This is a genomic window from Bizionia sp., from assembly GCF_048259285.1.
In the GTDB taxonomy this organism is placed as follows: Bacteria; Bacteroidota; Bacteroidia; order Flavobacteriales; family Flavobacteriaceae; genus Algorimicrobium; species Algorimicrobium hallyeonense.
Map to the genome: position 1 here is coordinate 115,344 of NZ_JBLXHU010000003.1, position 57,671 is coordinate 173,014.

The 57,671-nt window shown below is 34.2% G+C and carries 58 protein-coding genes and 1 pseudogene (2 of these 59 cut by a window edge); 46 read left to right on the plus strand and 13 right to left on the minus strand.

Annotation, left to right across the window (positions count from 1 at the left end):
- The 10 genes from ACN0QX_RS02405 to ACN0QX_RS02450 form a co-directional block, all read left to right on the plus strand.
- On the plus strand, positions 1-1,582 hold the 3' portion of the coding sequence (locus ACN0QX_RS02405) for a tetratricopeptide repeat protein (RefSeq protein WP_417195342.1). The gene continues 188 nt to the left of window position 1, outside the view; the window shows 1,582 of its 1,770 coding nt (coding positions 189-1,770); its start codon lies beyond the left edge, outside the window; its stop codon occupies positions 1,580-1,582.
- A gap of 104 nt (positions 1,583-1,686) precedes the next feature.
- Positions 1,687-2,013, plus strand: a complete 327-nt coding sequence (locus tag ACN0QX_RS02410) for a DUF4286 family protein (RefSeq protein WP_248397360.1) — start codon at positions 1,687-1,689, stop codon at positions 2,011-2,013.
- A gap of 36 nt (positions 2,014-2,049) precedes the next feature.
- A complete protein-coding gene (rsmA, locus tag ACN0QX_RS02415; protein WP_248397358.1) occupies positions 2,050-2,829 on the plus strand; it encodes a 16S rRNA (adenine(1518)-N(6)/adenine(1519)-N(6))-dimethyltransferase RsmA in 780 nt (259 codons plus the stop codon).
- Between the two features lie 38 nt (positions 2,830-2,867).
- Positions 2,868-4,241, plus strand: a complete 1,374-nt coding sequence (mgtE, locus tag ACN0QX_RS02420) for a magnesium transporter (RefSeq protein ID WP_248397356.1) — start codon at positions 2,868-2,870, stop codon at positions 4,239-4,241.
- Positions 4,242-4,472: 231 nt separating this feature from the next.
- Entirely contained in the window at positions 4,473-5,408 is a 936-nt protein-coding gene (locus ACN0QX_RS02425; protein ID WP_417195344.1) for a 2-hydroxyacid dehydrogenase, read from the plus strand.
- Between the two features lie 9 nt (positions 5,409-5,417).
- On the plus strand, positions 5,418-5,828 hold the full coding sequence (locus ACN0QX_RS02430; protein WP_417195346.1) for a response regulator transcription factor: 411 nt from the start codon (positions 5,418-5,420) through the stop codon (positions 5,826-5,828).
- 104 nt (positions 5,829-5,932) lie between these two features.
- Positions 5,933-6,304, plus strand: coding sequence for a VOC family protein (locus ACN0QX_RS02435; protein ID WP_417195348.1), 372 nt, complete (start codon positions 5,933-5,935; stop codon positions 6,302-6,304).
- A gap of 17 nt (positions 6,305-6,321) precedes the next feature.
- Positions 6,322-6,834, plus strand: a complete 513-nt coding sequence (locus tag ACN0QX_RS02440) for a DUF4199 domain-containing protein (protein ID WP_376858606.1) — start codon at positions 6,322-6,324, stop codon at positions 6,832-6,834.
- A gap of 1 nt (position 6,835) precedes the next feature.
- A complete protein-coding gene (locus ACN0QX_RS02445) occupies positions 6,836-7,294 on the plus strand; it encodes a DUF1801 domain-containing protein (protein WP_417195350.1) in 459 nt (152 codons plus the stop codon).
- 2 nt (positions 7,295-7,296) lie between these two features.
- The gene (locus ACN0QX_RS02450) at positions 7,297-7,680 is read left to right on the plus strand and encodes a VOC family protein (protein WP_248397348.1); all 384 of its coding nucleotides are present in this window, start codon (positions 7,297-7,299) and stop codon (positions 7,678-7,680) included.
- 36 nt (positions 7,681-7,716) lie between these two features.
- On the opposite strand, the gene ACN0QX_RS02455 is transcribed toward ACN0QX_RS02450, so the two are convergent.
- From ACN0QX_RS02455 to ACN0QX_RS02465, 3 genes are read right to left on the minus strand one after another with little or no spacing between them, the layout of a single operon-like run.
- Complete coding sequence (locus ACN0QX_RS02455; RefSeq protein ID WP_376858600.1) at positions 7,717-9,546, minus strand: GNAT family N-acyltransferase; 1,830 nt, start codon at positions 9,544-9,546, stop codon at positions 7,717-7,719.
- Positions 9,547-9,568: 22 nt separating this feature from the next.
- Positions 9,569-10,819 (minus strand): aspartate kinase, encoded by a 1,251-nt coding sequence (locus ACN0QX_RS02460; protein WP_248397344.1) that lies wholly within the window; start codon positions 10,817-10,819, stop codon positions 9,569-9,571.
- A 1-nt stretch (position 10,820) separates the two neighbouring features.
- Positions 10,821-11,300: a GNAT family N-acetyltransferase gene (locus ACN0QX_RS02465; RefSeq protein WP_248397343.1), complete on the minus strand. Its 480-nt coding sequence runs from the start codon at positions 11,298-11,300 to the stop codon at positions 10,821-10,823.
- A 119-nt stretch (positions 11,301-11,419) separates the two neighbouring features.
- On the opposite strand from ACN0QX_RS02465, the gene fbp reads away from it, so the two are divergent.
- The gene (gene fbp, locus ACN0QX_RS02470; protein WP_248397341.1) at positions 11,420-12,427 is read left to right on the plus strand and encodes a class 1 fructose-bisphosphatase; all 1,008 of its coding nucleotides are present in this window, start codon (positions 11,420-11,422) and stop codon (positions 12,425-12,427) included.
- 113 nt (positions 12,428-12,540) lie between these two features.
- Here fbp and ACN0QX_RS02475 read toward each other — a convergent pair whose 3' ends face one another.
- Complete coding sequence (locus tag ACN0QX_RS02475) at positions 12,541-12,972, minus strand: TerB family tellurite resistance protein (RefSeq protein ID WP_248397339.1); 432 nt, start codon at positions 12,970-12,972, stop codon at positions 12,541-12,543.
- 214 nt (positions 12,973-13,186) lie between these two features.
- Between ACN0QX_RS02475 and mfd the strand changes: the two genes are divergently transcribed.
- Entirely contained in the window at positions 13,187-16,528 is a 3,342-nt protein-coding gene (mfd, locus tag ACN0QX_RS02480; RefSeq protein ID WP_417195353.1) for a transcription-repair coupling factor, read from the plus strand.
- A gap of 29 nt (positions 16,529-16,557) precedes the next feature.
- Positions 16,558-17,865 (plus strand): TlpA family protein disulfide reductase, encoded by a 1,308-nt coding sequence (locus ACN0QX_RS02485; RefSeq protein WP_417195355.1) that lies wholly within the window; start codon positions 16,558-16,560, stop codon positions 17,863-17,865.
- Between the two features lie 32 nt (positions 17,866-17,897).
- Here the strand turns inward: ACN0QX_RS02485 and ACN0QX_RS02490 are convergent, their stop codons facing one another.
- From ACN0QX_RS02490 to ACN0QX_RS02500, 3 genes are read right to left on the minus strand one after another with little or no spacing between them, the layout of a single operon-like run.
- Complete coding sequence (locus tag ACN0QX_RS02490) at positions 17,898-18,437, minus strand: hypothetical protein (RefSeq protein WP_417195357.1); 540 nt, start codon at positions 18,435-18,437, stop codon at positions 17,898-17,900.
- A 20-nt stretch (positions 18,438-18,457) separates the two neighbouring features.
- The gene (locus ACN0QX_RS02495; RefSeq protein ID WP_417195358.1) at positions 18,458-18,817 is read right to left on the minus strand and encodes a YraN family protein; all 360 of its coding nucleotides are present in this window, start codon (positions 18,815-18,817) and stop codon (positions 18,458-18,460) included.
- A 59-nt stretch (positions 18,818-18,876) separates the two neighbouring features.
- Positions 18,877-19,740: a winged helix-turn-helix domain-containing protein gene (locus ACN0QX_RS02500; RefSeq protein WP_417195360.1), complete on the minus strand. Its 864-nt coding sequence runs from the start codon at positions 19,738-19,740 to the stop codon at positions 18,877-18,879.
- A 123-nt stretch (positions 19,741-19,863) separates the two neighbouring features.
- Between ACN0QX_RS02500 and ACN0QX_RS02505 the strand changes: the two genes are divergently transcribed.
- From ACN0QX_RS02505 to ACN0QX_RS02515, 3 genes are all read left to right on the plus strand, one after another.
- Positions 19,864-20,454: a hypothetical protein gene (locus ACN0QX_RS02505; protein WP_417195362.1), complete on the plus strand. Its 591-nt coding sequence runs from the start codon at positions 19,864-19,866 to the stop codon at positions 20,452-20,454.
- A gap of 80 nt (positions 20,455-20,534) precedes the next feature.
- Positions 20,535-20,837, plus strand: coding sequence for a hypothetical protein (locus ACN0QX_RS02510; RefSeq protein WP_376858583.1), 303 nt, complete (start codon positions 20,535-20,537; stop codon positions 20,835-20,837).
- A complete protein-coding gene (locus ACN0QX_RS02515) occupies positions 20,834-21,187 on the plus strand; it encodes a hypothetical protein (RefSeq protein WP_376858581.1) in 354 nt (117 codons plus the stop codon). Before ACN0QX_RS02510 ends, ACN0QX_RS02515 begins: the two co-directional genes overlap by 4 nt.
- Here the strand turns inward: ACN0QX_RS02515 and ACN0QX_RS02520 are convergent.
- Positions 21,179-22,195 carry a S66 peptidase family protein gene (locus ACN0QX_RS02520; protein ID WP_248397323.1) on the minus strand — a complete coding sequence of 339 codons (1,017 nt, stop codon included), beginning with the start codon at positions 22,193-22,195 and terminating at the stop codon, positions 21,179-21,181. The two genes, ACN0QX_RS02515 and ACN0QX_RS02520, sit on opposite strands and share 9 nt — an antisense overlap.
- 206 nt (positions 22,196-22,401) lie before the next feature.
- Here ACN0QX_RS02520 and metG point away from each other — a divergent pair, with 206 nt between their 5' ends.
- The 7 genes from metG (at position 22,402) to ACN0QX_RS02555 (ending at position 30,960) form a co-directional block, all read left to right on the plus strand.
- A complete protein-coding gene (gene metG / locus ACN0QX_RS02525) occupies positions 22,402-24,486 on the plus strand; it encodes a methionine--tRNA ligase (RefSeq protein ID WP_417195364.1) in 2,085 nt (694 codons plus the stop codon).
- 9 nt (positions 24,487-24,495) lie between these two features.
- Positions 24,496-25,920, plus strand: coding sequence for a hypothetical protein (locus ACN0QX_RS02530; protein WP_417195366.1), 1,425 nt, complete (start codon positions 24,496-24,498; stop codon positions 25,918-25,920).
- Between the two features lie 166 nt (positions 25,921-26,086).
- Complete coding sequence (locus tag ACN0QX_RS02535) at positions 26,087-26,557, plus strand: lipocalin family protein (protein ID WP_417195368.1); 471 nt, start codon at positions 26,087-26,089, stop codon at positions 26,555-26,557.
- A 4-nt stretch (positions 26,558-26,561) separates the two neighbouring features.
- Positions 26,562-27,266 carry an OmpA family protein gene (locus tag ACN0QX_RS02540; RefSeq protein WP_248397315.1) on the plus strand — a complete coding sequence of 235 codons (705 nt, stop codon included), beginning with the start codon at positions 26,562-26,564 and terminating at the stop codon, positions 27,264-27,266.
- An 11-nt stretch (positions 27,267-27,277) separates the two neighbouring features.
- Positions 27,278-28,084, plus strand: a complete 807-nt coding sequence (locus tag ACN0QX_RS02545) for a copper resistance protein NlpE N-terminal domain-containing protein (protein ID WP_417195370.1) — start codon at positions 27,278-27,280, stop codon at positions 28,082-28,084.
- 126 nt (positions 28,085-28,210) lie between these two features.
- Complete coding sequence (locus ACN0QX_RS02550; protein ID WP_417195372.1) at positions 28,211-28,846, plus strand: class I SAM-dependent methyltransferase; 636 nt, start codon at positions 28,211-28,213, stop codon at positions 28,844-28,846.
- Entirely contained in the window at positions 28,837-30,960 is a 2,124-nt protein-coding gene (locus tag ACN0QX_RS02555) for a Tex family protein (RefSeq protein WP_417195374.1), read from the plus strand. The genes ACN0QX_RS02550 and ACN0QX_RS02555 overlap by 10 nt, the downstream gene beginning before the upstream one ends.
- On the opposite strand, the gene ACN0QX_RS02560 is transcribed toward ACN0QX_RS02555, so the two are convergent.
- Complete coding sequence (locus ACN0QX_RS02560; RefSeq protein WP_417195375.1) at positions 30,961-31,632, minus strand: TIGR02594 family protein; 672 nt, start codon at positions 31,630-31,632, stop codon at positions 30,961-30,963.
- 172 nt (positions 31,633-31,804) lie between these two features.
- Here ACN0QX_RS02560 and ACN0QX_RS02565 point away from each other — a divergent pair, with 172 nt between their 5' ends.
- The 5 genes from ACN0QX_RS02565 to ACN0QX_RS02585 all read left to right on the plus strand — a co-directional run bounded on the left by ACN0QX_RS02565 (position 31,805) and on the right by ACN0QX_RS02585 (position 34,973).
- Positions 31,805-32,707, plus strand: coding sequence for a histone deacetylase (locus tag ACN0QX_RS02565; RefSeq protein WP_417195376.1), 903 nt, complete (start codon positions 31,805-31,807; stop codon positions 32,705-32,707).
- Between the two features lie 134 nt (positions 32,708-32,841).
- On the plus strand, positions 32,842-33,738 hold the full coding sequence (locus ACN0QX_RS02570) for a DMT family transporter (RefSeq protein ID WP_248397302.1): 897 nt from the start codon (positions 32,842-32,844) through the stop codon (positions 33,736-33,738).
- A gap of 54 nt (positions 33,739-33,792) precedes the next feature.
- Complete coding sequence (locus ACN0QX_RS02575) at positions 33,793-34,119, plus strand: DMT family transporter (protein WP_248397300.1); 327 nt, start codon at positions 33,793-33,795, stop codon at positions 34,117-34,119.
- A gap of 85 nt (positions 34,120-34,204) precedes the next feature.
- A complete protein-coding gene (locus tag ACN0QX_RS02580; protein WP_417195378.1) occupies positions 34,205-34,723 on the plus strand; it encodes a ferritin in 519 nt (172 codons plus the stop codon).
- 73 nt (positions 34,724-34,796) lie between these two features.
- Positions 34,797-34,973, plus strand: a complete 177-nt coding sequence (locus ACN0QX_RS02585) for a hypothetical protein (RefSeq protein ID WP_170244070.1) — start codon at positions 34,797-34,799, stop codon at positions 34,971-34,973.
- A 48-nt stretch (positions 34,974-35,021) separates the two neighbouring features.
- Here ACN0QX_RS02585 and ACN0QX_RS02590 read toward each other — a convergent pair whose 3' ends face one another.
- On the minus strand, positions 35,022-35,354 hold the full coding sequence (locus ACN0QX_RS02590; RefSeq protein ID WP_376858559.1) for a single-stranded DNA-binding protein: 333 nt from the start codon (positions 35,352-35,354) through the stop codon (positions 35,022-35,024).
- A gap of 199 nt (positions 35,355-35,553) precedes the next feature.
- Between ACN0QX_RS02590 and ACN0QX_RS02595 the strand changes: the two genes are divergently transcribed.
- The 3 genes from ACN0QX_RS02595 (at position 35,554) to ACN0QX_RS02605 (ending at position 39,339) form a co-directional block, all read left to right on the plus strand.
- Entirely contained in the window at positions 35,554-36,639 is a 1,086-nt protein-coding gene (locus ACN0QX_RS02595; RefSeq protein ID WP_417195381.1) for a hypothetical protein, read from the plus strand.
- On the plus strand, positions 36,636-38,366 hold the full coding sequence (locus tag ACN0QX_RS02600; protein ID WP_417195382.1) for a hypothetical protein: 1,731 nt from the start codon (positions 36,636-36,638) through the stop codon (positions 38,364-38,366). The genes ACN0QX_RS02595 and ACN0QX_RS02600 overlap by 4 nt, the downstream gene beginning before the upstream one ends.
- A gap of 178 nt (positions 38,367-38,544) precedes the next feature.
- The gene (locus ACN0QX_RS02605) at positions 38,545-39,339 is read left to right on the plus strand and encodes an HNH endonuclease (RefSeq protein WP_417195384.1); all 795 of its coding nucleotides are present in this window, start codon (positions 38,545-38,547) and stop codon (positions 39,337-39,339) included.
- A 70-nt stretch (positions 39,340-39,409) separates the two neighbouring features.
- Here the strand turns inward: ACN0QX_RS02605 and ACN0QX_RS02610 are convergent.
- A pseudogene (locus ACN0QX_RS02610) lies at positions 39,410-39,556 on the minus strand (IS110 family transposase); the annotation flags it as partial.
- Between the two features lie 35 nt (positions 39,557-39,591).
- Here ACN0QX_RS02610 and ACN0QX_RS02615 point away from each other — a divergent pair.
- The 10 genes from ACN0QX_RS02615 (at position 39,592) to ACN0QX_RS02660 (ending at position 48,329) form a co-directional block, all read left to right on the plus strand.
- Complete coding sequence (locus ACN0QX_RS02615; protein ID WP_417195386.1) at positions 39,592-40,590, plus strand: lipoate--protein ligase; 999 nt, start codon at positions 39,592-39,594, stop codon at positions 40,588-40,590.
- Positions 40,591-40,629: 39 nt separating this feature from the next.
- The gene (locus ACN0QX_RS02620; protein ID WP_417195388.1) at positions 40,630-41,274 is read left to right on the plus strand and encodes a spermidine synthase; all 645 of its coding nucleotides are present in this window, start codon (positions 40,630-40,632) and stop codon (positions 41,272-41,274) included.
- Between the two features lie 112 nt (positions 41,275-41,386).
- Positions 41,387-41,737: a hypothetical protein gene (locus ACN0QX_RS02625; RefSeq protein WP_066247556.1), complete on the plus strand. Its 351-nt coding sequence runs from the start codon at positions 41,387-41,389 to the stop codon at positions 41,735-41,737.
- A 152-nt stretch (positions 41,738-41,889) separates the two neighbouring features.
- On the plus strand, positions 41,890-42,345 hold the full coding sequence (locus ACN0QX_RS02630) for a c-type cytochrome (protein WP_417195390.1): 456 nt from the start codon (positions 41,890-41,892) through the stop codon (positions 42,343-42,345).
- Between the two features lie 88 nt (positions 42,346-42,433).
- Positions 42,434-43,777 (plus strand): cbb3-type cytochrome c oxidase subunit I, encoded by a 1,344-nt coding sequence (locus tag ACN0QX_RS02635; RefSeq protein WP_417195391.1) that lies wholly within the window; start codon positions 42,434-42,436, stop codon positions 43,775-43,777.
- 168 nt (positions 43,778-43,945) lie between these two features.
- Positions 43,946-44,746, plus strand: a complete 801-nt coding sequence (locus ACN0QX_RS02640) for a CbbQ/NirQ/NorQ/GpvN family protein (RefSeq protein ID WP_417195393.1) — start codon at positions 43,946-43,948, stop codon at positions 44,744-44,746.
- Between the two features lie 10 nt (positions 44,747-44,756).
- Positions 44,757-46,526 (plus strand): nitric oxide reductase activation protein NorD, encoded by a 1,770-nt coding sequence (locus tag ACN0QX_RS02645; protein ID WP_417195395.1) that lies wholly within the window; start codon positions 44,757-44,759, stop codon positions 46,524-46,526.
- A gap of 22 nt (positions 46,527-46,548) precedes the next feature.
- On the plus strand, positions 46,549-47,502 hold the full coding sequence (locus ACN0QX_RS02650; protein ID WP_417195425.1) for a DUF438 domain-containing protein: 954 nt from the start codon (positions 46,549-46,551) through the stop codon (positions 47,500-47,502).
- A gap of 10 nt (positions 47,503-47,512) precedes the next feature.
- Entirely contained in the window at positions 47,513-48,091 is a 579-nt protein-coding gene (locus tag ACN0QX_RS02655) for a cytochrome c oxidase subunit 3 (protein ID WP_417195396.1), read from the plus strand.
- A gap of 1 nt (position 48,092) precedes the next feature.
- Positions 48,093-48,329, plus strand: a complete 237-nt coding sequence (locus ACN0QX_RS02660) for a cytochrome C oxidase subunit IV family protein (protein ID WP_417195398.1) — start codon at positions 48,093-48,095, stop codon at positions 48,327-48,329.
- Here ACN0QX_RS02660 and ACN0QX_RS02665 read toward each other — a convergent pair.
- Positions 48,326-48,787, minus strand: a complete 462-nt coding sequence (locus ACN0QX_RS02665) for an RrF2 family transcriptional regulator (protein ID WP_248397268.1) — start codon at positions 48,785-48,787, stop codon at positions 48,326-48,328. The genes ACN0QX_RS02660 and ACN0QX_RS02665 overlap by 4 nt on opposite strands.
- A gap of 141 nt (positions 48,788-48,928) precedes the next feature.
- Here ACN0QX_RS02665 and nadA point away from each other — a divergent pair, with 141 nt between their 5' ends.
- A complete protein-coding gene (gene nadA, locus ACN0QX_RS02670; protein ID WP_248397265.1) occupies positions 48,929-49,855 on the plus strand; it encodes a quinolinate synthase NadA in 927 nt (308 codons plus the stop codon).
- A gap of 4 nt (positions 49,856-49,859) precedes the next feature.
- On the plus strand, positions 49,860-51,407 hold the full coding sequence (nadB, locus tag ACN0QX_RS02675) for an L-aspartate oxidase (RefSeq protein ID WP_417195401.1): 1,548 nt from the start codon (positions 49,860-49,862) through the stop codon (positions 51,405-51,407).
- Here the strand turns inward: nadB and ACN0QX_RS02680 are convergent, their stop codons facing one another.
- Positions 51,408-51,875: a CBS domain-containing protein gene (locus tag ACN0QX_RS02680; RefSeq protein ID WP_248397261.1), complete on the minus strand. Its 468-nt coding sequence runs from the start codon at positions 51,873-51,875 to the stop codon at positions 51,408-51,410.
- Positions 51,876-51,987: 112 nt separating this feature from the next.
- Between ACN0QX_RS02680 and ACN0QX_RS02685 the strand changes: the two genes are divergently transcribed.
- The 3 genes from ACN0QX_RS02685 to ACN0QX_RS02695 form a co-directional block, all read left to right on the plus strand.
- Positions 51,988-54,288: a M28 family peptidase gene (locus ACN0QX_RS02685; RefSeq protein ID WP_417195404.1), complete on the plus strand. Its 2,301-nt coding sequence runs from the start codon at positions 51,988-51,990 to the stop codon at positions 54,286-54,288.
- Between the two features lie 69 nt (positions 54,289-54,357).
- Positions 54,358-55,062 carry a tetratricopeptide repeat protein gene (locus ACN0QX_RS02690; RefSeq protein ID WP_248397257.1) on the plus strand — a complete coding sequence of 235 codons (705 nt, stop codon included), beginning with the start codon at positions 54,358-54,360 and terminating at the stop codon, positions 55,060-55,062.
- A gap of 459 nt (positions 55,063-55,521) precedes the next feature.
- Positions 55,522-57,671, plus strand: the 5' portion of a protein-coding gene (locus ACN0QX_RS02695; protein ID WP_417195405.1) for a T9SS type A sorting domain-containing protein. It continues 847 nt past the right edge of the window; 2,150 of the gene's 2,997 nt are visible here — the first part of the coding sequence; its start codon is at positions 55,522-55,524; the stop codon falls past the right edge of the window.

Genomic DNA, 57,671 nt, shown 5'->3' on the forward strand with positions numbered 1-57,671 from the left:
AGAACAATTGGATCAGGCTGAAGCTCTTTTAATCCAGCAAATTGAACGGGTAAAATACCCCGCGCTTTATGTAGAATTGGGTTATAACTACCAATTAAAAAACGATTTAGAATCTGCCAATGCCAATTATAAGAAAGCCATTTCCTTTTTAGACGAAAATCCAAATTTCGCGTATTCAATTGGTAAGTTTTTCGAAAATCGCTCCCTTTTAGATCAAGCTATTACTACTTATGAGAAAGCCATGGTCCTAAAACCAGCCATGAATTTTAACATTCAACTATCACGTATATATGGGGAGCAAGGCAATGTAAAAAAAATGTTTAGTAGTTATTTAAATTTTGTGGATGTTAATAGTTCCTATTTAAATACCATTAAACGCGCCATGAGTGATTTTATAACAGATGATTCAGAGAACGAAAACAATCTCATTTTAAAACGCTTATTGCTCAAAAAAATACAACAAGAGCCTAACTTGCTTTGGAATGAATTGTTGAGTTGGCTTTTTATTCAACAAAAAGATTATAATAAAGCGTTTGCTCAAGAAAAAGCCATCTTTAACAGGCAACCAGAAAGTTTAGAGCGCATTGAAGAATTGGCCTTTGTAGCAATGAACGACCATGATTTTGATGTATCTAAAACCATTTTCACCTACTTGGCAGAAACAGCTCAAAATCCAGATGTTAAAATTGGGGCGCATTATAATTTACTGCAAATTGCGTTAAAAACTGAAACCGATTTAGAAACTATTGAAAACACCTATTTAGAGCTTTTTGAAACTTTCGGAAAATTTAACCAAACCATAAATTTACAGGTTGCTTACGCACACTTTTTGGCATTTTACAAGCATGATCCACAAGCCGCAACGGTGTTCTTAAAAGAAAGTTTAAAACTCCCTTTATCCGATTTAGATGAAGGAACGGTAAAATTAGAGTTGGGTGATATTCTAGTATTGCAAGAAAAATTCAACGAAGCTTTAATTTATTTTACCCAAATTCAACGTAATTTAAAAAATAGTACTTTGGCTCAAGAAGCACGCTTTAAAGTTGCCCAAACCAGTTACTATAAAGGCGATTTTAAATGGGCAGAATCTCAACTTAAAATTTTAAAATCATCAACATCTCAACTTATTGCTAATGATGCATTGGATTTAATGTTACTAATTACAGATAATAAATTTGAAGATTCCACGCAAGCCGCTTTAAAACTTTACGCCAAAGCCGATTTAATGGCCTTTCAAAACAAACCCAATGAAGCCATTGCGCTTTTAAATACCATTTTAAAAAATTACAAAGGACAATCCATAGAGGATCAAGCACTTTACAAGCAGGGCAAACTGTATGAGTCTAAAAATCAATTTGAAAAAGCAGTCGTTAATTATCAAATCATCATTGCTAATTTTAAAGATGATATTTTAGCCGATGATGCTTACTTTGCTTTAGCCGAATTGTATGAAAATCAACTTCAAGACCCACAAAAAGCCAAAGAAAACTACGAGCAAATTATTTTTAATTATCAAGACAGTATTTACTTTGTGGATGCACGCAAACGATACCGTGTTTTACGAGGAGACGATTTAAATTAGAAAATAGTACCTTAATTCAGGAAAAAAGGCCAAAACCTTTTGATGATGAGCGCGAACTCCTGTAATTTGCACAACTAGGTATTTAAACAGCAAATTTTACACGCATGATTATTTATAATGTGACTATTAACATAGAAAAAAATCGCCATCAAGAATGGTTAAATTGGATGAAAACAGACCACATTCCAAAAGTATTAGCTACAGGAAAATTTAAAGACGCCAAACTAACACGTGTTTTAGTTGAAGAGGAAATGGGTGGTGTTACTTATTCTGTTCAGTTTTGCGCGCACTCTAGGCAAACACTAGATAGCTATTACAATAACGATGATGACGGATTGCGATTAGAAGGACTCAAAAAATTTGGAGATAAAATGCTTTTATTTTGCACCGAATTAGAAGTTATAGAAGAATTTACCATGAGTGCCAAATAGAGAGCAATTCATTTAAAAAAAAACAAAAAACCAAACATGTCTGTAAAAGCAAAAAAACATTTAGGCCAGCATTTCTTAACGGATGAAACCATTGCAGAAAAAATTGCCGATTCCTTGTCTTTTAAAGGCTACAAGCACGTCCTTGAAATTGGTCCTGGTATGGGCGTTTTAACCAAGTATCTTCTTAAAAAAGATATCACAACCCATGTTATAGAAATAGATACCGAATCTGTTGCGTACCTTAAAAACAACTATCTCAATCTAGCCGATCGGGTTATAGAGAAAGATTTTTTAAAATACGATTTAAAAGAAGTTTTCCATGATGAGCCCTTCGCTATAATTGGAAATTTCCCATATAACATTTCTACACAAATCGTTTTTAAAACTTTAGAAATGCGGAACCAGATTCCGGAGTTTTCAGGGATGTTTCAAAAAGAAGTTGCTCAACGTATTTGCTCCAAGGAAGGCAGCAAAGTGTATGGTATTTTATCGGTTTTAACGCAAGCATTTTACGATGCAGACTATTTATTTACCGTTCCGCCAACGGTTTTTAATCCACCACCAAAAGTGGAATCTGGTGTGCTTATACTAAAACGAAAAGAAAATTTTTCGCTTCCATGCGATGAGAAATTATTTTTTAAAGTTGTAAAACAAGCCTTTCAACAACGGAGAAAAACATTGCGAAATAGCTTAAAAACCTTCAATCTGTCTGATAATTTAAAAGCAAATGTTATCTTTGACAAGCGACCAGAACAGTTATCTGTAACCGCTTTTCTGGAACTTACACAACTGATAGAAACTGATGAAAATGACTAAATCTTTGTTGTCTTAACAAAGTAACTTAACAAAAACGCATGTCCGAAGAACAAGAGAATATCCAATTTCAGCTTACAGACGAACTTATTGAACAGGTTGAGAATCTTATCGAATTTAAAAATGATAAGGATCTTAAAACTCTATTGATGGATTTTCACCATGCCGATATAGCCGAGATTCTTGATGAACTTAATCTGGAAGAAGCCGTTTATGTTATTAAATTATTAGATTCTGATACGACAGCCGATATTCTAATTGAGTTAGATGAGGATACGCGCGAAAAAATTCTTAAAAACCTATCGGCTAAAGAAATTGCCGAAGAAATTGAAGAATTAGACACCGATGATGCAGCCGATATTATTGCGGAACTTTCTGAAGAACGTCAAGCCGAGGTTATTTCTCATATTGAGGATACAGAGCATCGTGATGAAATTACCGAACTTTTAGCCTATGATGAAGACACAGCTGGTGGACTCATGGCAAAAGAACTCGTTAAAGTTTATGAAACTTGGACCGTTGCAGGTTGTTTACGCCGCATTCGTGGTCAGGCAAAAGATGTGAGACGTGTACATTCCATTTACGTAGTAGACAGACAGAATAAATTAAAAGGGCGCTTATCTTTAAAGGATTTAATTGTTGCTAAAAGCGACCAAAAAATTGCAGATATCTATATTACTAGTGTGGATTATGTTTTTGTAGACGAAGATGTTGAAGAAGTGGCTAAAGTTATGCAAAAATACGATTTAGAAGCCATTCCTGTAGTCGATAAAAATTACACCTTATTGGGGAGAATTACTATTGACGATATTGTAGATGTTATTCGTGAAGAAGCCGATAAAGATTACCAATTAGCGGCAGGTATCTCACAAGATGTAGAAGCCGATGATAGTATATGGAAACTCACAAAAGCACGTTTACCATGGTTATTAATTGGAATGTTTGGTGGTCTTGGAGCCGCTGGAATTATCGAGCAATTTAACGACCATATGGGAGCCTTCGTGGTACTGTTAAGTTTTGTGCCATTAATCCAAGCAACCGCTGGAAATGTTGGTGTACAATCGTCAGCTATTGTTGTTCAAGGATTAGCAAATGATACCATAGATGGCAATATTATTAAACGCTTATTAAAAGAAGCCTTACTAGGTTTAGTTAACGGAATTGCGATTGCTTGTATAGGTTTAGTCATTACACATTTCGTGTTTAGCACACCATACATTGTTTCTATAACTATTAGTATTGCACTAATAGCCGTGATAATAATGGCAGCAATAATTGGCACCTTTATTCCTATTTTTCTTAATAAACGAGGCATTGACCCAGCCGTAGCAACAGGACCATTTATTACTACCAGTAATGATTTATTTGGTATATTAACGTACTTTCTCATTGCCAAACTTATTTTAGGTTTTTAAAATATTTAAATAATTTGTGGTGTTACTATACAGTCGCACTATACAGCTTAATTTTTTCTTGTTTTAAACGAACGGATGCCGTTTCAACTGAAAAGAAATCTTGAGACCTTATTTGCCAAATGAAACATGGACTCCTAAGTATGAGCACGAACAATATCTTGAATTGAAAATCGGGAGTTCATGTTTAGGTTTTATATATTTGAAGTAAACTAATCTGTTGTTTTTATACACATGAAAATACTCCACCTAGATACCAATCACCCATTAATGCTTGAGCAATTAAATGCTTTAGGCTTTCAAAACGATGAAGATTACACGGCTTCTAAATCCGAGATTGAGACCAAAATTCACGCCTATGATGGTGTTATTATTCGCAGTCGTTTTAGTATAGACAAGCAGTTTCTAGATGCGGCCACCAAACTAAAATTTATTGGTCGTGTAGGTGCTGGGGTGGAAAATATTGATGGTGACTATGCCAAGCAAAAAGGAGTTCAGCTTATTTCCGCACCAGAAGGAAACAGAAATGCAGTTGGCGAACATACTTTAGGCATGCTGCTTTCTTTATTTAACAAATTTAACAAAGCAGACCATGAAATTAGAAAGGACCAATGGTTACGGGAAGAAAACCGAGGTGTTGAGCTAGATGGAAAAACCGTAGGCTTAATTGGCTATGGAAATATGGGAAAAGCCTTTGCTAAAAAATTACGAGGCTTTGATGTCACCGTTTTATGTTACGACATTCAATCCCATGTGGGCGATGAAAATGCCAAGCAAGTGGATTTAAAAACACTGCAAACCCAAGCCGATGTATTAAGTTTACACACGCCACAAACTCCCCTAACACTATATATGGTGAATACAGAATTTATAAACGCATTCCATAAACCATTTTGGCTGATTAATACGGCTCGAGGCAAGAGTGTTGTAACCGATGATTTGGTAACCGCTTTAAAATCTGGTAAAATTTTAGGTGCTGGATTAGATGTTTTAGAATACGAAAAAGCATCGTTTGAACAGTTATTTTCATCCAAAATGCCAGAGGCTTTTCAGTATTTAATTAAAGCCGAAAATGTGCTTTTAACACCGCATGTGGCTGGTTGGACGGTGGAAAGCAAGAAAAAATTAGCACAAACCATCGTGGATAAAATTAAAGTAAAATTTTGTTAATTCATCCTTATGAAAAAAACCGTTTTTATTTATTCTGCACTTATTATTGCTTTACTTTCATTATTTCAATTGAGCCAGTATGCCGTAATTTCTGGAGACTTAAAAATTGAAATCGCCATTGCGTTTAGCGCTATTGTATGTTTCTTTGTCGGCGTTTATATCAGTAAGAAAAATTCTTCGCATCAACCTATACTGACCAAAAAAATAGACACACACAAATTAAAAGAATTAGAAATTACAACGCGTGAATATGCTGTTCTAAAACAAATATCAGAAGGCTTATCTAATAAAGAAATTGGCGAAAAATTATTTGTATCTGAAAGTACTGTAAAAACACATGTATCAAACTTATTGGCAAAACTACAGGCTAAAAGACGAACGGAAGCACTAAAAATAGCCAAACAACTCCAAATTATTTAATTTCCCTACATTTATACTAAAGTAAGTGGGTTTTGGTACTTTAGTATGAGCGCTAAAAATAACAAATCTTCTATTTTTGATTATTAATTTTAAACTATCATATTATGGAATTAGGAGCTTTTTCAGTTAGCTTAAGTGTTAAGAATTTATCAAAATCAAAAATATTTTATGAAACTCTCGGGTTTAAAGTTTTCGGTGGTGACATGGAAAAAAATTACCTGATTATGAAAAACAATAAAACCTTAATAGGCTTATTTCAAGGAATGTTTGAAAATAATATTCTAACTTTTAATCCGGGTTGGGATGAAAACGCTAACACGCTAAAAACATATACAGATGTTCGTGACATTCAAAGCCAACTCAAGAAAAAAGATGTATCATTTATATCTGAAGTAAAAACCAACACGTCTGGTCCAGGTAGCTTTGTTATTAGTGATCCTGATGGGAATACGATTCTAGTAGACCAACACATCTAATTGATAAACTATTAAAAATGAAATCCACGGTAAAAAAATTTGGTATCTACAGCAGTACCTTGTTAATAATACTCTTTAGCTTTTCTTTTCTTATTGAAGATTACATGAACTACACAATTAGTGAAGTTTTTGGATACGTTAGCATTATTTTAGCATTATCCGTTATTTATTTTGGAATAAAAAGTTATCGTGACACCATAAATAATAAAACTCTTAAGTTTTCGAAAGGGTTAAAAATTGGTCTGCTTATTTCCGTTTTCACCGCGTTAACATTCGGACTCATTAATGTGGTTTACACCTCATTTATTAATCCAGATTTCACAACAGAATATTATAATCATTCTATTGAAACCTTCCGAGAAACATTATCTGATGCTGATTTTCAAGCAAAATTAATTGAACTAGAATCGCAACGCGAAATTTTCGGGAATCCTTTTTTCAACTTTTTTCTTATGGCATTGACGGTTTTTGTTATTGGATTTATAATATCCGTAATTTCAAGTTTAATACTACAACGTAAAAGCAAATAGAATGCAATACAAAGCAACATCGGCTGAAGATTATATTAATCAAACGCCTAAAGAACGCCAAGAAACACTAAAAAAACTTCGTAAAACTATAAAGGATAATTTACCCAAAGACTTTCAAGAAGGTATTCAATATGGTATGATTGGTTATTTTGTACCACATAGCATTTACCCGGGCGGTTACCATTGCAATCCAAAAGAACCCTTACCATTTATGAGTTTTGCGTCACAGAAAAACTCAATTAATTTATATCATAGCGGTATCTATGCGGTTCCAGAAATTCACGACTGGTTTGTTTCCGAATATCCAAAACATTGTAAACGAAAACTGGATATGGGCAAAAGCTGTATCCGATTTAAAAAGATAGATGAGATTCCTTTAGAGCTTATTGCGGAACTTTGTAAAAAACTCACCGTAAAAGAGTGGATTTCTATTTATGAAACAAACATTAAAAAAGCATAATTATGAAAAAACGCGTTACAGGAATTGGTGGTATTTTCTTTAAAGTAAAAGACCCTAAAGCGTCCAAAGAGTGGTATAAAACCCATTTAGGTTTTAATACAGACGATTATGGCAGCACCTTTAAATGGAAAGATCATGAGGGTAATGATTGCACCACACAATGGAGTCCATTTCCCGAAGACACAACATATTATGAGCCTTCTAAAAAAAACTTCATGTTTAACTATCGTGTTGAAAATTTAGTTGAACTTTTAAAGACCTTAAAGGAAGAAGGTGTAACCATTGTAGGTGACATGGAAGAATATGAATACGGTAAATTTGGTTGGATTTTAGACAATGACGGAAACAAAATAGAACTCTGGGAACCCATAGACAGCGCATTATAAATAAACTAGCCAAGGTTTTAGATTATTAAAGCAATATTAATCGTCCGTTTGTTCAGACAATTTACGTTCCAATTCAGCCTGAAACTCTTCCATTACTGGCTTTACTGTGCTTTCGGGTAAATCGGCAATTTTAATATACATTAGTCCATCAACGGAATTATTAAATAAGGGATCCACATTAAATGCCACTAATCTGGCGTTTTGTTTTATATATTTTTTCAATAATACCGGTAAACGTAAAGCACCTGGTTCTACTTCATCAATAATTTTATCAAATTTATTCAAATCGGCTTCCGCTTCATCAAACACAAAATCCTTATCAGCATCTTTCAGCTTAACTTTAAACTCTTTTTTAGGGTGTACATATTGCGCCACATAGGGATCGTAATAATGAGATTTCATAAACTCAATCATCAACGATTTAGAAAAATTAGTAAACTGATTGCTAATACTTACACCGCCAATTAAATATTTATGCTCGGGGTAACGCAACGTAGTATGTACAATACCTTTCCATAGTAAAAATAAAGGCATCGGTTTTTGCTGATAACTTTTTATAATAAACGCACGACCCATTTCAATGGATTGGCTCATCATTTTATGTAATTCTGGCTCAAAACGGAACAAATCTTGCAAATAAAAACCATTAATTCCAAACTTTTTAAAAATCTGGGAGCCTAAACCCATTCTATAAGCACCCACAAGAATATTGGCTTCAGAATCCCAAAGAAACATATGGTGGTAATAGGTGTCAAAGGCATCTAAGTCAATTGCCTCATTGGTTCCTTCCCCAACTTCACGAAAGGTTATTTCGCGCAAACGACCAATTTCTTGTAAAATATTTGGAACTTTATTGGCTGGCGCAAGAAACACCTCGTAGTTTTTACTTTGAAGTAACCGGAAATCGTCTTCACGAAGCGCGTCTACTTCTTCGGTCATTAACTTTTTATCAACCTGACCAACAATACGTTTTGGTGGTTTTGGTAATTTCAGTTTATTTGGAAAATTGCTTAATAAATTATCCTTTTCATCAAAAGAATTGGATAACATATAGGTTTTTCGTCTTAAAAATTCTGAAAAACCCTCTAAAGTTGAATGTTCATTTTGATCAGCAACGGAAATAGGCCTACCAATTCTAACTCGAATGGTGCGACGTTTTTGTGTTAATAATTCCGAAGGCAATTTAGCGGTTCTAAACGTATCGCTAATTTTAGATAATTTATAAAATAGCGAGCTGTTTTTGGCATGAAAATAAATAGGAACAACCGGTACATTGGCTTTTTGAATAAGCTTAATTGCTGCGGGTTCCCAAGGTTTATCTACCACTAACTTGCCATCACGGTAGGTGGAAACTTCGCCGGCTGGAAATACGCCTAAGGCATGACCATCCCGTAAATGAAGAATGGCATTTTTAAATCCTGCAATGCTAGATTGTGCATCTTTTTTATCCTCGAAAGGATTTACAGGCATAATGTATGGTTTTAAAGGCTCAATTCTATTCAACAAAAAATTAGCAATTATTTTAAAGTCTTTACGCTGTTCTAACATTAACTTTAAAAGTAGAATACCATCAATGCCACCTAAAGGGTGATTGGAAACGGTAATAAAAGAACCTTCTTTTGGAAGTCGTTTTAAATCTTCTTCAGGTATTTCAAATTTTATTTGAAACTCATCCAGAATAGCATCCAAAAATTCTAAATCAGACAAATGTTTATTGCGATTGTAGATTTCGTTAAGCGTTGAAATTTTTAGTAATTTCATTAAACCCCAACCTGCTAACGTACCAATTACGCCATACTTATCAAGTTGTATAGCTTTTGAAACTTCCTTTGCGTTTACTAATCCTTTATCTGATTGTTTACTCATTTAAACAAATGTAATTAAAAAATTATTTGGTTATCATTTGCATGGTTTCCTGTGCTAATTGCTTCATTAAAACAGTTTTACCTTCTTCCAACTGCGCCACTACATCTAAATTATAATGCCTGATAGTGTATAAAGATACATTTTCATGGCAAGTTACCTTAAATTTTGCTTTTAAATGTTGTAGTAATTTTTCAAGATTCTGATAAATATCATCCACACATACCGAAAAACTAATAGCAGAGTTTTGAATAACGTCCACCTTCATTTTATACAAATGCAATAAATTAAAAATATCACTAATGTTTTCTTCAACTATGTAGGAGAAATCTAATGATGACAATGAAATTAAAATCTGATTGCGTTTTAAAATAAAACATGGAATTTCAGGTTCAATTCCTTTACCTCTTCCCACACAGGTTCCCGCATTTTTAGGATGCAAAAACGACTTTACAAACAACGGGATTTCCTTGCGCTGTAATGGCTGAAGAGTTTTTGGGTGAATTACTGATGCCCCATAAAAAGCCAACTCAATAGCCTCACGATAGGATATAGAATTTAGTAATTGGGCGTTTTCAAAATACCGTGGATCCGCATTTAAAACACCGGGAACATCCTTCCATATGGTCACACTTTGGGCATTTAAACAATACGCAAAAATAGCTGCTGTATAATCACTTCCTTCACGACCCAAGGTGGTGGTAAAATTATTAGCATCACTACCTAAAAAGCCTTGGGTAATGTTCAGTTTATTTTTATTAAAATGCGTGGTGATTTGGGTTTGTGTGTCCAACCAGTTCACATTGGCGCGTCTGTAATAGCTATCCGTTTTTAAAAACTCACGAACATCCAACCAATTGTTTTCAAGTCCTACATCATTTAGGTAAGCACTAATAATGGCAGTCGAAGCTAACTCACCATAACCGATAGCCTGATCGTAAACAAAATTATAATCTGGCGATTTATTCCGATCGAAAAATACAGCTAATTCATCAAAAAGTTTAGAGATTTTTTTAAAAATAGCATGGTTTTCATTTTCAAATAAATCGAGTAAAATAGCATTATGAAATTTTCTAACCTCTTGCAGTGAGCTCTGTAATTCCGCTTTATTGTCAAAATAATTGCCAATTACACCTTCCATGGCATTCGTTATTTTACCCATAGCAGAAACGACAATCAAGGTGTTATCATGCCCAGCTTCACGCAAAACGGTAACTAAATTTCTTACCCCTTGTGCATCTTTTACCGATGCGCCACCAAATTTAAATACTTGCATGTTAAATGTTTGAAATATATTTTTTTATTGCGGCTTCATTAAGTTGAACCACATCCCAATCGCGCATAACGTTAGCTCCTTTTTGTTCATAAAATGCTATAGCAGGTTCATTCCAATCTAGGACTTCCCAACAAATTCGCTTTACACCTAATTTATAACCATATTTAACAACTTCATCCAATAAAATAGTACCAATTCCATGGCCACGCATTTCTTGACTAACCACTAAATCTTCTAAATGTAAAACGGAACCTTTCCAAGTTGAGAAACGCATATAAACTAACGCAATGCCTATAATATTATTTTGGCTTTCGGCTACAAAACAATGAAAAACGGGGTTTTCACCAAAACCTCCAAGTTCTAAATCGGTAACTGTAATTTCAACGGCATCGGGTTCTTTTTCATAAACGGCTAATTCGTTTATCAATTTTAAAACCGATTCCATATCTGCTTTTTTAGCGTCTCTTACTACAATATCCATAAGCCTAATTTTGGCGTAAATATAGTTTAAACTTGGGTATTTAGCCACATTAAAACCTATTGAAAAGGTTGTAGTTTCCTAAAAAATACGATATTTGCATAAACCATACATACACTTTTATGTCTAGAAAAAATCAAACACTCGGTGAATTTATTATTGAGAATCAATCGTCTTTCAAATACACATCTGGCGAGTTATCAAGACTTATAAATTCCATTCGTTTAGCCGCTAAAGTGGTAAATCACGAAGTGAATAAAGCCGGTTTGGTTGATATAATTGGCGCTGTTGGAGAAACCAATATTCAAGGTGAAGACCAACAAAAGCTAGACGTTTATGCCAATGAAAAATTCATTCAAACACTAACTAATAGAAATATTGTTTGTGGAATTGCTAGTGAAGAAGAGGACGATTTTATATCCATTAACAGCCAAGATGAAAACAACAACAATAAGTATGTTGTTTTAATTGATCCGTTGGACGGCTCGTCCAATATTGACGTGAATGTTTCGGTTGGAACTATTTTTTCTGTTTACAGACGTGTAACACCGGTTGGAACACCCGTTCAATTAGAAGATTTTTTACAAAAAGGCAGCCAGCAAGTCGCGGCTGGATACGTCGTTTACGGCACATCCACCATGTTGGTTTACACGACAGGTGCTGGTGTAAATGGGTTTACATTAAATCCTGCTATTGGTACTTTTTACTTATCGCATCCTAATATGACATTTTCTGAAGACGGTAAAATTTATTCCGTAAACGAAGGGAATTACATTCACTTTCCACAAGGCATTAAAAACTACATTAAATATTGCCAAATGGAAGAAGGAGACAGACCTTACACGTCCCGATACATTGGCTCGTTAGTTTCTGACTTTCATAGAAATATGATAAAAGGCGGTATTTATTTATATCCAAAAAGTTCTAAAACCTCAAACGGAAAATTACGTTTATTGTATGAATGTAATCCTATGGCTCTATTGGCAGAACAAGCCAAAGGTAAAGCCAGCGATGGCTTTAACCGTATTTTAGATATTGAACCAACGGAACTTCACCAACGTGTTCCTTTTATTTGTGGCAGCAAAAATATGGTAGAAAAAGCAGAGGAATTTATGCGTTTAGCTGAATAAAACATGCTCATTTAAAGCTAAATAGATTGGTGAAATTAACAATTTACAGAATAAACAAAAAATAAAAAAAGCCACTTAAAAAGTGGCTTTTTTATTCTATTTCAATTCAAATCTTAACGATTCATATTTTTCATTTCTTCGATAAACGTATCTAAATCTACACCATTATCCACAAGGGTTAAGGCTTTGTCTACAACGTATTTAACGTTTTCAGATGAAAACCCAAGACCAATGGCTATTTTACGCATAACAATTTCTTCATGATCCCCTTTAATGTGATCTACATAAACCATACGTGCCAAATCAAACAAACGCTCTAAACGTCTATCGTAGGATGTTGGTGGATTAATAGGATGCGATTGATAATCTTTCAAAATCGTTTCGTAATCGCTTTCACTTATATCTAAGTTTCTTGCCAAACGGTCCAAAAAAGCTTTCTCTTCATCGGTAATAATACCATCATCCATGGCAACTCTTACAATGGATGCAAAATGATCTTCGTTACGTTTTTTAAATCCGCTATCGAATAAATCTGAAAATGACATATCTTTCTATTTTTAATCCCAACATTTAGGGACTGCAAATATAAATAAAGTTAGCACTCTTTAAAATATTAATTTCGCTTTTTTAAACGGGCAATTATGACTATTAAAACTTTGATAAAACACCAAATTATCAAACAAAAAACAGGTTAACATCCACAGAAAAAAGAAAGTTTAAAGTCTGTAATTAGTATATTTGCACAAAATAAAATTGCTTTTGAGTAAATCCATCCTCTCGCAAACATACGCACAGGCTTTGCAAACGCAAAATCTGCAAACTGCTATTGCCCAAACTGAAAATCGCACACATGTAAAAGGCCTTGTTGGCTCGGCATTTTCTCTCGTTATTAGTGAAGCTTTTAAACAAGCGGACAAACCGTTCTTACTCGTTTTTAACGATAAAGAAGAAGCGGCTTTTCACCTCAACGATTTGGAAGCCATGTTGAATGATAAAGATGTACTTTTTTATCCAGGTAGCTACAGAAGACCGTATCAAATTGAAGAAACGGATAATGCCAATGTTTTATTACGTTCTGAAGTTTTAAACCGCATCAACTCCCAGAAAAAACCAGCCATTATAATCACTTATCCAGATGCGCTTTTTGAAAAAGTAGTAACGCGTAGAGAGTTGGACAAAAACACGTTGAAAATTTCGGTTAATGACAATTTATCCATTGATTTTGTTAACGAAGTCCTTTTCGAATACAAATTTAAACGTGTTGATTTTGTTACCGAACCTGGGGAATTTTCAGTGCGTGGTGGTATTGTAGATGTGTTTTCATTTTCCCATGACGAACCCTACCGAATTGAATTTTTTGGTGATGATGTTGATAGTATCCGAACCTTTGATGTGGAAACACAATTGTCCACAGATCAGATTAAAAAAATAAGCATCATTCCAAACGTTGCAAATAAATTTCTTGACGAAAGCAGACAAAGTTTCTTAAAATACATTGCCCAGAAAACCGTTGTTTTTACAAAAAATGCCGATCTGGTTTTCGATAGAATTGACGATTTTTATAGCAAAGCCGAAGAGGCTTTTAAAAATCTAACGTCAGAACTCAAACATGCTGAACCCGAAACCTTGTTTTGTAATGCAACCGAATTAAAAAAGCAATTACTGGATTTCAATTTAGTAGAATTTGGTAGCAAAGCCGTTTTTGCTTCACAAGACAATATAATTACATTCAACACCACACCACAACCGGCTTTCAATAAGCAATTCAACTTATTGATAGACGATTTAAACTTGCATCATGACAAAGGCTACACCAATTACATTGCCTGTGTTAGTGAACAGCAAGCCAAACGGTTTCATGATATTTTTGATGATGCGGAACAAACCGTTCATTATAAAACCATCGTCCTGTCTTTATACCAAGGATTTGTAGATCATGATAATAAAATTACCTGTTATACGGATCACCAAATATTTGAGCGCTATCATAAATTCCATTTAAAGAATGGCTATGCTAAAAAGCAGGCTATAACTTTAAAAGAACTAACTAATTTAGATATTGGCGATTATGTAACGCATATTGATCATGGAATTGGTCGCTTTGGAGGTCTTCAAAAAATAGATGTTGAAGGCAATAAGCAAGAAGCCATTAAACTAATTTATGGCGAACGTGATGTGCTGTATTTAAGCATTCACTCGTTACATAAAATCACCAAATTTAATGGTAAAGATGGTAAGCCGCCAAAAGTTTACAAATTAGGAAGTAAAGCCTGGAAAACGCTTAAAGCAAAAACGAAGTCGCGCGTTAAGGAAATTGCGTTTAATTTAATTCAAGTTTATGCCAAACGAAAATTAGAAAAGGGCTATCAATATCAACCAGACAGCCATATGCAACATGAGCTAGAAGCCTCTTTTATTTATGAAGATACACCAGACCAAAGTACCGCAACGGCCGATGTAAAAGCAGATATGGAAAGTGAACGTCCTATGGACAGACTGGTTTGTGGTGATGTGGGTTTTGGTAAAACGGAAGTCGCTATTCGTGCTGCTTTTAAAGCCGTTGATAATGGAAAGCAGGTTGCCGTTTTAGTGCCCACAACTATTTTGGCTTATCAACATTCCCGTACATTTAGAGAGCGTTTAAAGGATTTCCCAGTTACGGTAGATTATCTAAATCGTTTTAGAACGGCTAAAGAAAAACGTGAAACACTAGCTAATCTAGAATCTGGAGCTGTAGATATTATTATTGGCACACACCAATTGGTGAATAAAAATGTCAAGTTTAAAGATTTAGGTTTGCTAATTGTAGATGAAGAGCAGAAATTTGGCGTTGCCGTAAAAGAAAAATTAAAAACCTTAAAAGACAATGTAGATGTCCTGACCTTAACGGCAACACCAATTCCAAGAACCTTGCAATTTAGCTTGATGGCTGCTCGCGACTTATCAGTTATTACAACGCCTCCACCTAATAGATACCCAATAGAAAGTCATGTCATTCGATTTACCGAGGAGAGCATTCGCGATGCCGTAACCTATGAAATTCAACGTGGAGGACAGATATTTTTCATCCACAACCGCATTGAAAACATCAAGGAAGTAGCAGGTATGATTCAACGACTAGTTCCTGACGCTAAAATTGGCATTGGTCACGGCCAAATGGAAGGGAAAAAACTAGAGCAATTGATGTTAGCTTTTATTAATGGTGAATTTGATGTATTAGTTAGTACCACCATTGTGGAAAGCGGTTTAGATGTTCCGAATGCCAACACTATTTTTATTAATAACGCGAATAATTTTGGCTTAAGTGATTTGCACCAAATGCGCGGACGCGTAGGGCGAAGCAATAAAAAAGCTTTTTGTTATTTCATTACACCAGAATATTCGGCTATGACCGAAGATGCTAGAAAGCGGATTACAGCTTTGGAGCAATTTAGCGAATTAGGCAGCGGTTTTAATATTGCCATGAAAGATTTAGAAATTCGTGGTGCTGGCGATTTATTAGGTGGTGAGCAAAGTGGTTTTATAAACGAAATTGGTTTTGATACCTATCAAAAAATTCTAAATGAAGCCATTGACGAACTGAAAGAAACCGAATTTGCAGATTTATATGAAGATGATGGTAAAGAAAAAGAATACGTTAAAGACATCACGATAGACAGTGATTTTGAATTACTATTTCCAGATGATTATGTGAATAATATTGCCGAACGTTTAACGCTGTACACCAAATTAAATGAGGTTAAAACAGAAGATGAACTTCTAAAACTAGAAAGCGACATACGCGATCGTTTTGGGGAACTACCAACCCAAGTAGAGGATTTAATGAATAGTGTTCGGATAAAATGGGTAGCAACTAAAATAGGCCTTGAAAAAGTAGTGATGAAACAAAATAAACTGATTGGGTATTTTATTACCGATCAGAAAAGTGGTTTTTATCAAAGTCCCAATTTTACACGTGTATTACAATTTGTACAATCACATCCGCAAGCTTGTAAAATGAAAGAAAAGCAAACTAGAAATGGCTTGCGACTATTATTAACCTTTGAAAACATTAAAAGTGTAGACAAAGCTTTACAGGTTTTAAAACCTATTGTGGCATAAGCTTTGTTAATTTAAATGAAACTCAAATCATGAAAAACCATCTTTTCCTTCTGTGTCTGTTTGTATCTTTTACAACGTTTGCGCAACATCATATTCAAGGTCAATTTTCGCCAGCCGAATCCTTCAATTTTGCTTTACTTTATCATGTAACACCTACTGGAACAAACTATGTAGAACAGGCAAAAACCGATACTGACGGGTATTGGTCTATAGAATTGCAGGCAGGTTCTAAAATCGGAATTTATAAAATAGTGTATGCAACTCCTGTTGAAGACAATAATTTTGATGTTTTTTACAACGGTAAAGAATCTATTTCTTTGCTATTCGATATAGAAACAGGATTGCATTTTACAGCTTCCGAAGAAAATAAATTATGGCACACTTATACGGATAGTATTTTAAAAATAAACAGTGCGATTGGCAGATATTATATGTCGCAAAAAACAGATTCATCTGAAATAACAGCCATTTTCAAAAACCTAAAGAGCACACAAGATTTTTACGAAAAAGCATCGACTAATATGATGATTTCGCCTTTTGTAAAATCGAATAAAACCTATATTCCTAGCGCTTATGAAGATGTAAGCACCTATTCATTAAACTTAAAAAAGCATTATTTTGATTATATGGATTTCAGTAATCCTTTGTTGCAAAGTTCTGATTTTTTAAATGAACGTGTTACGGCCTATGTGTTTGCTATGCCGGAAGATGCTAACTATTACAAAATGGCTGTGGACGATGTGGTAAAAGCAACAAACGATACCGACGAAGCCAAAATTATGGTTTTGGAAAATCTGTGGAAAATCATGATAGATAAACAGCAACCCGACGTGGCAAATTACATTAGCGACACCTATTTATTACCCCTTGCTAAAACCTTTAACAGAACCTATTTACTGGAAACGTTGGAAGATTATAATAAATCTGCTATCGGTAAAAAGGCTATGGATTTCAATTTTACATATTTAGAAAATAGCAAGGCTATAAAAACCAATTTACACCGTTTTAATCCAACAAAAAGTACGCTTCTAATTTTCTGGAGTAGTGGCTGTGGTCATTGTTTAGAAGAATTACCAAAAGTAAAAACTCTTATGGCGCAACATCCCGAAATTACCGTTTTAGCGTATGCTTTGGAAGATGGCGTTAGAAACTGGAATCAAACTATTGAGCATTTTCCAAGTTTTATTCATACTTACGATTTAAAAAAATGGGATAGCCCATTAATTAAGGCCTACGGCATTTCTGCTACGCCATCCTATTTCGTTTTAGATAGCGATAAGGTTATTTTAGCAAAGCCAGAACATGTTGAAGATTTGGAAACTTATTTTAATGAGTAAAACAGTTTATAATAGCGCTTGTTTATATTTTTTTATTGAATCATCGGCTTTATAATACTAATTTTTTTCCTTCCTATTAAACCTTTGGTCACGCCAAAATCTATGAGTAATGAAATAGGAAACAGTATCATTCCAATACAACCATAATTATAATCTGTCAATATTACTAAACCAGCATCTGGATTGATGCCTTCTTTGGTAACTGACTTAAAGATTTTACCAAATAAGAAATAATCAGTACTTGTCCATCCTTTTTTTAAAGGCGTTTCAAGAACAAGATTTACGTGTTCAATATTTTTTTGATTAAACTCACCATTTTTTGGTCCATTTCCGCCTAATAATTCTCCTGACCAGCCTCTGACTTTAGTATTATAAAATTGAATATCATCAATTGTTAACCAATCTTTATCTGGCCAAATAAAACAAATCTCCGTTTCACTTCCTTTTGCAATAATCGAATATGTCCCATTTGACAATACATCTGTTGCATCATTAATTGTATAAATTGTTCGGTCAGAAAATTTCATTTCTAAATAGTCCTTCCAATTTTTAATTTCAATATCACTTTTCATTAAATGCTTGTTAAAAATATTTAAAAATGATAAAACGCATTTTCATAATGCGTAATGGTTTCCGTGGTTTTATTTTTCAGAACAGCTATAATATCAAACCGACTATCTAAATCAATATCATTTTCGGTTACATAAGCATCCATAGCTTTTACAAGTAATTTAACTTTTCCAGGTGTAACAAATTCTTGTGGATCGCCAAAAAAATCAGAGTTACGGGCTTTCACTTCTACGCAAATCATCTGATTATTATGTTTGGCAATAATATCTATTTCGGCTTTTTGAAATCGGTAGTTTCGCTCTAGAATAACATAGCCTTTAGCTTGCAAATATTCTGCCGCTAGTTGTTCTCCTAATTCACCTAATTCGTTATGATGTGCCATGACTACTTCCCATATAAACCCCTATTAGTTACAAGATAGTGAATTAGTAGAAATTAAATCTATGTAAGTTCAAGCTTATAACCTACGCCATGTATGTTGGTGATTTTAATGGAGGTGTCATCTTGGAGTTTCTTACGTAACTTCGAGATATACGTATCCAAACTTCTGCCAACAAAAACACCATGATCTTCCCACACTTTTTTAGTGAGTTCATCGCGTTTTATGATTTGATTTGGGTTGGCTGCAAATATTTCTAATAGCTCACATTCCTTTTTAGAAAGACTGATTTCTTCAGCATGTTTGACCAGTTTGTTCTGTTCCGGATAAAAGTGAAAACTGCCAATTTCTGAATAACTCCCAACTTCTTTAGTGCTTAAAACAACTTCTTTGCGTTTATAAAAACCAAAAAACAATAAGCCAAAACCACTTAATAACAAGCTATAAAGCCCAGCTTTTTTAAAGGATGCATGCGGTTTTAAATCCGTAAATACCACCTCGATGGCGTAGCAACTTTCCGGTAAATATCTGCCACTACAAGGTACAATGCTATTTTCTACATTATTTAAAATTTGAAAACTATAAGCCACTTCTTGAGCTTCGCAAGCAATAGTTTCAACTATATAATTATTTGGAAGTGCTGACTTATGAAATGAGGCGTCAATTATGGACACTAACTGACTAGGCTCGAAAGATAAGGGCTTTTCAAAAGTTAATTGGAAAGTATTATTTTTAAGCGCTTTTACAGGTAAAACCAAGGATGTAGAATCTTGGTTTATAAGCAATAATTGGTTGCCAACTTCACGTAATGACACTTTAACGCGTTCAGAAAATAAGGTCGAATCATCTTTGGTAGTGAGTAGTAATACAATTGATAATAAGACAATTAGTAAGCCACTAATTTTAAAAATAAATCTTTTTGCCATAACAGGTGTAAATAACTAACATTTTGAGGACTTTTTACAACTGTTCACACTTCTTTTACATTTTTTTGACACTTTTTACACGTGTTTCAGGGAGTTTTACTAAACAATCAAAACGAATCAATTATGTATAAATCAATTATTTACAGTCTTATTTTTTTAGGCACAACTTGTGGTCAAACAAAAATTACAGAAACGGAAACCGTTCAAAATCTAGCACTAAAAACTAAAACTGAAACGTCAAATTATATGGAGTTTAACGGTAACCCCCTGTTTATTTCCGATACTTATGATATAGAATTATCAATTGAAAAAATCGGAAATAACGGCTATCAGTTAGTAACCGAAATCATATTAAAAAATGATTCTTATTTTGTGTCTCCACATTCAAAGGTTGCCTACAAAGGCCGGTTTAGTTCTGGTTTACAGAAAAACGCGAACCTAGAAATGACAAATAATATTATAGAAATACCGCGTTCTGTTGAAGAAATAGATCCGCATCCCTTTGTAAACGGCCCGGTGAATTGGGTACGGGAAAACACCACCTATACCCAACCTTTAAAACTTAATACAAATTCAGATTTTGAGGTTTCTGGTTTAATAAAATTCACCATTGAACCACGCTGCTCACTAGAAAAAATAGGTTATACAATACGTTATAAATCGGGAAATATGACTGTGCAAATTTTACAAGGCTGTCAGATTATTGAGCTATAATGCTAGTTAAAACATAAGCATTTAGAAATTTAATATTGCTAGATTAAGTCGTACCTTTGTGTTTACTTTAAAAACGCGGTATGGCAAGTCAAATAAAATGTCCGAATTGTGGAGTTTACAATACAAATCAAGATTATTGTACAAACTGCGGCACGTTATTATCCTACCAGAAGCGACGAGAATTAGCGTTTGCGCAAGATGAAAAAGACCGTAAAGAACGTGAGCGCATCCAAAAGGAAGAATCGCCTTCCTTCTACGAAAAAAATAAAGATCACCGCTTTTTAGTGGTTCGTATATTTGCTAAAGTTACACACTCCATCTACGTGGCATTTATGGCTATTGGCATGTTCATTGCCTGGTTGATATCTTCCATTGTAGCATGAAAATTTTAAAACACCCATTCTTTTTTATCAGTGCCTTAATTGCAACGTTAATTTATTTAGCTCAAAGGTTTCAGGTTTCACTTCCAGATTGGATTAATTTTTACGTGAATGATTTTTTATGCATGCCTATCGTTTTAAGTTTGTGCTTGGCCGTAATTAGGCACCTGAAACAAACCGATAATCTCTACGTTCCGTTGTTGGCTGTTTTGGGATTAACAACCTATTTTGCTTTATATTTTGAATGGTTTATGCCACAAATCAGCACACGATACACAGCGGATATAATAGATGTTGGTTTATATTATTTAGGAGCCATGTTGTTTTTCAAAGTTCAGAAACGCTTATTTTGAAAATTGTACTGTAGATTGATCTTTACCAACCACCAATTCCACGTCTTGCCCTAAAATCATGGCGCGATTATCATCTTCATGACCAGCAGGCATATTAAAGGCAATTGGAAAATCATAGTCTGATAAAGCATCTAAAATTAATTGTTCAATAGAACTTCCCCAAGCCGTTGTGTTTTTTCGCATTTTAGTCATATCACCAACTAAAACGCCCGCGCAATTATTAAAATAACCAGCGCGCTTTAAACTTTGTAACATACGATCTACATGGTATTTGTATTCGCCAATTTCTTCAATAAACAAAATTTTACCCGATGTATCTATACTACTTTTAGAGCCTAACATGGTATGAAGCATGGTTAAATTACCACCAACAATAGGTGCATTTACAACGCCCACTTTATTATATTTAGAACCCCTTAAAGTATAAGCAATGGGCTCGCCAAACAGTGCTTTTTTAAAAGTAGCAATCGTCTGGTCTAAACCGGTTTCATCAGCTGTTAAACTGGTGCACATCATGGCATGAATGGTTTCAAAACCTTCATTATGAAAATCGTTATGTAAGGCTGTAATATCACTATAACCTATTAACCATTTTGGATTTTTTTTAAGTTGTGTATAATCTAATTTATCTAAAATCCTTACGGTTCCATAACCACCTCTTGCAGCCCAAATAGCACTAACCGTAGGATTATCCATCGCTTTTTGAAAATCTTCACAACGTTCCAAATCTGTACCTGCAAAATGATTGTCTTGACTAAAAACATGCTTACCAACCAAAGCATGCAATCCCCAACTTTCTAATAATTTTACAGCGCGTTGGACTTCGGCTTGACGGTTTTTTAGAATTCCCGAGGGTGCTACAATAGCAACCGTATCACCTGCTTTTAAATATGGTGGTTGTATCAATTTTTGCAATTTTTGAGTTGATGATTCTACCTGTTTTGCCGTATCTGTTCCAAAGAACAAAACCGAACAAAATAGCACAATTAATAATGAGATTTTTGACATAGTGTAAATGTACATTTTTTTTCACATGTTATAAATTTTAACAACCATAAATGAGAAACAAGTTATCTTAAAAAAGCCATCTAAAATTTATAATTTCACACGTTTAAATAGACCTTAAAATGCGTACTTTTGTGACTTCAAAATAATAATTAAAAACAGTAAGGCATGCATAGGCTTATTGTTTTTGACACAAGTTTATTAATATCATGAATCAACCAAAACGATATACTATTACAGCCGCTTTACCGTACACAAACGGTCCCATCCATATTGGCCATTTGGCTGGTGTGTATGTACCTGCTGATATTTACGCGCGTTATTTACGTTTAACAAATAACGATGTTGCCTTTATTTGCGGCAGTGATGAACACGGTGTTCCTATTACTATTAAAGCTAAAAAAGAAGGTGTTTCACCTCAAGATATCGTTGATAAATACCATGCGATTATTAAAAAATCTTTTGAAGATTTCGGAATTACCTTTGATAATTATTCCAGAACGTCTGCAAAAATTCATCATGACACGGCTCAAGAATTTTTTAAAACCTTGTATGATAAAGGAGAATTTATAGAAGAAATTACCGAGCAATTATACGACGAAGAAGCCAACCAGTTTTTAGCCGATCGTTTTGTAACAGGAACCTGTCCAAAATGTGGTAATGAAGAAGCTTATGGCGATCAATGTGAAAAATGTGGTAGTAGTTTAAATGCTACAGATTTAATTAATCCGAAATCTGCTATTACTGGAAATGTTCCAACAATGAAAGAAACCAAACACTGGTTTTTACCTCTAGATAAACATGAAGCTTTCTTAAAAGAATGGATTTTAGAAGGTCACAAAAAAGATTGGAAACCTAATGTTTACGGACAAGTTAAATCGTGGATTGATGATGGTTTACGTCCAAGAGCTGTAACCAGAGATTTGGATTGGGGAATTCCTGTTCCTGTTAAAGGTGGTGAAGGCAAAGTGCTTTACGTTTGGTTTGATGCTCCTATCGGTTACATTTCTGCTACTAAAGAATGGGCAGAACGTGTAGGGAAAGATTGGGAACCGTACTGGAAAAGTGATGACACCAAATTGGTACACTTTATTGGTAAAGACAATATTGTGTTTCACTGTATTATTTTCCCAAGCATGCTAAAAGCTGAAGGTTCGTATATTTTACCAGATAATGTGCCAGCTAACGAATTTTTAAATTTAGAAGGTCAGAAATTATCAACCTCAAAAAACTGGGCCGTTTGGTTACCAGATTATTTAGTGGATTTTCCAAATCAGCAAGATGTGTTGCGTTACGCCTTAACAGCCAACGCACCAGAAAGTAAGGATAACGATTTTACCTGGGCAGATTTTCAGGCTAGAAATAACAATGAACTCGTGGCTATTTTCGGGAACTTTATTAATCGTGTGGTCGTTTTAACCAACAAGTATTATGATGGTTTTGTTCCGGAAGCATCTGAATTTTCAACAGTAGATGAAGAAACGCTTGCAGCAATAAAAGCCTATCCAGCCGTGATATCGAGTTCTATAGAACGCTATAGATTTCGTGAAGCAAGTCAAGAATTCATGAATTTAGCGCGATTAGGTAATAAATATTTAGCAGATGAAGAACCTTGGAAACTGGTTAAAACAGATGAAGCGCGAACCAAAACAATTATGTTTGTCGCTTTACAAATTGCTTCCGCTTTAGCCACTTTAGGCGAACCATTTTTACCGTTTACATCTGCAAAATTGAAAAAGATTCTTCGCGTATCTGAAAATGATAGTGATAGTTCAGGTGAAGTTATGAACTCATGGAACGATATTTCAACCAAACCAACTCTAATTCCAGCAGGACATCAAATTGGTCCAGCCGAATTATTATTTTCGAAAATAGAAGATGAAACCATTCAACTGCAATTAGAAAAATTAGAAGCCAGTAAAAAAGCCAATGAAGCTTCCAATAAAGCCGTAGAGCCTGAAAAAGAAACCATTAGTTTTGAGGATTTCTCGAAACTCGATTTACGGGTAGGAACGATTTTAGAGGCCGAAAAAATGCCAAAAGCCAATAAGCTTTTAGTGTTAGAAGTAGACACAGGTATTGATGTTAGAACCATTGTTTCCGGAATTGCCGAAAGTTTTAAACCGGAAGATATAATTGGTAGAAAAGTTACGGTTTTAGTCAATTTAGCTCCTAGAAAGTTACGAGGGGTGGAAAGTCAAGGCATGATTTTATTGACGGAAAACCCGGAAGGCGCATTGGTATTTGTAAATCCTGATGATGCTTCGGTAACAAATGGACTTCAAATTTCTTAAACCTACTTTATGAATAAAATTACCGTATTTATGTTGCTCTTTTTGAGTGCATTCAGCATGTTCAGTCAAAAAGCAGTTTTATCATTTAAAAACGAAGACGTTTCCAGAAAAACAAGTAAAGATGCTTTTACACTTTCTAATACAGTTACTAACGATTTAACCATACTGATGGTAGAGCGTAAAGATGTTTATGCCTACTTGTTTAATTCGGATTTTGAATTGCAATCGCAATTTCAAACAGAACTTATAAAAAGTAAGTATGACCAGGCTTTAGGTTTTAAATTAACGGACTCCCAACAGCACATTTTATTTTCTAATGAAAAGAAAACGCAATTTGCCGTTCTTACTTTAGATTTCAAGACAAAAAAAAGTACAGCTACGGAACTTGATTTCGACTTTAATAATGAACTGTTTATTGAGGCTATTAATTATAAAAACAAATTATATGTTTTATCCAGCACATCAGAACAAGTAATTATTATTCGGGAAATGACCGACGCTTTAGGCTTCAAAACCGTCACTCGCATACCAATAAACCACGACGATGTTAATTTGCGCGAACGGAAAAGTTATAGTTCGTTTTCATTTGCTGGAACCTTAAAAACAAATATTCAAAAAATTGATCCGCGTGTACCTAATGCTATTGAGCAAACGTCAAGAGCTAATAAAATGTACCAGTATGATAATTTAGTATTTCTTACTTTTGAGATTGAAGATATCGGAACATTAGCCTTCACCATTAATTTTGATGATTTTTCGCATAGCACAAAAATTTATGAGTATCCAACAGGCAAATTGGGCGATTTAAAACGGTATAACTCGTATATGAGTCCTGAATACTTTTATCAAATAGCAAGTTCCAGAGACGAAATGCGCTTTATAATCAATGATATTTCGGGAACGCCAATTAAAGAGTTTTTTGTAAAAAAAGATGCTCATATCACGTTTAAAAACACACCAATAATTCAGGAAGGAGCAACAGCTGTGCCTTTTGTAAACCGTCGTGAACTAGAAGAAAGTTCGAAATATTTGCGTAAAATTTCCACTGGTGATTTAGGTTTGACTGTTCTGTTTCAGGATAATCATTACTATATAACCCTTGGTGGCAATAAAGAAATAAGCACAGGTGGAAGTATGATGATGACAGGCGGAATGGTCACTGCTGGAACGACACATGTGGTGACAATAAATCCTACACATTATAGTTACAGCTCGTATACATCGTCAAAATCAACATATTTCACTTCTAAATTTGACAGCGATTTTAATCATGTGAAAGGCAAGGTTTCTGAAAATGTTTTTGAAAAAATAAAAAAATTCAGCCATAACTATAAATATATCACAGCTGAAGATGTGTTTTTTCACAACAACCAACTTTATTATGGATCTTTCGATTTAAAAAACGCAACATATAGTTTAGTGCCTTTTAAATAGGTGTTAATTGGCAGTCACGTTATCAGAAAGTACAACAGGGATAGATAAGCTCAATATTAGACAGATTTAAAGGGTTCTAATTCTTTTTTAGCATTCGGTTTTTTTTCATTTGAATTAATATACAAACCTATTAAGATGTACATTTGAAATATAAAATTAAACATTTATGAGACATTTAATAATATTAGTATTGACATTGAGTTTATTATCCTGCGGTACAACCAAAGTTGTGCGCGACTCGGAGAAAGATTTGAAAGGCAGCTGGACCTTAAACTCCTTTAATTATAGTAAAACAGGATCTTTTGCGGTCGATTTGTTTAACGACACCTCAACGGATTGTTTTGAAGGCAGTACTTGGAATTTTGTTCCAAACAATAATTCGGGAACCTATGTAATTAATAGTGGAAATTGTGCTACAGGTCCACGAAAATTTAAATTTAGCATTCAAGAAATTGATCCGACTTCAGGTTTATATGATTTTTTATTAAAACCAGTAGATGCTAAAGGTAATTCAGATACCAACCAAGGCTATCGCTTAAAATTAGCTGGAATTACAGCAACAACCATGCAATGGCGTCAGACCGTAACTTTAGACGGAAGCCCATTCACCATATTTATGAATTTTACAAAACAATAAAATAATGAGAAAAGTAATTAATAAAATAACGTTAATAGCACTTGCAGGTGTTTTGGTAATTAGTTTTACCAACTGTAAGGCTGTAGAAAATTCGAATAACAGACAGAAAGGTGCTGCCATTGGTGTCGCTGGAGGTGCAATTTTAGGAGCCATCATTGGAAACAATGTTAAAGGTGGTAGTTCTGAATTAGGCGCTGTAATCGGTGGTGTTGTTGGTGGTGGCGCAGGTGTCATTATTGGAAACCAAATGGATAAACAAGCACAACGTATTGAAGAAGAAGTTCCTGGCGCAACCGTGGAACGTGTAGATCAAGGTATCGTTGTGACATTTGATGAAAATAGTGGTGTTCATTTTGCCACAGAAAAATACAATATTAACGCACAATCGCGAGAAAATTTAGATAAATTAGCTGGCGTATTTAAAGAATATCCAGATACTAACCTTTTAATTGTTGGTCATACAGATAGTAACGGTAATGATGCGTATAATATGACCCTATCTAAAAATAGAGCTATGGCTGTAACAGATTATTTAAGAGATGTTAAAGGCATTAGCAGTTCTCGTTTAACCACACATTGGTTTGGAGAAGAGCAACCTATAGTTGATAATTCAACACCTGAAGGTCGCGCCAAAAACAGACGTGTAAACATTGCTATTGTTCCTAACGAGGAAATGGTGAATCAAGCACAACAACAATCAGGAAATTAAAAACACCTATTATGAAAAAACACATTGTAGCCTTTGCTGTTTTAGCACTCCTATTTTCTGTGAGCTGCAAATCAGACAAACAAGAAAACACAGAATCAACAGAAGTTGAAATAACCGAAAATGAAACGAAACCAGATATGCATACCAGTCAAAATTCATTGGACTGGAAAGGCACGTATGTTGGAACATTACCTTGTGCCGATTGCGAAGGTATTAAAACAACGATTCGATTAAATGAAGACATGTCTTACGAGGCAGTTATGGATTATTTAGGCAAAAAAGATGGTGTCTTTGAAACCCGTGGATACTACAAATGGGAAGATAATGGTCAAAATATTTTGCTGTCTGACGATAATGAAACCAAATTTAAAGTGGGTGAAAACAAACTCATCCAATTAGATAAATCTGGCGAAGTTGTAACAGGCGAATTGGCAGAATTTTACGTACTGCAAAAACAGGATATGAATAACACTGGTGAAATAGCATTTACTGATACCAAATGGAAATTAGTGAAATTAATGGGTCAAGATATTACCGATTCTGAAGCATTTATTTCATTTGCAACCGATGAAAATAAAGTTTTTGGATATGCCGGTTGCAATAATTTTAATGGATCTTTTGAAGTAGCCAATAAATTACAGTTGAAACTGTCTAAAATGGCTACTACCATGAAATCGTGTCCCGAAGAAGATATGAAGATTGAGCAGAAATTTTTAGAGGTTTTAAATACCGTAGATAATTTTTCCTTAAGCGGAAATACCATGACATTAAACAAGGCAAAAATGGCACCTTTAGCAGTATTTGAAGCTGTAGAATAGTCCATTACATTATTATAAATGAAAAACCTCGCAGACTATGTACTGCGAGGTTTTTTTAGTAATTTACAGCACTGAAAAAACGGCGTTACGTATCACGAATCGGTAACGTTTCAAATACTATATATTATGTCATCGGAATTAAAATTGCATTGGAATACCGCTTATAATAAAGCCGATAATCAATTGGGTTGGTTTGAAGAAAATCCTGAACAAACCATGAAACTGGTTTTAAAAACACAACTTCCCAAAGATGCCAGAATTCTTAATGTTGGCGCAGGAACAACCACCTTAATCGATGCGCTTTTGGATGTCGACTATACAAACCTTATTGTAAATGACTTGAGTAATCAAGCACTTGAAAAACTGCAAACACGCATTAAAAACTCACATAATTATAATTTGAATTGTGTGGTTGATGATTTAACAAATCCTAAAAAATTAAACCAATTAGAACCCATAGATTTATGGATAGATCGTGCTGTGTTACATTTCTTTCTTGCCGAAAAGGACCAACAAGCATATTTCAATCTCATTAAGCAAATAGTTGCTAAAAATGGGTTTGTCCTCATTGCCGTTTTTGCAACTAATGGCGCTGAAAAATGCTGCGGACTGGATTTAAAACGCTATAACACCAGCATGCTTCAAGACGAATTAGGTTCGGATTTTGAACTTATTTCCAGCTTCAATCACACCTTTATAAATCCGTTTGGTGGCGAACGCCCTTATATTTACACTTTATTTAAACGACTTACATGCAATTAGTATCCTATATTATTACCCATACCCAATTACCAGGAACATCAGTAAAAAATACGGTTGAATTATTAAACGATGGAAGCACGATTCCGTTTATTTCGCGCTACCGAAAAGAACGCACCGGAAATTTAGATGAAGTTCAAATTGGTGACATCGTTAAATACAAGGAGCAGTTTGAAACGCTAGAAAAACGAAAAATCACTATTTTAAAAGCATTAGAAGATCAAGATGTTTTAAGCGCTGAATTGAGACAAAAAATAGAAGCCACTCAAGATATTACCACATTAGAAGACATCTATTTACCATTTAAAAAAAGTAGAAAAACTAAAGCTGAAACGGCCAGAAAGAACGGCTTGGAACCTTTGGCTAAAATAATCATGAGTCAGAATGCTTCAGATGTTGACTCCATTGCTCATAAATATATAAAAGGCGATATTTCTTCTGCTGAAGACGCTTTGGAAGGTGCCAGACATATTATCTCGGAATGGATTAACGAACGAACCGATGTTAGAAATAATATCCGACAGCAATTAGAACGTTTTGCGATAATTTCTACCAAGGTGGTAAAATCTAAAAAAGATGATGAAGCAGCACAGAAATTTCGTGATTATTTTGAATGGGAAGAATCGTTAAGCCGTATTCCATCACATAGATTACTCGCCATTCTTCGTGCCGAAAAGGAAGGATTTATAAAAGCAAAAATCACTATTGATGACGAAAAAGCCTTATTTAAAATTGAAGATCGCATAATTAAATCCAGAAACGCATGCGCATCTCAAATTCAATTAGCCATCCAAGATGCTTACAAACGCTTATTATTTCCGTCCTTAAGTAATGAAGCTCTTCAAAATGCCAAAGAAAAAGCCGATGCTTCCGCTATTACTGTATTTGCCAAAAACTTAAAACAATTATTACTAGGTTCGCCACTAGGTGAAAAACGTGTTTTAGCCATTGATCCTGGTTTCAGAACAGGTTGCAAAATTGTGTGTCTAGACGCGCAAGGCAATTTAAAACACAACGAAACCATTTATCCGCATCCGCCAAAAAGTGATGCCATTGGTGCCATGAAAAAAATAAGCTCCCTTGCGGAAGCTTATCAAATTGAAGCTATTGCCATTGGTAATGGAACAGCATCTCGGGAAACCGAAGCACTCATTAGAAAAGTCCATTTTAAAAACGACATTCAAGTATTTGTAGTGAGTGAAGCTGGAGCGAGTATTTATTCCGCTTCAAAAATTGCGCGTGAGGAATTTCCAAATTATGATGTTACCGTTCGTGGTTCTGTTTCTATTGGAAGACGTTTGCAAGATCCACTTGCCGAACTTGTGAAAATTGATGCCAAATCTATTGGCGTGGGTCAATATCAGCATGATGTAGACCAAACAAAACTCCAAAGTGAATTGGATACGGTTGTGGAAAGTTGTGTGAATGCGGTTGGTGTAAATATTAATACGGCTAGTACATCATTATTAAGTTATGTCTCTGGAATTGGCCCGAAATTAGCCGAAAATATTGTTAATTACAGAACAGAACATGGTGTTTTTAAATCGCGAAATGCCATCAAAAAAGTGCCGCGTTTAGGCGATAAAGCTTTTGAACAAGGTGCTGCTTTTTTAAGAATAAAGGAATCTAAAAATCCGTTAGACGATTCTGCAGTACATCCTGAAAGTTATACCATTGTTGAAAAAATGGCTAAAGATTTAGGCAAACCTATTTCCGAATTAATTGGGAATTCTACAGTGCTTCAAAAACTGAATTTACCAGATTATTGTTCAGATTCTGTAGGCTTACCAACACTTCAAGATATTATTAAAGAATTAGAAAAACCCGGTTTGGACATTCGTGAGCAAGCCAAAGTATTTACATTCAACCAAAACATTAAATCCATTACAGACTTACAGGAAGGGCAACTGCTTCCAGGCATTGTAAACAACATCACCAATTTTGGGGCTTTTGTAGATGTGGGCATCAAGGAAAGCGGGTTAATCCATGTTTCTAATTTATCGGATAGTTTTGTAAGCGATGTGAATGCACATGTTAGCTTGCATCAACAAGTTATTGTTAAAGTATTGGAAGTGGATGTACCCCGAAAACGCATTCAATTAAAACTACATAAATAATTAGCCGTTTAATTGATCTTGCAAAGCATTTCTGGATTCACTACCATAAATACCATCAACAAAAATATGGGAATCGGTTTGGAATTTAATGAGGGCTTGTTCTGTTTTTGGTCCGAAAACACCATCGGCATGACCGTTTAAATAATCTAATTTTATTAGGATTTTCTGAAGCACTTTTACGTTTTCATTACTATCACCTTTTCGCAAATAACCTGTTGGGATAGTTAGTGATTCATCAATCGCGTCCGTCAGACTTCTGAATTCCAAAATACGATCCAAGGGAAAGGTTTGAATATTCACTTCATCATTTTGATTTCCACCCAAGCAGTAAATAGATTTTCCACTTTTGGTATAACCCAAAAAGAAACCAACATGACCGAATATACCATTAATATCGGTTCGCCAAAACACGACAATATCACCAGGTTGTGGCCAATCGGTTTTATTACCAATTTTAAGCCAGCTTCTAGCCATAGCACTATTAGATCTTGGTAAATTGGCTTGAAGCGCCACCCAATTTGCAAAAATACTGCACCAAGCTACTTCGTCATTTCCGAACTTTAAACCCGTTGTTTCTTGATATTCTAAAATGCGATCGTTGTGGGCATTTTCGCCTTTAATTTCTTTCTGCCCCAATTCACCAAAGGCAATTTTTAATGTTTCTCCTAACATAATGTATTGTTTATAATGAATAAATACGCTATCAATCAATATGTTATAACAGGAAGTATTAAATATACACAAAATAACAACATGTTTATAAAAAGCTTTTTTAGGCATGTATTCCTACAAAAAGCCGCTTAAAACTATTACATTGCTGCTTTCAAATTAATTCAAAAATTGCATGCTTCAAATTGCCTTCCATCCTATTTACAAACATCCATTACCAGAAAGGCATCGGTTTCCCATGTTGAAGTATGAGTTGCTTCCCAGGCAATTACTTCATGAAGGAACGTGTACAAATGCCAATTTCTTCAAACCTGAAATTCCCGATGATTCCCATATTTTACGTGTGCATACCGAAGCATATTATCATGATTTATTGAACCTGACATTAGATGCAAAAGCCATCCGGAAAATTGGATTTCCATTAAGTGATGCATTAGTAAAGCGCGAAGTTATGATTGCCGATGGCACCATAAAAGCGAGCGAATTTGCTCTAAAACATGGCATTGCCATGAATATTGCTGGCGGAACGCATCATGCATATACCAATCGAGGCGAAGGATTTTGCATGTTAAATGACCAAGCCATTGGCGCTCGTTATCTTCAAGAAAGGAAGTTAGCAACTAAAATTCTAATCGTAGATCTAGATGTGCATCAAGGCAATGGAACGGCCCAGATTTTTCAGAATGATCCCTCGGTTTTTACATTTTCTATGCACGGAAAAAGCAATTACCCCTTTAAAAAGGAAGCAAGTGATTTGGATATTGCTTTAGAAACGAATACGACAGATGATACCTATCTAACAATTCTAAAAGAAACGCTACCCAAACTAATAGCTTCAGAAAAACCAGATTTCATCTACTATTTATGTGGTGTAGATGTAATAGCTTCCGATAAATTAGGGAAATTAGCCCTTACTATTGCAGGTTGTAAAGAACGTGATCGGTTTGTATTACTGACTTGCCATGACCTGAACATTCCTGTTATGTGTAGTATGGGTGGTGGTTATTCGCCAGATATAAAAACCATTATTGAAGCACATGCTAACACCTTTCGTTTGGCACAACAAATTTATTTTTAATACAAAATTCGCCTGTTTTTCATTCAAACTCAAATAAGGGATAATATAGTATAATAAATAGCCTATTTAATATCATAATAATCACGCATGAGGCGCTACTTTTGCAGCTTGTTAAATCATAAGGTTTTAAGATTATGAAAAAAGCTAGAATCGCCCTTGTTATAGGCATAATTTGTATTTCTGTTTTCCCTGTTTTGGTTAAATTAAATTTAACACCAGGTGTTATTTCGGCATTTTACCGCATGGCATTTTCGTTTGTGCTATTAGTACCATTTGTTTTATGGAAAAAGCAGTTTAAACTTCCCAATGTAAAAATGGGACTTTTAGCTGTACTCTGCGGTATTGTTTTTGGGAGCGATGTGGCCGTTTGGAATATTGCTATTCAGGAATCTACAGCAACACAAGCGTCGTTGTTAACAAACTTATCCCCAGTTTGGGTTGGTGTTTTAGCCTTGTTTTTTCTGAAAGATAAACCACGAGGCAATTTTTGGATTGGCACATTAGTGGCGGTTTTTGGCATGATGTTATTAGTCGGTTTTTCAACGTTTAGAAACTTGGATTTCGATTTAGCCTTTAGTTTCGGTATTCTTTCGGGTGTTTTGTATGCGTTCTACATGCTAATTAGTAAAGAAGTATTAAAACAATTAAACGTATTAACCTTTATGACCATTAGCCTTGGCGCATCATCCGTATTTTTAGGGTTTTTAAGCTACGGATTAAACGAACCCTTTTCCGGATTCTCCAATATGGGTTGGTTTGTATTGGTTTTGCAAGCCGTTATCTGTCAGCTAGCTGCCTGGTTGCTCATTAGTTTTGCCACTAAAAAAATGCGTGCTACACGGGTTTCTGTCAGTTTATTAGGACAAGGAATTTTGGCGTCTATTTTAGCTTGGTTGTTTTTAGATGAAACTATCACCTTGCAAATGGTATTAGGTGGATTCGTTTTACTTTTTGGCATCCGATTGACATTTTACGAAAAACAAATTCATAAAAATTTACTGCCAAAACGTTTCATAAAACAGTCCGTATAACGTCATAGAAAATAAGTATTTTAGAGCCAGTTTATAACTATTTTAGAAAAACGTATGAATTGGATTTTATTAATTATTGCTGGTTTATTTGAAGTGGCATTCGCGGCCTGTTTAGGAAAATTTAAGGAAACCTCTGGAAGCTTGGCCACCTATTGGTTTATAGGTTTTCTGGTGTGTTTAACCATTAGCATGGTACTTTTGGTAAAAGCCACACAAAGTTTACCTATTGGAACCGCTTATGCCGTTTGGACAGGCATTGGAGCTGTAGGAACCGTTTTAGTTGGCATCTTTATTTTTAAAGAACCTGCAGATTTTTGGCGTTTATTTTTTATAACCACTTTAATCGTTTCCATTGTTGGGTTAAAATTTGTTACCAACTAAACGGGGTCAAAATAGCTACTTATTTAGGAGTATTATAACTTTAACTCCTCAAGAAATTATGTAACTTTACTTAAAAGCATAAATTATGGTATCAAAAAACATTGAAAACGCATTAAACGAACAAATTCGTGTAGAAGCAGAATCGTCTCAAATATATTTAGCCATGGCCTGTTGGGCGGAAGTAAAAGGCCTTGAAGGTGTGGCAAACTTTATGTACAGCCAATCTCAAGAAGAGCGCGACCACATGTTAAAACTTATAAAATTTGTGAATGAACGTGGCGGACATGCCCATGTTTCGGAATTAAAAGCGCCAAATGTCACCTTTAAATCCTTCCAAGAAATGTTTGAAAAACTCTATGAACACGAAGTATATGTTTCAGAAAGCATAAATGAGTTAGTACATATTAGTTTACAGGAAAAAGATTACGCCACTCACAATTTCTTACAGTGGTATGTAGGCGAGCAAATTGAAGAAGAAGCTATGGCACGCACCATTTTAGATAAAATAAATTTAATAGGAAACGATAAAGGCGGATTGTATTTATTTGATCGTGATATTGAACAATTAACCATTAGTTCAGCAGCCTCAACGGGAACTGTTTAATTTTAACAGATAATTTTATTTAGAATCAATAAAAATAATTAATTTTGTCTTATCATCTACAAATGAATCCATTGTGGGCAAAAAGAAAGACAAGAAAAAACAGAAAAAGGCTTTAAAAGCGTTACGCGAAGCAGGTATCATTTCTGCGGAAAAGAAAGTAAAAAGCAAATGCTGTGAAAAATATTTAAAAAGCGAAAAAAAACGATGTGGCAAATGTCCGTGTTTTGATTTGCTTCAAAAAGTTGCATAAAAAAAGCCGCGAAGGTCATTCGCGGCTTTTCTTTTTTTATGGCAATTATTACTTGCCAAACATCAGCAATTCGTTGCATAACACTTCGGTAATGTAATGCTTCTTACCATCTTTATCATCCCAAGATCGGTTGGTTAATTTGCCTTCTATAGCAATTTCTTGTCCTTTGGTTACATACGCCTCAACCACTTTTACCAAGCCATTTTTTACTATCACATTATGCCAGTAGGTACGTTCTACTTTTTCGCCATTTTGGTCTTTATAGCTATCGTCTGTAGCTAATGAAAATTTAGCCATTTTATTACCGTCTTCAAAACTGATGATTTCTGGATCTTGTCCAAGTCTTCCAATTAACTGTACTTTGTTTCTTAACGTATTCATAAGATAAGGTTTTAATTATGTTGAAAATCATTAGGTCAAATCAACAGGACAAAGATGCAACCCCTTGCAAGTATTAGTCGGTAGTTACCTATTTAAATTCGTTTGTAAATGTTTGTAGTCGTTTGGAAATGGGTAATTTTGAATTTAAGTGTATATTTATACTTATGTAACACGTTAGCATTAATACTGAAAAAAACCAATGAGTAACAATACAAATCCAGAAGTTAATGCTGGAGTTCACGCCAATGTTGGAATGGATTTCCAAAAAAATTGCACAATTTACTTATTTCTTGAAAACTATCATTCCTTAAAAAATCAACGGTATTTCATAATACTTGAACATTTAGAAGATATTGTTTTTGGTTTTTTAAATCGCGATGAACTAATAAAGATTGAGACTTATCAAGCAAAAAAATCAACCTCAAAATGGTCTATAAGCGGTGTGCTTGAAATTGTGAAAAAAATCACGGAAACAAGCCAAGCCATTCTGAACGACCCTCATCCTAAAAGTAATAATTTTTTACAAGAAAATTTTTTTGCAACAAACAATACAATTGAGTTGAAATGCAAGGTCGACAAACAAAATTATACTTGTACAGTTAATGAAACAAATGAATTAAACACATATTCATCTATAGATAAGGAAATAAAAAATAAGCTTGAACAAGGGAATAAAAATATAAGTTTTACGACAGAAAACATTAAGAATCTCGATACCCTAACATTTCGATTTATTGACTTGGGCAGAAATACCAAATCACAGTTAAATCAATTAAATGGAATGTTTGTCTCAACTTTTGGAGACAGTATAGTTGACCATAAAGCTGCTCTTGAAACATTTTATTTTGCACTTGAAAAAATTGAGAGAGAATTCAATCAGAAAAATATTGCTGTCTTAAACGATAATAAAAAAAGAATTGAATCCAGCGAAATCGCCTCAATAATAAATATTCTTACAAATAAAAAATTAGCCTATGACTTTTGGCGTGAAAAAGGAGAAGAAATCTGTGAAGAATTAAATATAAGTATTTTCGACGCCAAGACCTTTGAACTTCACTATGAAAATAGCTTTGACAAGTTTAAAGATATTAATGAAAGTGAGCATCAAAAAATCTATGATTATATTAAAAATAATCAAGGAATATTTCAAACACATTCAACAGACAGAGCTTGTATTTCAAGTTTTCTTTCATCTTTTAAAAGAGAAAAGTCCTCTACTCTATTAGAGCTACAATTGAAAGCAGCAATAGCAGCAGCCTATATCGAAATTAAAAATATACTATGAAAATAACTTTAGACATAAATAGTATTCTCATTTACAGCGAGGAGAATAATAAAATATTTCATTGCACATTTGAAGATAAATTAAATGTTATTTATGGAAAAAATACTGCTGGTAAAAGCACTTTAATTCAGCTTTTACTTTATGCTTTTGGAATAAATGACAATAAAATGAAACTTGCAGAAATCTTGTCAGAAGAAATTTTTGTAAGACTCGATTGTTCAATAAAAAAAGGCAATAGTGTTAATTCAATCGTTTTTATTAGACAAGATGAAACATTGACGATTCAGGATTCTAATGGCAAAATAATTAGATTTAACGGTATCAGTAGCGATAATTCAGCAGAACACGTAAAATTGAAAAAATATTTCAATTCTTTGTTCAGTTTTGATTTGCAATTAGAGTCAAATAGTGGAATTTCTGACGCCCCAATTGAGACAATTTTTCTTCCCTATTATGTTTCTCAAGAAGTCGGTTGGGTCTATTTGAGAAAATCGTTTAGTAACTTAAACTTTTATAAAAACTTCAAAGAGGATTTTTTAGATTACTATTTAGGCATCGAAAATGTTGTAGATAGAGCGGAAAAAAGAAAAATAGAAAAGGAAATTAATAAACTTCAGGAACAAATTAGATTTTACACGGAAGTTGAAAAGGACAATCCAGACTTACAATTAGCTAATATTCTTAACGATACTCTTAAAGGTAAAGCCAATGAGTTTATTTCTAATATATCTTTAACAAAAGACAAATTATTAGATTTAGAAAATACTTATGTCAATGATTCAAATAAACTTACTTATTTCACCCAAAGATTATCCGTTGTTAGAAAAGTAAAACGGAATCACAAGTCCCAAGAACCAGGAATAGACAATTGTCCAACTTGCACCCAGATTTTGCCAACTTCAATCGAAGAGGTTTACTCATTTCTTCAAGAAGAGAATGATACCGAATCTATTGAGAAAGAATTAAAAGAAAAAATTAAAAAGTTTCAGTCACGCCTGAATTCTCTAAATAAGAAAATAGAAGAGAATAGAACCGAAATAAAAAGAACATATAACACTTTCAGCAAATTTACAGACAACAAAGTAACTCTCGAAAACTATATTGAAAATCGAGCTAATATACAGTTGTATGATAATTTAACTAAACAAATCGGACAATTAACGATTGATTTGAATCTTGAGAGAGAAAAATTAAAAGACTACAAAACAGATGAAGAAATATTGTTTGAGAGAGAAAAGAAAACAAAAATTTTCAAAGACAAATATTTTACTTACAATAGCCAACTCGGATTACCTTCTTTAGAAGATGAGCGCTTTTATAGGTTATATGATATTTCATCGTTTCCTTTTCAGGGTGTTCAATTGCATTTAGCAGTTTTGAGTTATCATTTTGCCTTTAACGATATACTAACTAAATCTACAGATATTCATAGATTGCCTTTCATCCTCGATAGTGTATTCAAAGAAGATATTGAGGGCGGAAATAAAGAGAGAATTTTAAAATTTATAAATTCAAATTTCCCAAAAGATACACAAACTATACTGTCAATTGCCGATGATAAAAATATCGACTCACTAATTGGAAAATATAAATCAGAAATCTTTAAAGATAATGCTCATATGATTTGTATTGGTAATGGAACTGAAGAAAGAGCACTTTTAAGTGACTACGATAATTCTCATAAAGAGCTTATTGAAAACACCTTTAGGATATTAGAAACCGTATAAAGTACTAATGCTAACAACGTATATAACTCATAGCTTGGCAGTTGTATAATCAAAGTTAAAGCATATTTGCAAAATCTGGCTTGTGCTTAATCCGAAAATAATCGCTAATTTACACGCTACGAGCCATATACAAAACCGTTGGCATTCATACCCAAAAAACTCGAAAACTGAATAATAAATGTCGGAAATAAATCAAATCCAAAGAGCTGCAATTGGTTGGAAAGTATTAACAGATATTGCAAATACTGAAAACAAATTAATACGTTATGGAGAACTTGGAGATAAAATTGGAATTCATCATAGACCTGTAAGATTTGTACTTGGAGTTATACAAGATTATTGTTTGGAACATCAACTTCCACCTTTGACAATTCTTGTTGTTAACGAAAGTGGAGAGCCTGGAAACGGATTTATAGCTTGGGATATAGAAAATAAAGAGGAAGCTTTTGAACGTGTTTATAATTACAATTGGAAAAATTTAGAGAATCCTTTTTCTTATGCTTTAAATGGAATTACTGAATCCGAAATAATAAATGAACTTTTAGATGAACCAGATAACTCTAAAGATGTTTATGGGAAAATTATAGTTAGAGGAATTGCTCAACAAATATTTAGAAAAGCATTATTGAAAGCTTATGACAAAAAATGTGCATTTTGTGAATTTAGCTTTGAAAAAACTCTTCAAGCATCACATATAATTCCTTGGTCGAAATCAACGAAAAGTGAAAGATTAGATGTAAGAAATGGAATTCTTCTTTGTGCAAATCATCATAGTTTATTTGACCAAAGGAAAATTATTGTTAATTCAGAATATGAAATTATTTACGATGACCCAACTGGAAAAAACAAACATTCTGAATATGATAAAATACTAACAATAGATTTACATAAAAAAAGAATGAAATTACCGAAAAATGAAAATCACAAACCTAATTTAGGTTATTTGAATAAACATAAGTTAGGATTTGAATAAAGTACGAAATGCCAACAAAGTAATGAAGTAAAAAAACCTGTCTGCAGACAGGCAGGCAAGTAAAAACGCATTAACGTTTCACTAAAGTACTTCTATACGTATCCTCATATATTAATCCTGATTTTGCACTAGCAAAAGCCTGTTTTAACGGCTTATTACATACTGCAATTAATGCTAATTTTGGTTTTCCTAGAACAACTATGCGCTCATAAATTTCGCTATCTTTGTTATCTACCAAACAAGACATCCCTTATGATTTTCATAGACAATGAAGGCCACACCAACCCAAAACTAAACCTAGCTTTAGAAGAATATGCCTTAAGGCATTTTGATACTTCCACAGATTATTTGCTGTTTTACATTAACGAGCCATCCATTATTATTGGAAGAAACCAAAATACCTTGGAGGAAATTAACCAGGAATATATAGATGATAACAACATCCATGTAGTACGTCGTGTTTCTGGTGGTGGCGCGGTTTATCATGATTTAGGAAATTTAAACTTTAGTTTTATTACCAATCATGATGGAAAACGTATAAGCAACTTTAAAAAATTTACCGCACCCGTTATTCGGGTTTTAAATAATATCGGCGTTTCGGCTGAACTCAAAGGCCGAAATGATATTTTGGTAAACGAGAAGAAAATTTCTGGAACTGCGCAGTTTTCAACGGGAAAACGAATGATTAGTCATGGTACGCTTTTATTTGACACAGATATGAGTGAAGTAACAAAAGCGCTTCAAGTAAAAATGAGCAAAATAGAATCTAAAGGTCATAAATCGGTAAGAAGTCGCGTGGCTAATATTAGCGAATTTTTAGAAACACCTATCAGCATGGCCGATTTTAAAAAGCAATTACTTGTTGGATTATATGAAGCCAGTGAACCTTTTGAAACCTACAAATTAACGGAAGCGGAATGGCAAGCGGTTCATAGACTGAAAGCCGAGAAATACGATTTATGGGATTGGAATTTTGGACGATCGCCTAAATCTAATATTCAAAAAAACAAACGTTTTCCGGTTGGTGAAATTGATTTGCGCATTTTTGTTGAAAAAGGCCATATTTCAGAATTAAAAATATTTGGCGATTTCTTTGGTAGAAAACCCGTTTCAGATATTGAAAGCTTACTTATTGGTGTGCCTTATGATAAAGTTGAAATCACAAAGGCATTAAAAAACTTGTCTGTTAAAGAATATTTTGGCGATTTAGAAAAAACGGAGTTTTTAAATCTCATTTATGGGAATGATTAATGCTATAAGCCATCACAATAAAGTGCTACCTTTACACCCATGGCAAAACTTTTAAGCTATTTATATCCTATTACCAAAAGAGTAAAATCGGAAATTAACGGCACGTTAGAAATTACTTGGTACAACGGAAAAAAACATTTAAACTCTAAAAACGCCAACTATTCGTATGGTTCATTACAGCGCATTTTAAAGTTTGGTTTGCAGAAACTAGACCTTAAAAATGTGAATTCCATTCTTGTTTTAGGCCTTGGTGGCGGCAGTGTTATTGAAACACTGAAAACCGATTTTAATTACCAAAATCAAATTACAGCTGTAGATATTGATCCACAAATAATAGCCATTGCGAAGAATGAATTTCAGATTGAAACTTCTAAAAAATTAAATATTATATGTGATGATGCACTGCATTATATTGAAAACACACCAGATACGTTCGATCTCATCATCATCGATTTATTTATAGACCTCACGGTTCCCGAACAATTTCTAGATCTATCATTTTGGGAGACCACTCTAAAACGCAAATCGGCAAGTGGTTCCATTTTATTTAATGCCTCGTTAGACAAAGAGCTTTCTCAAAACCTAGAGCATATTATTAGTTATTTAAAATCGCATATCTACCAAGTGGATGTTTACAAAAAAGTGAATCAAACAAATACGGTGGTTATTGGAAAAGCTTTGTAATGGCTTCTTAAAGAATAATTTATATATTTAAGCAATAACTTGGCTATTCATTCTACTTAAAAATGAAATAAGTTGAAAGTTTAGTCAAAAAGTAATTTCAAAAATCAGCAGTATGCAAAAACAATGTCCAGAATGTGGTGATAAAATTGTTGGCCGAATTGATAAAAAATTCTGTAGTGATGCCTGTAGAAATTCGTTTAATAATCGCGTGAATAAAGACTCTAAAAACCTGATTAGAAATACCAATAACCGTTTACGTAAAAACTACCGCATTCTGGAAGAGCTGAATCCAGAGCAAAAAACCAAATCATCCAGAGCGAAACTCATTGAAAAAGGTTTCGATTTTAATTATTTCACCAGTATCTACACAACCAAAGCTGGTACGGTTTATTATTTTGTTTATGATCAAGGCTACTTGCCTTTAGAAGGCGATTATTATGCCTTGGTGAAACGGGAAGGCTAACTTTACAACCTTAACGAGCACATTATCAATAATTTAAGAAAATTTTAACTTTTATCCCATTATATGATTAATGTCATGTTTTAGGTTAATCCACTCTTTTATTTTTGCATAGAAGACTAAAAGGTCTTTTTAACCAATTAACGACTAATCATATGCTATCAAAAAAACAAGCACGCGCGTTTTTCTTGGGAGGAACTGTGGTAACATTCTTAATATTTATAGGATTAACCATTTTCTCCTTAAGCAAAGGGCAAGATCAAACCAACCATGAAGGCATTACCGAACCAGTAATTCACGGCAAAGTTTTATGGGAAGAAAACAATTGTATGGGTTGCCATACTATTTTAGGTGAAGGTGCCTACTACGCTCCCGAATTAACAAAAGTACTAGACCGCAGAGGCGAAGGTTATGTTAAAGCCGTTTTAATGTCGCCAGTTCCGTGGAATCCCAACGGAAGACAAATGGTTGCCTATGGGTTCACCGCCGAGGAAGCTGAAGATTTAATAGCCTTTTTTGATTGGATAGGCGGTATAGATTTGAATGGTTTTGATACCGTTATATCCCCTCTAGCTAAAGACAGAATTGAAAGAAAGAAAAAAAACAACTAACCCAGAATTACACTTTTAAACACGTTGATACTATATAACATGTTTACTAGGTATTACTTCTGGCTTCTAACATAATAAAACTAAACCAATGAAATATAAATCTCAAAAAGTAGCCTACTGGTTTTTTGCCTTTTCCATGCTACTCCTCGTTTTACAAATCACCTACGGGTTCATTATGGGTTTTGCTCGTATTGGATTTGATGGTCTTCACGAATTCATCCCCTTTAACACAGCAAGAGCTGTACATACCAACCTTTTGGTCGTTTGGTTGCTTTCTGGTTTTATGGGCGCTGCCTATTATATTATCCCTGAAGAAGCACAACGCGAATTAGTTAGTGTTAAATGGGCTTATGTTCAATTAATTTCACTTGCCGTTGTTGGTGTTACTGCAGTAGTTGGCTACCATTTTAACTGGTGGGAAGGTCGTAAATTTTTAGAAATACCCAGACAATTAGATTATTTAGTTGTAGCAAACGTATTACTGTTTTTAGGAATCATTTTAGCCACGCTTTTTAAAGGAAAACGCAAAACCACAACAGCGCTCGTTCTCACCATGGGCTTGGTTTTTGCTGCTTTACTCTATATTCCAGGCATGTTGCCTTTTGATAGTCAAGTAACCGATTCTTTTTTCAGATGGTGGGTTGTTCATTTATGGGTTGAAGGTGTTTGGGAGTTAATTATGGGCGGTATTCTATCCTTCTTATTAATAAAACTTACGGGTGTGGATAGAGAGGTTATTGAAAAATGGCTATATGTTATTGTTGGTTTAACCTTTTTATCAGGAATTTTAGGAACAGGACATCACTACTATTATATTGGTGTAAATAAAATCTGGTTAATTGTAGGTGGTATTTTCTCTGCACTTGAACCTTTAGCATTCTTGGCCATGGCCTTATTTGCTGTAAATATGTACAGAAAAGGCGAAAAGAAACACCCTAATAAAATAGCACTCTTCTGGACTTTAGGCTCGGCTATTGTCTCTTTTGTAGGCGCTGGTTTATTAGGATTTGCCCATACGCTACCACAAACCAATTTATACACACATGGAACTTTAGTAACTGCCATGCATGCACACCTAGCTTTTTGGGGAGCCTACGCCATGATTGTTTTAGCCATTATAAGTTATGCCTTACCAAATATGACCGGTAGAAAGTTTTACGACAGCCCTATTGGACGTGCCGCTTTCTGGATGTCTAATGTAGGTATGGTAGGTATGACGGTTGCCTTTGGTGTTGCAGGTGTAGCTCAAGTATATTTGGAACGCAAATTTAAAATGGACTTTATGGAAGTACAAGCCGAAGTAAGCATTCACTTTGTTGTACTAATTTTATGTGCAATTTTATTTGCTACCGGAATTGGCATGTACATCTGGGAATTCTATAAACACGGATTACCAACAGATGATGCATTAGATTTAGAATCAGACTTATAACGCTTAATTGCAAGAAAAGGTCCTTTTAGCTATATAAAGACAATGAAGTTTCATTTGCTCATACCTGACATTCTATAGCTTCAAAACGCTTTAACTAAAGGGCCTTTTTTAAATTTCTTACAAACCATGAACAACGCGCTCATAACACCCGATATAAAACCTTCTATTTTGAAAACAGAAAATCAACATACAGCAACTACCATTCCATTTTATAAACCCATAGCAAAAGAGGTAGAAGTATTTGATCACGCTTATAAAAACAAAATTCCGGTATTATTAAAAGGGCCTACAGGAACAGGAAAAACACGTTTTGTAGATTTCATGACGCATCAATTAAACAAGAAACTAATTACTATTTCCTGTCATGAGGAAACGTCCTCCACCGATTTAATTGGTCGCTATATAATTCAAGGTTCCGAAACCGTTTGGATTGATGGTCCTCTTACTCAAGCAGTAAAAACAGGCGCTATTATTTATTTAGATGAAATTGCCGAAGCCAGACCCGATGTTATTGTAGCCATTCACTCGCTTACCGATCATAGAAAAGAACTCTATATTGATAAACTAGGCGAAACCATAAAGGCACATCCCGATTTTATGTTGGTCGCTTCCTTTAATCCTGGTTATCAAAAAGGCTTTAAGGAATTAAAACCATCCACCAGGCAACGTTTTATTGCCTTGGCTTTTAATTATCCAAATGAAAAAGACGAAGCGGAAATCTTAATCAATGAAACCCAAATTGATACGGCAACAGCTAAAAAACTAGTATATATTGCTACTAAAATTAGAAACCTAACAGAACTTGGTTTAACTGAAACCGTTTCAACACGTTTATTGGTTGATGCCGCCAAATTAATTCACACCGGTTTAGGAAAACGTCTAGCTGTTCGCGTAGCTGTAGTTGAACCTTTAACGGATGATCTTGAAATTACGGAAGCTTTAGCTGATTTATGCGATTTAATGATTTAAAAAACGAATCATGTTTGAACCTGATGAATATCTCTTTTCCAAAGTTGCCAAGTTTTTAAAGCGTCGTAAAAAAAATGCTCAAGAAACATTGGAACATGCGGTTAAACTAAAAGATATAAAGCAACGGCTCACTATTTTTTCTAGAGCAATTACCGGTCAAGCCATTGAGATTTTTGAAGCGGAACGTGAAGGTGGTTATAAAAACAATAGCTTCTTTTTACCGACACAATTTTCTGAATTTGCCACTTTTGAACAAAACACCAAATTCTATATTTTTCGAATTGTATATCTATCCATTCAAAAAAATCAGCATTTAAATTTTATGTCTGAAGATGAATTTACTTTGGAAGACGCTCGAGAAAAAGCCCAGGAAACTTCTAGTTTAGTTTTAAATGAGATGTTTCAACAATTTCCAATAACCAAGAAAATTCGTCAGGAATTAATTACCTTATACTTCAACAAATCAACCGAAAAAACCCCTGAAGATTTAAGTTTTATTTACGGAAAATGGATGAAAAATGATCCAGAAATCTTAAAGAAATCGGTGTTGAAAAATATTTCAGAACAGGTAAAAAAAGCCATAGACCACGAAATAAATACCATTTTAAAGGCGAATGCTGTCGAAGAAATTTCCACGTTAGAAATAGATAAAAAGCAACAGGAAGATTATGTGCTACTGCATAATTTTGAAAAAGCTGAAACAGCCGAAGAATGGGAAGGCGGCTGGAGAGATTTTGATGGGGATGATGATTTGGACGATCATGCAAACGCTTTGGAAGACCTCAACATGAAACATACCGTTCGTGTGGACGATCCCGTTCATTCCATTTATCAAGCAGAATTTATAGAAAACACCACCATTTCTGAAAGTACCGAATTAGACACAGAAGCGCCACATATTGCTTATGACGAATGGGACTATTCCAAGCGTGCCTATAAACCGAATTTCTGTAAAGTATACCCTAAAAAACAACTAGAAACAGATGCGGCATATTATAAAAAAACACTTCAAAAAAATGCGTCGACCTTAACAGGTTTGCGTAAAATGTTGACGTCTGTTAATAATAAATATCAGCAACAACGCCGTCAAACACAAGGTGACGATTTTGACTTAGATGCTATAACAGATTTATATGTGGATATAAATTCGGGACGCACACCTTCGGAAAAAATTTACCTATCAAAACGAAAAAAAGACAAAGATTTATCTATTTCAATCTTATTAGATGTCAGCTTATCTAGTGACGGATATGCTGGAGGCAATAAAGTAATTGATGTTGAAAAACAAGTTTCCATTATTTTCGGTGAAATTTTAAACGAATTTAATGTGGATTTCTCCATAGATTGTTTCTTTTCCAAAACAAGGAATTACGCAACCTACCTCACCTTAAAAGGTTTTGACGATAATTGGGACACGGCCAAACATAAAATTGGCGCGGTGGAACCTAGTGGATACACCAGAATTGGTACAGCTTTACGACATTCTGGCGCTTTGCTAGACGCTCGAGACACCAAAAACAAATGGGTTATTTTAATTTCCGATGGTAAACCAAATGACTACGATAAATACGAAGGCAGATATGGTATTCAGGACGTAAAACAAGCCTTACGCGAGTTGAATCAGCGTAACATTAATTCCTACGCCTTGGCAATTGAAGCGGAAGCCAAATATTATTTGCCGCAAATGTTTGGACAAAACCATTATCAAATATTAACAACACCTGTCGAGTTATTAGAATCGTTAGTAAAACTCCACGAAAAAATAAAACACCAAAGTTAGAATGAATTCATTTTTACCAGAAATAGAACAGTTAGAGCAAGGTCATCCCTTGCAAGTATACTATCAAGAAAGTGCTTTAATTCAAGATTTAATTTTAGAATTATATGATGTAAACGTTTCCGACGATTTTCAAAAGTACTTTAATATTTTTAATCAACTATCAACCATTGAAAAACGTTTTAAACGCAAAGAAAATCAGCTCTTTCCTTATTTAGAAAAACACCATTGGAATGGACCAAGTCAAGGCATGTGGTCATTTCATGATGTTTTAAGAGATCAAATTCGCTTATTAAACAGCCATAACGAAATAAAAGATGTCAAGAAGATTACTGAAAACCTACCTTATCTATTGGAAGGAATTAAACGGTTAATGCTTATTGAAGATCAAAATTTATTCCCCAATGCTAAACGCTTATTAAGCAAAGCAGATTGGGACGAATTTTATGAAGGTGATAAGGAAATTGGTTGGATGCTCAAAGAAAAGCCAGCGCCATTTCCTGCTAGAGAACCTAAATATATTCATCCTAGTGAAGATGTTACTGAACGCACCCAAAGCTTTTCATTAGAAAACACAACACACTATGATGAAGGTTATATGACTCCTGAACAAGTTAATTTATTGTTGAAGTTTTTACCCATAGACATTACTTATGTGGACGAAAATGACAAGGTAATATTTTACAACAGAGGTGAGGATCGCGTATTTGCTAGAAGTAAGGGAATTATTGGAAGAGAGGTCCGGTTTTGTCATCCACCAAAAAGTGTCGATATGGTTTTAAGAATCCTAGAAAAGTTTAAAGCTGGCAATAAGGATACTGCCGAATTTTGGTTCAATTTTAAAGGACAAATTATCCATATCCGATACTTTGCTATTCGCGATAAAAACCTCACCTACAAAGGTGTAATTGAGATGTCGCAGGATATCACTGAAATTCAGAAGTTAGAAGGACAAAAAAGACTATTAGATTGGGATTAAAAATTACAACATGAATCAACATACAACCAAACCGTCCGTATATTATCCGCCAGGAGGAATTTTAATGTGGATCATTATTTACCTCGAGCTCATTACCTTTGGTGGTGTACTAATTGCTATGGTTTTATTTAGTAAAGACGAACCAGACGTGTTCCATCAATCCAGATTATTATTAAACACCAGTTTTGGCACAATAAACACCTTGTTTTTATTGGTTAGTGGGTTTTTTATGGCGCTTTCAGTTAGTGCGCTGAAAGCTCAAAACATCCAAAAATCAAAATTATATTTAAAACTAACCATGCTTGGTGGCTTGCTGTTTTTAGGATTGAAAACAGTAGAATATATGGGGAAAATTGATGTAGGTTTAACCATGGATTACAACACCTTTTTCTCATTTTATTGGATGCTTACCTTATTTCATGTCATTCATGTACTCGTTGGATTGGTAATTTTAGCTTCAGTATTACGCACTATGATAAAAAAACCTGAAACACTTATTCTAGAAGATGTAGAAGCTAGTGCTACGTTTTGGCATATGTGTGACCTCATCTGGCTTTTATTATTTCCATTAATCTATTTAGTATTTTAATATGAAACAGAAATCGTTTTTTTACGTCCTAGTGGTATTACTTATTTTAACCGTTATATCTGCTGTTATATCCAACCTGGAACTGGGAAATGCTACTGAAATCATTATGATTTTAGCTGCTATTAAGTTTTTAATAGTTGCTTTTTATTTTATGGAACTTCGCAAAGCTCATGTATTATGGAAAACTTTACTAATTGGCTGCTTAACCCTTTTTACAGGCTTGGTTATCATTATTTAAGATGGTTCTTCTAAAATATCAAACGCTTTTAAGGAAATATAACGTCCTTTTAGTTTAATATCATCAACAAATTCGGCCAATGTTTTTTCTTCAAAATCTTTAAGTATTTTTTGTTTGAAGGCAGAAACTGTAAAATGCACTGGACATGGATTATCATCGCCACATTTAGAAAGCCCTAAAAAACATTGATTAAATTTATCATGCCCATCAATAACTTGTACAATATCCCAAACGGTTCGCTGTTTATTGGTTTCACTTAAATAAAAACCACCATGAGGACCTTTTACAGAGGTTACTAATTGATTCTTATTTAATTGCTGAAGCAGTTTGGCTAAAAATGGTTTTGGCACTTCCAGTTCCTCCGAAATAGTTTTGACACCAATTTTATGGTCTATATCAGAGCACATTCCTAAATACAGAATGGATCTAATAGCGTATTGACAGGCATTTGATAACACAGTTTTTTTTTCAAAGATATAAAAAAGATATTTTAGTCCTAATTTTTGCAAATGGCTCCAGATTTATGATTTATGTCATGATTTATAAATCTCATTACCCATAAATTTGCGTCTTGTATAACCTGTAAATACGTAAACACCTTGAACTTAAAAGAAAATATCCTACGTTTAAAAAAGGAGAAAAATGCGGTTATTTTAGCACATTATTATCAAATACCAGACATTCAGGATGTAGCTGATTATGTTGGTGATAGTTTAGGTTTATCACAAAAAGCTGCAGAAACAGATGCCGATATTATTGTTTTTGCTGGTGTGCATTTTATGGCAGAAACAGCAAAAATTTTAAACCCTAATAAAACGGTTGTTTTACCGGATTTAAATGCAGGTTGCTCCTTGGCAGATTCTTGTCCGCCAGATGCTTTTAAAGTTTTTAAGGAACAACATCCCAATCATAAAGTTATAACCTACATTAATTGTTCGGCTGAAATAAAAGCCATGAGTGATATTGTTTGCACCTCATCCAATGCGCTAAAAATAGTAGAATCTGTTCCAAAGGAAACACCTATTATTTTTGCACCAGATAAAAATTTAGGCCATTATATTAGTAAAGTGTCTGGTCGAGATTTAGTGCTTTGGGATGGCGCCTGTATTGTGCACGAAGCTTTTTCAATTGATAAACTTGTAAAGCTATATCAAGAAAATCCAGGGTCCAAAATTATTGCCCATCCAGAATCTGAAGCTCATATTTTAGATGCTGCCAATTATATTGGTTCTACAGCCGGAATGATTAATTATGTGAAGGCCCATCCACAAGGAAAATTTATCGTGGCTACCGAAGCTGGTATTCTGCATAAAATGCAACAAGAAGTGCCAGATGCCTTATTAATTCCAGCTCCTGCCGTAGAGGATAATACCTGCGCTTGTAGCGAATGCGCGTTTATGAAAGTAAATACACTGCAAAAATTATATGATTGCTTATTGAATGAATCACCGCAAATTGACGTTCCAGAAACCATAAGAAAACAGGCATTAATTCCTATTGAACGTATGCTGGAACTTTCAAAATAAAACCATGAAAACCGAATTATTAATTATTGGTTCGGGTGTTGCTGGCTTAACTTTAGCTGTAAAATATGCCGAGACGTTTCCGAAGAAAAACATCACAATTGTTACCAAAGGAACCGAAGACGAATCCAACACCAAATACGCACAAGGCGGTGTTGCCGTGGTATTGGATGACAAAACGGATTCGTTTCAAAAACACATTGAAGACACCTTAATTTCTGGCGATGGTTTATGCAATAAGGACATTGTAGATATGGTTATTACAGAAGGACCTAAACGCTTAAAAGAATTGATGGTTTGGGGCGCCCAATTTGATTTAGACTCAACTGGAAACCTAGATTTAGGCAAGGAAGGTGGTCATAGTGAATTTCGTGTGGTTCACTATAAAGATATTACAGGTTATGAAATTGAACGTGCGTTATTGGTACGTGCGCATCAACTTACCAATATTCAAATTTTACCACATCATTTTGCCATTGATGTAATAACCGAACATCAGCTAAATCAAAACGCATCATATACAACCTGTTTTGGTGCCTATGTATTAAATGAGAATAACAAGGAAATTATAACCATTCAAGCAGATAGTACGGTTTTGGCTGCAGGTGGCATTGGTCGCGTTTATGGCCACACAACCAACCCAAATATTGCCACAGGTGATGGTATTGCCATGGCATATCGAGCAAAAGCACGCATAAAAGATATGGAGTTTGTGCAGTTTCACCCAACGGCATTATACACAAAACAGGAAGGTTCTGCTTTTTTAATTTCAGAAGCCGTGAGAGGTTTTGGCGCCTATTTACGCACTAAAAATGGTGTTCGGTTTATGCTAAATTATGATGATCGTGCTGAACTAGCTTCCCGAGATATTGTTTCACAAAGCATAGATACGGAATTACATAAAACAGGTGATTCTTGCGTGTATCTAGATTGTACACATTTGGATTTAGATGGTTTTAAGAATCATTTTCCTAATATTTATAATACCTGTTTAGAAAACAATATTGATATCCGTAAAGATTGGATTCCAGTAGTTCCTGCTTCCCATTATGTTTGCGGTGGTATAGAAGTAGACCGAAATGGAAAAACGTCTATTACTAATTTATTTGCTTGTGGCGAATGCAGCCGAACCGGACTTCATGGCGCTAACAGACTAGCATCAAACTCACTTTTAGAAGCGTTAGTATATGCCCACAATATTTATAAATATCATGTTGATTTTCCCGTTTCGGGAAAAAAACTAGAGATTCCAGATTGGCAAGATCATGGCACCAACAATTTAAAGGATGGCGTTTTAATAGCAGACAATTTAAAAAAATTACAGACAGTAATGCGTGACTATGTAGGAATTGTAAGGAGTAATCAACGGCTACTGGAAGCCATTAGTTTATTGGATGCAATTTACACCGATTTAGACGCACTTTATAAAACATCACAAATTAGCACAGCTTTGTGCGAATTACGCAATATGGTAAATGTGGCACATTTAATTATCGGGCAATCTTTGGAACGAAAAGAGAATCGTGGTGGTTTTTATAATAAGGACAATGTGTAACTATTTCCAATTATGGCCTTTGAGCTTCATGGCTGCTTTTAAAATATCTTTCTGACTAATTTGCCCCACTAATTTACCTTCTTCAACAATAGGAAAACGCCTAATTTTAGAATCTAGAAACTTTTTGGCCGCTTCAAAAACATCCATATTTCCATCGATAGTTTCCACCTTTTTTATCATTCGTTTATCAACGGTATCTTGTTCAATTGGCATATTGTAATAATGACTTTCGCAAATTTGTTTTAAACAATCTCCTTCCGAAATAATACCAACTAACTCATTTTGTGAATTTACCACAGGACCACCTGAAATTTTATTTGAAATTAACAAATGGATTACTTCATCAACCGTTTGTTCGGGGTTAAACGTAATTAAATCGCGTGTCATGTAATCGCTAACTTTTAATTGCTGATTGTCTGTTGCGTTATGTTGCTGCTTTCGCGCACCTTGAAAACTTTTAATGCCCATATTTTTAGATATTTAGAACCTTGAATATAGGAAATTTAATACTATTTTCCTAAAGTTTAAGATTGCTCATATTTTATGTACTTTTATGTTTTCAAACTAACCGCACATCCTCATGTTAAAAAAATTACTCGCTTTAATTCTTATTGCTTTTGCCGTATACTGGAGTTTTTCAGTGTTATTACCTCAAAATATTTCAACATTAGATACTCCCGAAAACGAGTTTTCTACAGAACGTGCTTTGGTACACTTAAAAGAAATTAGTAAAGCTCCACATTACTTGGGAAATGCGGAGCATACACGCGTTAGAAATTACATCATCCAACAATTAGAAGCTTTAGGGTTAGAAACAGAAGTGCAGGAAGCGTTTTCAATCACGAAATGGGGTAATTTATCGAAACCAAAAAATATTATTGCACGATACAAAGGTGAAGAAAACGGCAAAGCCTTGTTATTACTCACCCATTATGACAGTCAACCACATTCCTCTTTTGGTGCTAGTGATGCCGGATCTGGCGTTGTTACAATTTTAGAAAGTCTTCGGGCATTTTTAAGTGAGAACAAACAACCTAAAAACGATATTATTATTGTTATTTCTGATGCGGAAGAATTAGGGTTGAATGGTGCTGATATTTTTGTAAATAAACATCCATGGGCAAAAGATGTTGGTTTGGTTCTAAATTTTGAAGCTCGTGGTTCTGGTGGACCAAGTTATATGCTTATTGAAACCAACCAAGGAAATGCAGAATTAATGAAGCATTTTGTAGCTGCTAACCCCGAATATCCGGTAGCCAATTCTTTGGCCTACAGTATTTATAAAATGTTACCAAATGACACAGATTTAACCCGTTTTCGGGAAGATGGAAATATTGATGGTTTCAATTTTGCATTTATAGACGATCATTTTGATTACCATACTGCTCTAGATACTTACGAACGTTTAGATAGAAATACTTTGGAACATCAAGGCAGTTATTTAATGCCGTTACTCCATTATTTTTCAGACGCCAATTTATCTTCAGTAAAAAGTAAGGAAGATTATATCTATTTTAATGTACCCCTTTTTAAGACGGTTATTTACCCGTTTTCATGGATTTTTCCAATGCTCATTTTAGGGTTTTTAGGATTTATAGCGCTCTTAATTTATGGTTTTAAACGCGAAGCATTTATAGGTTCTGAAATTGGTCGTGGTTTTGCAGCTTTCTTTTTAACCCTCCTTTCAGCCGGCGGAATAGGTTTTGGTTTATGGTTTGTAATAAAACTAATATACCCTCAATTTGCCGAGATGCTTCATGGCTTTACTTATAATGGCCATGTGTATATTTTTGCGTTTACATTTTTGGCTTTAGCTATTTGTTTTTGGGTCTATCATAAATTTCATAAACCAGAAAATACGGCTAGTTTATTTGTAGCACCTTTATTTTTCTGGCTGTTAATCTGTACGCTTGTGGCTTTTGTATTGCCAGGCGCAAGCTTTTTTATTCTTCCGGTTTTCTTCGGATTAATAACCTTGTTTATACTGATAAGACAGAAAAAACCAAACCTGATTTTAATGGCACTTTTAGGTTTTCCAGTCTTGACCATTATGGTGCCATTTATAAAAATGTTTCCTGTGGGACTCGGACTAAAAATCCTGTTTGTTTCCTGTATTTTGGTAGTTTTAATTTTTGGTATGTTGGTTTCTGTTTTTGGCTTTTTCAACCAAAAAAAACTATGGTCTTATGTGTTTTTAGGAGCAAGCATAATATGTTTAGCCATGGCCCATTTTAAATCTGATTTTTCAGAAGATAGACCTAGACCTAATAGTTTAAATTATGTTTTAGATAGTAATACCAATACAGCTGTTTGGGCCACTTATGATGATGCTTTAGATAGTTACACACAACCTTTTTTAACGGACTCACCCGATGATGCTTCACTATTAAATCAAAACACCATGGGCAGTAAATATAAATCGGGTTTTACTTTTACTAAAACAGCGCCTGTTAAAGCACTTGAAAATCCAGAAATAATAATTATTTCAGATACTATTATTGGTGCAAACCGAAATATCACACTTCAATTTAAATCCAATAGGCTTGCTGAACGCGTGGAAGTTTTTGCTGATAGTACAAATATTTTCAAGGATGCCATTATTAACGGTATTCCCGCTATAAAAGATAACGCATCTGCTCATGCTTTTGATGACCGATACAATAACAGATTATTTAGTTATTATGTATCCGAAAATGAACCGTTAAGTATGCAATTGGTGGTTCCGAAGAATCAAAAAACAACTTTACAGTTTTACGAAGCTACTTATGATTTACTAAGTAATAATCATTTTACAATTCCAAGCAGAACAAAAGCCATGATACCGAAACCATTTGTGCTAAACGATGCGGTTATTATTAAAAGTACAGTGACTATTAAATAATTAGTATTGTTTTAAGATATTGATTAAGTATTTTTTTTAGCTTTGAAACCTGTTAAACGACTATTTTTTATGAAGAAATTACTTATTGTTGCGTTATGTGTTTTAGGATTTCAAGCACATGCACAAACCAGTCAAGAATTGCTGAATCACTACCGTGAATATTACAAGCAAATGAAAATTCAGGGAGACTCCCAAGGTATTATAAACGGGTTAACGCATTTAATTTTGTTATCACCTTCAGAAGCACAAGCACATAAGGACACGTTAGCTATGGTATATATGAGCGAGGGCAACCATATACAAGCTTTAAATACCATAGGCATTGATAACAGTCCTACAGATTCTGATATTGCAATTGAGGTAAAAGCGGTTTCCTTAAAAGCCCTAAATGAACCAAATCGCGCACTTATTCATTTTGAAGAATTGTTTAAGCGCACGCCAGACCCTTCTATAGCTTATGAGCTGGCTGAACTTTATTTACAAACAAATAACTTGGAAAAATCTAACAGCTATATTGAATATGGTTTAACCAATTCAAAAGAAAATATGGGTAAAACATTTTATGAGAGTCAACAGCCTTATCAGGTTTCAATGAAGTCTGCATTTTTATATTTGAAAGCCTTATTAAAATTTAATGAAAACAAGGCAACTAATATAGATGCTGCAATTTCTATTTTAGATGAAGCCATCAAAACAGCACCCAATTTCAATTTAGCTATTTTAAGTAAAAATGCTTTATTAAATCAGAAAAAGGAAGCTAAACCAAAAGAATAGATTTCTTTTTTTAAACAACTAGTAGTTTTTAAAGCATCCATTTTATAATAAAAATGGATGCTTTTTTTTTGACTTAAAATCTACTGAAAGCCATAATATTACAAAGGCTTATTCTTGGAAATTAAGCCAATTATTTCTTTTTAATATATAAAATAAATAAACAGATAGCATTTTAAATTCTATTAAAAGCGTTTTAAATCTTTCCAAAATACACGTAAAAATTGATATTTTCGAAAAAACACTAATACGAATGTAAATACCTGATTAATAACTTTTTAACTTTTGTTTTTAGCTTTCAAATTTCGGGAAATACAAAAGTATGTTCCTTTATATATAGTATTACTATCCATAAATTTAAACTTTCAACTATCCGTAACATTTTAAAATAAATATTGTTTACAACATTTAAATAATTTTAAATCTGGTAGAAAAACTAAATACTAATCTAAACTAAAAACGATGAAAAAAATTACTTTTTATTTAATGATGCTGTTGAGCGTATCTGTTTTTTCTCAAATTGAAATTGTTGACAATTTCAATGGAGAATCAAATGGATCTACGCCATCCAATTGGCCTGGTTCAAACTTCCAATCCAACACAAATTTTATTTGTGACGGTTCTGGATTATCTGCTTGGAGCTTTTTAGCCGCGGGTACATCAGGAACATTATCATCAGCTAACTACCCAGCCATATCTAATGGCACAAACCTAACTGCTAATTTTAGCTTTAATGTTTTTGAACGTAACAGCCAGTTTCCTGGCGCACAAAATGTTGCTCCAACTGCGGGATGGGGAAGTTTGGTATTAGAATATACTACTGATGGTGGATCAACTTGGACAAATATTACAACTATTAACGATTCTAACTTTACTTTTATTGATGCCGCAACATGTCAAACGGCTAGCGTTTCAGTTGGAACCATAGCAAATGCGAGCGATTTTCAGGCACGTTTTGTTGCAGACATAGTTAATGTGGGAACTTTTAGAACTGTTGTTGTTTTAGATAATATTTCCATTACGCAAGAGTCAACGTCTATTCCAAATTGTGATGCTACACTTATTTCACCAGTTAACGGTTCAACATCTGCTGACACCGACATTAATTTAACGTGGTCTGCTGCAACTGGTTTAGCAACAGGTTACAAAGTATCGGTTGGCACAACTATGGGTGGATCTGAAATTGTTTCAGATGCTATGACAACTACAACCAATTACAACTTAACAGGTCTTGCTTATGAAACGGTGTATTATGTTAGAATTGTACCATATAACGCAATTGGTGACGCAATCTCATGTTCTGAAGAAAGCTTTACAACTCGTGCCGCACCAATTCCAGGAGCAACATGTTCAAGTCCAATAGTTGTTTCTAATTTTCCATATATTGAAGCTTTTGGAGACACAAACAATTTTGAAACCAATATTGATGTAAGTCCATGTAGTAATTCATACATGCGTGGAAAGGATGTTTTTTATGAGATAACACCAACTGAAGACATGTCCATAAATATTGATTTAGCTAGTATTACTAATAACGGTGCTAGTATTCATGTCGTTCAAGGATGTCCAGATGTTGCTACAGAATGTGTTGCTTATGTTGGAACATTTAATACTAGTGGTGGTGCTTTAAACTTATCTGAAGTTGTACTACTAGCTGGTAATACGTACTTTATTGTTTTAAGTAACTCAAGTAGTTCAAGAACGTATACATATAGCTTAATTATTCAAAAAAATTCATGTATCAATCCAACGTTCACATTAGCTAATGTGCCAGATTGTAATAATGATCAATTTTCAATTAATGTAGATGTTACTTATTTAAGTAGTGCAACGTCATTGACGTTGAGTGATGATAATGCTACAACTACAGATATTACAGGTATCTCTAATACAGGTGTTGTAAATATAGGGCCTTACCCAAGCGGAACAACAGTAAATGTAACATTAACTAATAGTACAGATACAAGTTGTTTATTTGAAGACGCTACTTTCTACAACTGTCCGCCAGAAAATGATGAATGCGCCATGGCTACAGAGCTTACTGTAAATACAGATGGAACGTGCACCACGTTAACTGTTGGTACCAATGTAGGTGCTACGGAATCTGTTACAGATCCGAGTTCTTGTTCTGGAAGCGGGACTAATGATGTTTGGTATTCATTTGTTGCAACTCATGAATCACTAATTTTAGAATATTATAATGTAACGCCTGTTGTTGGAACAGCCACAAGTTTAACGACAGAATTACTAGAAGGTAATTGTGGTAGTTTAACAAGTTTAGGTTGCTTTAATAGTAACACTTATATTGCTCTTAACAACTTAACAGTAAACGAAACCTATTATATTCGTAATAGAGCGGCATTTAATGGCAATGAAACAAACTTTGTAATTTGTTTAAAAACACCTCCTGCCCCACCAGTAAATGATGAGTGTTCTAGTGCCATTGTTTTAACAGCTTCTACAGATGATCAATGTAATAATGCAGTTAACGGAACTACAGTGGGAGCAACACGTTCAGCAGATTCTACATGTCCAGATACAGCATTTGCTAGCTACTCTGATGTATGGTATGTGCTTAATCCAGGTGCAGATGGTTTTTATGAGTTTAGCTT

Bases quoted from the DNA above. Each gene is read 5' to 3' on its own strand.
- ACN0QX_RS02410 (WP_248397360.1), top strand. From the start codon at position 1,687: ATGATTATTTATAATGTGACTATTAACATAGAAAAAAATCGCCATCAA.
- rsmA (WP_248397358.1), top strand. From the start codon at position 2,050: ATGTCTGTAAAAGCAAAAAAACATTTAGGCCAGCATTTCTTAACGGAT.
- mgtE (WP_248397356.1), top strand. From the start codon at position 2,868: ATGTCCGAAGAACAAGAGAATATCCAATTTCAGCTTACAGACGAACTT.
- ACN0QX_RS02425 (WP_417195344.1), top strand. From the start codon at position 4,473: ATGAAAATACTCCACCTAGATACCAATCACCCATTAATGCTTGAGCAA.
- ACN0QX_RS02430 (WP_417195346.1), top strand. From the start codon at position 5,418: ATGAAAAAAACCGTTTTTATTTATTCTGCACTTATTATTGCTTTACTT.
- ACN0QX_RS02435 (WP_417195348.1), top strand. From the start codon at position 5,933: ATGGAATTAGGAGCTTTTTCAGTTAGCTTAAGTGTTAAGAATTTATCA.
- ACN0QX_RS02440 (WP_376858606.1), top strand. From the start codon at position 6,322: ATGAAATCCACGGTAAAAAAATTTGGTATCTACAGCAGTACCTTGTTA.
- ACN0QX_RS02445 (WP_417195350.1), top strand. From the start codon at position 6,836: ATGCAATACAAAGCAACATCGGCTGAAGATTATATTAATCAAACGCCT.
- ACN0QX_RS02450 (WP_248397348.1), top strand. From the start codon at position 7,297: ATGAAAAAACGCGTTACAGGAATTGGTGGTATTTTCTTTAAAGTAAAA.
- ACN0QX_RS02455 (WP_376858600.1), bottom strand. From the start codon at position 9,546: ATGAGTAAACAATCAGATAAAGGATTAGTAAACGCAAAGGAAGTTTCA.
- ACN0QX_RS02460 (WP_248397344.1), bottom strand. From the start codon at position 10,819: ATGCAAGTATTTAAATTTGGTGGCGCATCGGTAAAAGATGCACAAGGG.
- ACN0QX_RS02465 (WP_248397343.1), bottom strand. From the start codon at position 11,300: ATGGATATTGTAGTAAGAGACGCTAAAAAAGCAGATATGGAATCGGTT.
- fbp (WP_248397341.1), top strand. From the start codon at position 11,420: ATGTCTAGAAAAAATCAAACACTCGGTGAATTTATTATTGAGAATCAA.
- ACN0QX_RS02475 (WP_248397339.1), bottom strand. From the start codon at position 12,972: ATGTCATTTTCAGATTTATTCGATAGCGGATTTAAAAAACGTAACGAA.
- ACN0QX_RS02485 (WP_417195355.1), top strand. From the start codon at position 16,558: ATGAAAAACCATCTTTTCCTTCTGTGTCTGTTTGTATCTTTTACAACG.
- ACN0QX_RS02490 (WP_417195357.1), bottom strand. From the start codon at position 18,437: ATGAAAAGTGATATTGAAATTAAAAATTGGAAGGACTATTTAGAAATG.
- ACN0QX_RS02495 (WP_417195358.1), bottom strand. From the start codon at position 18,817: ATGGCACATCATAACGAATTAGGTGAATTAGGAGAACAACTAGCGGCA.
- ACN0QX_RS02500 (WP_417195360.1), bottom strand. From the start codon at position 19,740: ATGGCAAAAAGATTTATTTTTAAAATTAGTGGCTTACTAATTGTCTTA.
- ACN0QX_RS02505 (WP_417195362.1), top strand. From the start codon at position 19,864: ATGTATAAATCAATTATTTACAGTCTTATTTTTTTAGGCACAACTTGT.
- ACN0QX_RS02510 (WP_376858583.1), top strand. From the start codon at position 20,535: ATGGCAAGTCAAATAAAATGTCCGAATTGTGGAGTTTACAATACAAAT.
- ACN0QX_RS02515 (WP_376858581.1), top strand. From the start codon at position 20,834: ATGAAAATTTTAAAACACCCATTCTTTTTTATCAGTGCCTTAATTGCA.
- ACN0QX_RS02520 (WP_248397323.1), bottom strand. From the start codon at position 22,195: ATGTCAAAAATCTCATTATTAATTGTGCTATTTTGTTCGGTTTTGTTC.
- metG (WP_417195364.1), top strand. From the start codon at position 22,402: ATGAATCAACCAAAACGATATACTATTACAGCCGCTTTACCGTACACA.
- ACN0QX_RS02530 (WP_417195366.1), top strand. From the start codon at position 24,496: ATGAATAAAATTACCGTATTTATGTTGCTCTTTTTGAGTGCATTCAGC.
- ACN0QX_RS02535 (WP_417195368.1), top strand. From the start codon at position 26,087: ATGAGACATTTAATAATATTAGTATTGACATTGAGTTTATTATCCTGC.
- ACN0QX_RS02540 (WP_248397315.1), top strand. From the start codon at position 26,562: ATGAGAAAAGTAATTAATAAAATAACGTTAATAGCACTTGCAGGTGTT.
- ACN0QX_RS02545 (WP_417195370.1), top strand. From the start codon at position 27,278: ATGAAAAAACACATTGTAGCCTTTGCTGTTTTAGCACTCCTATTTTCT.
- ACN0QX_RS02550 (WP_417195372.1), top strand. From the start codon at position 28,211: ATGTCATCGGAATTAAAATTGCATTGGAATACCGCTTATAATAAAGCC.
- ACN0QX_RS02555 (WP_417195374.1), top strand. From the start codon at position 28,837: ATGCAATTAGTATCCTATATTATTACCCATACCCAATTACCAGGAACA.
- ACN0QX_RS02560 (WP_417195375.1), bottom strand. From the start codon at position 31,632: ATGTTAGGAGAAACATTAAAAATTGCCTTTGGTGAATTGGGGCAGAAA.
- ACN0QX_RS02565 (WP_417195376.1), top strand. From the start codon at position 31,805: ATGCTTCAAATTGCCTTCCATCCTATTTACAAACATCCATTACCAGAA.
- ACN0QX_RS02570 (WP_248397302.1), top strand. From the start codon at position 32,842: ATGAAAAAAGCTAGAATCGCCCTTGTTATAGGCATAATTTGTATTTCT.
- ACN0QX_RS02575 (WP_248397300.1), top strand. From the start codon at position 33,793: ATGAATTGGATTTTATTAATTATTGCTGGTTTATTTGAAGTGGCATTC.
- ACN0QX_RS02580 (WP_417195378.1), top strand. From the start codon at position 34,205: ATGGTATCAAAAAACATTGAAAACGCATTAAACGAACAAATTCGTGTA.
- ACN0QX_RS02590 (WP_376858559.1), bottom strand. From the start codon at position 35,354: ATGAATACGTTAAGAAACAAAGTACAGTTAATTGGAAGACTTGGACAA.
- ACN0QX_RS02595 (WP_417195381.1), top strand. From the start codon at position 35,554: ATGAGTAACAATACAAATCCAGAAGTTAATGCTGGAGTTCACGCCAAT.
- ACN0QX_RS02600 (WP_417195382.1), top strand. From the start codon at position 36,636: ATGAAAATAACTTTAGACATAAATAGTATTCTCATTTACAGCGAGGAG.
- ACN0QX_RS02605 (WP_417195384.1), top strand. From the start codon at position 38,545: ATGTCGGAAATAAATCAAATCCAAAGAGCTGCAATTGGTTGGAAAGTA.
- ACN0QX_RS02615 (WP_417195386.1), top strand. From the start codon at position 39,592: ATGATTTTCATAGACAATGAAGGCCACACCAACCCAAAACTAAACCTA.
- ACN0QX_RS02620 (WP_417195388.1), top strand. From the start codon at position 40,630: ATGGCAAAACTTTTAAGCTATTTATATCCTATTACCAAAAGAGTAAAA.
- ACN0QX_RS02625 (WP_066247556.1), top strand. From the start codon at position 41,387: ATGCAAAAACAATGTCCAGAATGTGGTGATAAAATTGTTGGCCGAATT.
- ACN0QX_RS02630 (WP_417195390.1), top strand. From the start codon at position 41,890: ATGCTATCAAAAAAACAAGCACGCGCGTTTTTCTTGGGAGGAACTGTG.
- ACN0QX_RS02635 (WP_417195391.1), top strand. From the start codon at position 42,434: ATGAAATATAAATCTCAAAAAGTAGCCTACTGGTTTTTTGCCTTTTCC.
- ACN0QX_RS02645 (WP_417195395.1), top strand. From the start codon at position 44,757: ATGTTTGAACCTGATGAATATCTCTTTTCCAAAGTTGCCAAGTTTTTA.
- ACN0QX_RS02655 (WP_417195396.1), top strand. From the start codon at position 47,513: ATGAATCAACATACAACCAAACCGTCCGTATATTATCCGCCAGGAGGA.
- ACN0QX_RS02660 (WP_417195398.1), top strand. From the start codon at position 48,093: ATGAAACAGAAATCGTTTTTTTACGTCCTAGTGGTATTACTTATTTTA.
- nadB (WP_417195401.1), top strand. From the start codon at position 49,860: ATGAAAACCGAATTATTAATTATTGGTTCGGGTGTTGCTGGCTTAACT.
- ACN0QX_RS02680 (WP_248397261.1), bottom strand. From the start codon at position 51,875: ATGGGCATTAAAAGTTTTCAAGGTGCGCGAAAGCAGCAACATAACGCA.
- ACN0QX_RS02685 (WP_417195404.1), top strand. From the start codon at position 51,988: ATGTTAAAAAAATTACTCGCTTTAATTCTTATTGCTTTTGCCGTATAC.
- ACN0QX_RS02690 (WP_248397257.1), top strand. From the start codon at position 54,358: ATGAAGAAATTACTTATTGTTGCGTTATGTGTTTTAGGATTTCAAGCA.